This is a genomic window from Hymenobacter lapidiphilus (assembly GCF_003417065.2).
Classification (GTDB): domain Bacteria; phylum Bacteroidota; class Bacteroidia; order Cytophagales; family Hymenobacteraceae; genus Hymenobacter.
Genome location: NZ_QVLT01000002.1, coordinates 54,686 through 112,356 on the forward strand (window position 1 = coordinate 54,686; position 57,671 = coordinate 112,356).

At 60.2% G+C, this 57,671-nt stretch carries 48 protein-coding genes (2 of these 48 running past the window's edge); 21 read left to right on the forward strand and 27 right to left on the reverse strand.

Annotated elements, in window-relative coordinates:
• The 4 genes from D0N36_RS01435 to D0N36_RS01450 all read left to right on the forward strand — a co-directional run.
• Positions 1–783, forward strand: partial view of an AsmA family protein gene (locus D0N36_RS01435; RefSeq protein WP_116939279.1) — the end only. 2,334 nt of this gene lie to the left of the window's left edge; 783 of the gene's 3,117 nt are visible here — the last part of the coding sequence; its start codon lies off the left edge, out of view; its stop codon occupies positions 781–783.
• 112 nt (positions 784–895) lie between these two features.
• On the forward strand, positions 896–1,750 hold the full coding sequence (locus D0N36_RS01440) for a DUF4382 domain-containing protein (protein WP_116939280.1): 855 nt from the start codon (positions 896–898) through the stop codon (positions 1,748–1,750).
• A gap of 116 nt (positions 1,751–1,866) precedes the next feature.
• Positions 1,867–2,523, forward strand: a complete 657-nt coding sequence (locus tag D0N36_RS01445; protein ID WP_116939281.1) for an alpha/beta fold hydrolase — start codon at positions 1,867–1,869, stop codon at positions 2,521–2,523.
• Positions 2,524–2,679: 156 nt separating this feature from the next.
• On the forward strand, positions 2,680–3,450 hold the full coding sequence (locus tag D0N36_RS01450) for a cyclase family protein (RefSeq protein ID WP_116939282.1): 771 nt from the start codon (positions 2,680–2,682) through the stop codon (positions 3,448–3,450).
• 63 nt (positions 3,451–3,513) lie between these two features.
• On the opposite strand, the gene D0N36_RS01455 is transcribed toward D0N36_RS01450, so the two are convergent.
• From D0N36_RS01455 to D0N36_RS01480, 6 genes are all read right to left on the reverse strand, one after another.
• The gene (locus tag D0N36_RS01455; RefSeq protein ID WP_116939283.1) at positions 3,514–6,021 is read right to left on the reverse strand and encodes a DUF5686 and carboxypeptidase-like regulatory domain-containing protein; all 2,508 of its coding nucleotides are present in this window, start codon (positions 6,019–6,021) and stop codon (positions 3,514–3,516) included.
• A 109-nt stretch (positions 6,022–6,130) separates the two neighbouring features.
• The gene (locus tag D0N36_RS01460; RefSeq protein ID WP_190242467.1) at positions 6,131–6,835 is read right to left on the reverse strand and encodes an NAD(P)/FAD-dependent oxidoreductase; all 705 of its coding nucleotides are present in this window, start codon (positions 6,833–6,835) and stop codon (positions 6,131–6,133) included.
• A 35-nt stretch (positions 6,836–6,870) separates the two neighbouring features.
• On the reverse strand, positions 6,871–7,086 hold the full coding sequence (locus tag D0N36_RS01465) for an FAD-binding protein (RefSeq protein WP_190242468.1): 216 nt from the start codon (positions 7,084–7,086) through the stop codon (positions 6,871–6,873).
• Between the two features lie 183 nt (positions 7,087–7,269).
• On the reverse strand, positions 7,270–11,298 hold the full coding sequence (locus D0N36_RS01470) for a T9SS type A sorting domain-containing protein (RefSeq protein ID WP_116939285.1): 4,029 nt from the start codon (positions 11,296–11,298) through the stop codon (positions 7,270–7,272).
• Positions 11,299–11,833: 535 nt separating this feature from the next.
• A complete protein-coding gene (locus D0N36_RS01475; protein WP_190242469.1) occupies positions 11,834–14,152 on the reverse strand; it encodes a 4-alpha-glucanotransferase in 2,319 nt (772 codons plus the stop codon).
• On the reverse strand, positions 14,121–14,564 hold the full coding sequence (locus D0N36_RS01480; RefSeq protein WP_116939287.1) for a CBM20 domain-containing protein: 444 nt from the start codon (positions 14,562–14,564) through the stop codon (positions 14,121–14,123). Before D0N36_RS01480 ends, D0N36_RS01475 begins: the two co-directional genes overlap by 32 nt.
• Positions 14,565–15,046: 482 nt before the next feature.
• Here D0N36_RS01480 and D0N36_RS01485 point away from each other — a divergent pair, with 482 nt between their 5' ends.
• Complete coding sequence (locus D0N36_RS01485) at positions 15,047–20,263, forward strand: translocation/assembly module TamB domain-containing protein (RefSeq protein ID WP_116939288.1); 5,217 nt, start codon at positions 15,047–15,049, stop codon at positions 20,261–20,263.
• 137 nt (positions 20,264–20,400) lie between these two features.
• Entirely contained in the window at positions 20,401–22,845 is a 2,445-nt protein-coding gene (tamL, locus tag D0N36_RS01490; protein ID WP_116939289.1) for a translocation and assembly module lipoprotein TamL, read from the forward strand.
• A gap of 320 nt (positions 22,846–23,165) precedes the next feature.
• On the opposite strand, the gene D0N36_RS01495 is transcribed toward tamL, so the two are convergent.
• From D0N36_RS01495 to D0N36_RS01545, 12 genes are all read right to left on the reverse strand, one after another.
• Positions 23,166–25,724 (reverse strand): FdhF/YdeP family oxidoreductase, encoded by a 2,559-nt coding sequence (locus D0N36_RS01495; protein WP_116939290.1) that lies wholly within the window; start codon positions 25,722–25,724, stop codon positions 23,166–23,168.
• 56 nt (positions 25,725–25,780) lie between these two features.
• On the reverse strand, positions 25,781–26,107 hold the full coding sequence (locus tag D0N36_RS01500; protein ID WP_116939291.1) for a DUF7009 family protein: 327 nt from the start codon (positions 26,105–26,107) through the stop codon (positions 25,781–25,783).
• A 149-nt stretch (positions 26,108–26,256) separates the two neighbouring features.
• A complete protein-coding gene (gene fdhD, locus D0N36_RS01505) occupies positions 26,257–27,114 on the reverse strand; it encodes a formate dehydrogenase accessory sulfurtransferase FdhD (protein WP_116939292.1) in 858 nt (285 codons plus the stop codon).
• A gap of 49 nt (positions 27,115–27,163) precedes the next feature.
• Positions 27,164–27,589: a hypothetical protein gene (locus D0N36_RS01510; RefSeq protein ID WP_147320706.1), complete on the reverse strand. Its 426-nt coding sequence runs from the start codon at positions 27,587–27,589 to the stop codon at positions 27,164–27,166.
• Positions 27,590–27,783: 194 nt separating this feature from the next.
• The gene (locus D0N36_RS01515) at positions 27,784–28,002 is read right to left on the reverse strand and encodes a DUF4926 domain-containing protein (protein WP_116939294.1); all 219 of its coding nucleotides are present in this window, start codon (positions 28,000–28,002) and stop codon (positions 27,784–27,786) included.
• Positions 27,999–28,337, reverse strand: a complete 339-nt coding sequence (locus D0N36_RS20190; RefSeq protein WP_116939295.1) for a DUF6883 domain-containing protein — start codon at positions 28,335–28,337, stop codon at positions 27,999–28,001. Before D0N36_RS20190 ends, D0N36_RS01515 begins: the two co-directional genes overlap by 4 nt.
• Complete coding sequence (locus D0N36_RS01520) at positions 28,334–28,537, reverse strand: DUF433 domain-containing protein (protein WP_116939296.1); 204 nt, start codon at positions 28,535–28,537, stop codon at positions 28,334–28,336. Before D0N36_RS01520 ends, D0N36_RS20190 begins: the two co-directional genes overlap by 4 nt.
• A gap of 140 nt (positions 28,538–28,677) precedes the next feature.
• Positions 28,678–29,367 (reverse strand): hypothetical protein, encoded by a 690-nt coding sequence (locus tag D0N36_RS01525; RefSeq protein ID WP_116939297.1) that lies wholly within the window; start codon positions 29,365–29,367, stop codon positions 28,678–28,680.
• Positions 29,368–29,723: 356 nt separating this feature from the next.
• On the reverse strand, positions 29,724–30,806 hold the full coding sequence (locus D0N36_RS01530) for a hypothetical protein (RefSeq protein WP_147320707.1): 1,083 nt from the start codon (positions 30,804–30,806) through the stop codon (positions 29,724–29,726).
• Between the two features lie 2 nt (positions 30,807–30,808).
• Complete coding sequence (locus D0N36_RS01535) at positions 30,809–31,330, reverse strand: DUF4365 domain-containing protein (protein WP_116939298.1); 522 nt, start codon at positions 31,328–31,330, stop codon at positions 30,809–30,811.
• Between the two features lie 117 nt (positions 31,331–31,447).
• Positions 31,448–33,829 (reverse strand): ribonucleoside-diphosphate reductase subunit alpha, encoded by a 2,382-nt coding sequence (locus D0N36_RS01540; protein WP_116939299.1) that lies wholly within the window; start codon positions 33,827–33,829, stop codon positions 31,448–31,450.
• A gap of 452 nt (positions 33,830–34,281) precedes the next feature.
• A complete protein-coding gene (locus D0N36_RS01545) occupies positions 34,282–36,003 on the reverse strand; it encodes a CotH kinase family protein (protein WP_116939300.1) in 1,722 nt (573 codons plus the stop codon).
• A gap of 325 nt (positions 36,004–36,328) precedes the next feature.
• Here D0N36_RS01545 and D0N36_RS01550 point away from each other — a divergent pair, with 325 nt between their 5' ends.
• The gene (locus D0N36_RS01550; RefSeq protein WP_116939301.1) at positions 36,329–37,480 is read left to right on the forward strand and encodes a metallophosphoesterase; all 1,152 of its coding nucleotides are present in this window, start codon (positions 36,329–36,331) and stop codon (positions 37,478–37,480) included.
• 23 nt (positions 37,481–37,503) lie between these two features.
• On the opposite strand, the gene D0N36_RS01555 is transcribed toward D0N36_RS01550, so the two are convergent.
• The 4 genes from D0N36_RS01555 to D0N36_RS01570 form a co-directional block, all read right to left on the reverse strand.
• Positions 37,504–37,731 carry a hypothetical protein gene (locus D0N36_RS01555; protein ID WP_116939302.1) on the reverse strand — a complete coding sequence of 76 codons (228 nt, stop codon included), beginning with the start codon at positions 37,729–37,731 and terminating at the stop codon, positions 37,504–37,506.
• A 306-nt stretch (positions 37,732–38,037) separates the two neighbouring features.
• Positions 38,038–38,373, reverse strand: coding sequence for a DUF6624 domain-containing protein (locus D0N36_RS01560; protein WP_317191425.1), 336 nt, complete (start codon positions 38,371–38,373; stop codon positions 38,038–38,040).
• 15 nt (positions 38,374–38,388) lie between these two features.
• Complete coding sequence (locus D0N36_RS01565) at positions 38,389–38,967, reverse strand: TPR end-of-group domain-containing protein (protein WP_116939304.1); 579 nt, start codon at positions 38,965–38,967, stop codon at positions 38,389–38,391.
• 97 nt (positions 38,968–39,064) lie between these two features.
• The gene (locus D0N36_RS01570) at positions 39,065–40,027 is read right to left on the reverse strand and encodes a ribonucleoside-diphosphate reductase small subunit (protein ID WP_116939305.1); all 963 of its coding nucleotides are present in this window, start codon (positions 40,025–40,027) and stop codon (positions 39,065–39,067) included.
• A gap of 467 nt (positions 40,028–40,494) precedes the next feature.
• On the opposite strand from D0N36_RS01570, the gene rplU reads away from it, so the two are divergent.
• Both rplU and rpmA read left to right on the forward strand, forming a co-directional pair.
• Positions 40,495–40,800, forward strand: a complete 306-nt coding sequence (gene rplU, locus D0N36_RS01575; RefSeq protein ID WP_116939306.1) for a 50S ribosomal protein L21 — start codon at positions 40,495–40,497, stop codon at positions 40,798–40,800.
• Positions 40,801–40,902: 102 nt separating this feature from the next.
• On the forward strand, positions 40,903–41,220 hold the full coding sequence (rpmA, locus tag D0N36_RS01580; protein ID WP_019946837.1) for a 50S ribosomal protein L27: 318 nt from the start codon (positions 40,903–40,905) through the stop codon (positions 41,218–41,220).
• Positions 41,221–41,463: 243 nt separating this feature from the next.
• Here the strand turns inward: rpmA and ribD are convergent, their stop codons facing one another.
• Positions 41,464–42,516: a bifunctional diaminohydroxyphosphoribosylaminopyrimidine deaminase/5-amino-6-(5-phosphoribosylamino)uracil reductase RibD gene (gene ribD / locus D0N36_RS01585; protein WP_116939307.1), complete on the reverse strand. Its 1,053-nt coding sequence runs from the start codon at positions 42,514–42,516 to the stop codon at positions 41,464–41,466.
• Positions 42,517–42,620: 104 nt separating this feature from the next.
• On the opposite strand from ribD, the gene prmC reads away from it, so the two are divergent.
• The 9 genes from prmC (at position 42,621) to D0N36_RS01630 (ending at position 51,430) form a co-directional block, all read left to right on the forward strand.
• Positions 42,621–43,490, forward strand: coding sequence for a peptide chain release factor N(5)-glutamine methyltransferase (prmC, locus tag D0N36_RS01590; protein WP_116939308.1), 870 nt, complete (start codon positions 42,621–42,623; stop codon positions 43,488–43,490).
• A 161-nt stretch (positions 43,491–43,651) separates the two neighbouring features.
• Positions 43,652–44,245 carry an acyltransferase gene (locus D0N36_RS01595; protein ID WP_116939309.1) on the forward strand — a complete coding sequence of 198 codons (594 nt, stop codon included), beginning with the start codon at positions 43,652–43,654 and terminating at the stop codon, positions 44,243–44,245.
• 77 nt (positions 44,246–44,322) lie between these two features.
• Positions 44,323–45,621, forward strand: coding sequence for a nucleotide sugar dehydrogenase (locus D0N36_RS01600; RefSeq protein WP_116939310.1), 1,299 nt, complete (start codon positions 44,323–44,325; stop codon positions 45,619–45,621).
• A 23-nt stretch (positions 45,622–45,644) separates the two neighbouring features.
• Entirely contained in the window at positions 45,645–46,670 is a 1,026-nt protein-coding gene (gene galE / locus D0N36_RS01605) for a UDP-glucose 4-epimerase GalE (protein ID WP_116939311.1), read from the forward strand.
• Between the two features lie 80 nt (positions 46,671–46,750).
• Positions 46,751–47,803 carry a dTDP-glucose 4,6-dehydratase gene (rfbB, locus tag D0N36_RS01610; RefSeq protein WP_116939312.1) on the forward strand — a complete coding sequence of 351 codons (1,053 nt, stop codon included), beginning with the start codon at positions 46,751–46,753 and terminating at the stop codon, positions 47,801–47,803.
• Positions 47,804–47,917: 114 nt separating this feature from the next.
• A complete protein-coding gene (locus tag D0N36_RS01615) occupies positions 47,918–48,925 on the forward strand; it encodes an SDR family oxidoreductase (RefSeq protein WP_116939313.1) in 1,008 nt (335 codons plus the stop codon).
• An 83-nt stretch (positions 48,926–49,008) separates the two neighbouring features.
• Positions 49,009–49,881, forward strand: coding sequence for a glucose-1-phosphate thymidylyltransferase RfbA (gene rfbA, locus D0N36_RS01620; RefSeq protein ID WP_116939314.1), 873 nt, complete (start codon positions 49,009–49,011; stop codon positions 49,879–49,881).
• Between the two features lie 156 nt (positions 49,882–50,037).
• Positions 50,038–50,574 carry a hypothetical protein gene (locus tag D0N36_RS01625; RefSeq protein ID WP_116939315.1) on the forward strand — a complete coding sequence of 179 codons (537 nt, stop codon included), beginning with the start codon at positions 50,038–50,040 and terminating at the stop codon, positions 50,572–50,574.
• Between the two features lie 331 nt (positions 50,575–50,905).
• Positions 50,906–51,430, forward strand: coding sequence for a hypothetical protein (locus D0N36_RS01630; RefSeq protein WP_116939316.1), 525 nt, complete (start codon positions 50,906–50,908; stop codon positions 51,428–51,430).
• 114 nt (positions 51,431–51,544) lie between these two features.
• On the opposite strand, the gene D0N36_RS01635 is transcribed toward D0N36_RS01630, so the two are convergent.
• From D0N36_RS01635 to D0N36_RS01645, 3 genes are all read right to left on the reverse strand, one after another.
• Positions 51,545–53,101 carry a hydroxymethylglutaryl-CoA reductase gene (locus D0N36_RS01635; RefSeq protein ID WP_116939317.1) on the reverse strand — a complete coding sequence of 519 codons (1,557 nt, stop codon included), beginning with the start codon at positions 53,099–53,101 and terminating at the stop codon, positions 51,545–51,547.
• A gap of 91 nt (positions 53,102–53,192) precedes the next feature.
• Entirely contained in the window at positions 53,193–53,708 is a 516-nt protein-coding gene (locus tag D0N36_RS01640; protein ID WP_116939318.1) for an energy transducer TonB, read from the reverse strand.
• Between the two features lie 164 nt (positions 53,709–53,872).
• Positions 53,873–54,682, reverse strand: coding sequence for a WG repeat-containing protein (locus D0N36_RS01645; protein WP_116939319.1), 810 nt, complete (start codon positions 54,680–54,682; stop codon positions 53,873–53,875).
• Between the two features lie 223 nt (positions 54,683–54,905).
• Here D0N36_RS01645 and D0N36_RS01650 point away from each other — a divergent pair, with 223 nt between their 5' ends.
• A complete protein-coding gene (locus D0N36_RS01650; protein WP_116939320.1) occupies positions 54,906–55,724 on the forward strand; it encodes a phytanoyl-CoA dioxygenase family protein in 819 nt (272 codons plus the stop codon).
• Between the two features lie 160 nt (positions 55,725–55,884).
• Complete coding sequence (locus D0N36_RS01655; RefSeq protein WP_116939321.1) at positions 55,885–56,664, forward strand: SDR family NAD(P)-dependent oxidoreductase; 780 nt, start codon at positions 55,885–55,887, stop codon at positions 56,662–56,664.
• Positions 56,665–56,791: 127 nt separating this feature from the next.
• Here the strand turns inward: D0N36_RS01655 and D0N36_RS01660 are convergent, their stop codons facing one another.
• Positions 56,792–57,481, reverse strand: a complete 690-nt coding sequence (locus D0N36_RS01660) for a phosphatase PAP2-related protein (RefSeq protein WP_116939322.1) — start codon at positions 57,479–57,481, stop codon at positions 56,792–56,794.
• 126 nt (positions 57,482–57,607) lie between these two features.
• Here D0N36_RS01660 and D0N36_RS01665 point away from each other — a divergent pair, with 126 nt between their 5' ends.
• Positions 57,608–57,671 carry the start of an amidohydrolase gene (locus D0N36_RS01665; RefSeq protein ID WP_242478763.1) on the forward strand. The gene runs 1,262 nt beyond the window's last position, so only the first 64 of its 1,326 coding nucleotides appear in the window; it begins with the start codon at positions 57,608–57,610; its stop codon lies beyond the right edge, outside the window.

The following is a 57,671-nucleotide window of genomic DNA, read 5'->3' on the forward strand; positions in this document are numbered from 1 at the left end:
CCCGACATGATGCCCCGCTACAGCACCCTCACCGGCAAGGGCGTGTTCGATATTGTGCGGGCGGCCGTGACCAGCTCGCCGGTGCTGGCCAAAATCAGCAACCTCACGCAGCTGCAGGAGTTGAAGAACTTTGTGGTAACCAACAAGGATGTGGCGGCCGAAATCATCAATGGCAACTTCGTGGTGAAGCCGTTTGATTTGAACGTAGGCCAGATTAAGATGACGGTGGGCGGCTCAAACAACATCGACGGCGGCGGGCTGGAGTACGTGGCGGCCCTCAATGTGCCCACGGGCCAAGTCGGCACCGCGCTCAGCAGCCAGCTCACCCGCCTGACAGGCGTATCGAACCTCAAGGGTACCGAGCGCGTGACGCTAGGCCTCACCATTGGCGGCACCATAACCAACCCCCAAGTGAAGCTGAGCAGTGGCAGCGTGAAGGGCCAGGCCAAGGACATTGCCAAGGAGCTGGTTAGCGGCATTGTGCAAAGCAAGCTCGACGACTCCAAGGCCGGGCTGGCCGCCAAACTGCTGCTTTCCCAGGACAGCCTCAAAAAAGAGGCCCTGGTAAAGCGCCAGGAACTGGAGGCCCGCGCCCAGCTGGAACTGGAGAAACGTCGCCTCGAAGCCGAAGCCAGGCTGCGCGAACAGGCTAAGAAAGGGCTTAACAGCCTTTTCGGGAAGCCGAAGCCGGCTCCGGCCCCCGCGCCTACTCCCGCGCCGGCTCCTACGCCCAAGCCGGCCGAACCCAAAGCCCCGGCCGATACGGCCAAGGCCGGCAGTTAATTCGGGCTATCTGATAGAAGTGCAAACTTTGGTTACATTGTTGCAAGGCCGCAATAACTAGCCTGTGTAGGCATAGACCAACGCCATCTGTTTCATCTTTTTCTTTCCTGCCATGCTGTTTAAACGCACTTTGTTATATGCCCTCGTGGCTGCGCCGCTGGCGCTGGCCTCTTGTAGCGACAACGATAAAGCGGACAATGCGCTATCTACCGGTACCCTCGAAGTGCGCCTGACGGATGCGCCCGGCGACTTTCGGGCGGTAATACTCGATGTGCGCCAGATTGAGATTCATCTGAAGGAGGAAGGCAACCCCGATGGCTGGCAGCTGCTGCCTTTCCAGGCCCAGCCCATCAACGTGCTGGAGTACGTAAACGGCCGCTCGGCGCTACTGGTAAGCTCCGATTTCGATCCGGGTAATCTGCGTGAAATCCGCCTGATTCTCGGCCCCGACAGCTACGTAACCGGCCGCGACGGCCAGCGCTACGAGCTGAAAACGCCCAGCGGCCAGTCGTCGGGCGTGAAGCTCAAGCTCAGCAAGAAGGACCTGTATCAGCAAAGCAGTAACTACCAGCTCCTGCTCGATTTCGACGTGGCCAAATCCATTGTGGAGCGCGGCAACTGGAAGCCCGGCAACGACAAAAAGGAGCGCTACCTGCTCAAGCCCGTGATTCGGGTAGTGGCCCAGGATATTCGCGGCGGCCTGCGCGGCACCGTAACCCCGGCCGCGGCGCTGCCCCAGGTGCTGGCCATCCGCTCGTCCATCACGCCCGCCGACACGTTCAGCACCTCCGCCGACGCGGCCGGAGCCTTCCAGCTGGGCGCCCTGCCCTCGGGCACCTACCGGGTCGAGTTCTTCCCCACTACTACCGCGCCGGCCAACCAGGGCAGCTACAAGCAGGTTACCCGTACCGGCATCACCGTAACCAACGACCAGCTGACGGACATCGGCAGCACCCCGCTGCAGTAAGCCTGCCTCGGACTAACCTGATTGCCCAGAATAAGCGCGCCCCCTGCCGGTTTGGTAGGGGGCGCGCTTATTTTAGTGGCGTCAGTCGGCGGCCCTCATCCGACCCCATATACAATATGAACAAGCCTGTATTTTATCTGATACCGGGGCTGGGAGCCGACGAGCGGGTGTTTCAGCGGCTGCAGCCGCTGCTGCGCGCAGCCAGCCAGGTGCTGCCCTGGCTGCCGCCCGAGTCGGCCCACGAGCCGCTGCCGCACTACGCGGCCCGGATGGCGGAGGCTATTCCAGTCGGGGCGACGGGCTGGCTGGTATGCGTATCGTTTGGCGGAGTGGTGGCACTGGAAATGCAGCGGCTGCGGCCAGGGTTGCGGCCGGTGCTCATCAGCAGCCTGCCCGATGCCCAGAGTCTGCCGTTGCTGCTGCGGTTGGTGCGGGCCTCGGGGCTATACGGGCTGGTGCCGCCGCAGTGGCTGAAGCTATTTCCAAGGGCCGGGCAGCTGTATTTCGGGGTGCGCAACGGGGCCGAGTACCAGCTGTTCCGGCGCATCCTCCTCGATATGGAGCCGCGCTACACTCGCTGGGCCATCAACAGCCTGCTGCACTGGAATAGCACCGGCGTGGCGCCCGCCGTGCAGCTGCTGGGCACCCGCGACCGGGTGTTTCCGCCCGGCAACCGCCCCATCGACCACCTCATTCAAGGCGGCGGCCACTTCATGGTGCTCAGCCACGCCCCCGAGATTGCTGGAATTCTGAACGGGCTGGATTTGGGGTGACTGGGTGAGGAGTTGAAGGGGAAACCGCCTGTCATCCTGAGCGAGCGAAGGACCTAAACAGAAGCTGACTTAACGTGTGGGTTGTCTTCTGTAGAGATCCTTCGCTCCGCTCAGGATGACAGTATCTTTACCCCACCACTTCATCACCCCAAACTCATGCTTGCCACCTACCCGCACCACGGCCGCACGTTCAGCTTCGACCCCAATGCCCCGCTGGATATTTCGCTGCCGCTGGCGCCGGGCGAGGGGCAGGTGAGCTGCTTCTGGGCCGAGCCGGTGCAGTTTGAGGTGATTCGGGTGGGGGATTACGTGGGCAGCGTGGCGGCGGGTGGCAGCACCAACTACCAGCGCGTGCACGTTACGCCCCACGGCAACGGTACGCATACCGAGTGCTACGGCCACATTTCGGCCGCGCCCGAGGCCACGCTCAACCGCTGCCTGCGCCGGTTTATGTTCGTGGCCCGGCTGGTATCGGTGCAGCCGCGGCCCCAGCCCAACGGCGACGAGGTGGTGATGCTGGCCGACGTGCGCCGCGAGCTGGAAAGTGGCCCCGATGCTGCCGTGCGCCCTGAAGCCCTGGTGCTACGCACGTTGCCCAACCACCGCGCCAAGCGCACCCGGCAGTACTCGGGCACCAACCCCACTTACCTCGAACCCGCGCTGGCCGAGTACCTGGCCCAGCACCACATCGAGCACCTGCTGCTGGATTTGCCCAGCGTCGACCGCGAAGAGGATGGGGGCGAGCTGCTGTCCCATCACGCGTTCTGGCAATACCCGCATGCTACCCGCCAGCAGGCTACTATTACCGAACTGATTTTCGTGCCCGATGCCGTTGAAGATGGCCTTTACCTGCTCAACCTGCAGATAACCAGCCTGGAGCTGGATGCCAGCCCCAGCAAGCCGGTGTTGTATGCATTGGGAGCGTAATAGAACGACGTAGGGGCGGGGCTTGCCCCCGCCCGCCATTGAACGGTGGCGTGCGGGTCGTTCTTACAGGCTGAATTTCAGACTGAGCTTTACCCCGAACGTGCGGGCGTCGGGGCGGTTGCGGTAGGTGAGGCGGTGCAGGAAGTCGACCCGCACGATTTTAAAAATGTTCTCGATGCCGTAGCCCACCTCGGCATAGGGCAGGCGGCCCAGCGACTGGAAGGTCGGTAGCGGCTCGCCGGTAACCGGGTCGTTGGTGGGGATGATGTTGCGGTTAGCCTCACTGACGCTGCCCCAAAGCAGGTTAGTAGTAGCTACCAGCCGCCAGTTGAGCTGCTTAATGGCGGGCACCGAGTTGGTGAGGAAGCCGCCAAATTCGTGCTCGACCTGCACGGCGGCATATCGGTCGCTCACGAACTCGAAAAACCGCATCAGGTTAAACGCGCCGGGGTTGTAGAACGGCGACTGGTTGCCCAGGTGGCTCTTGAGCACCGGATACGGCACGGTGCTCGGGACGTAGCCGGCATCAATGCGGTAGGTGGTGCGGCCCAGTTGGCCCAGGCGCAGGCTGTGGTCGATGAGCAGGTTGAACTTCTGGTAGCGGAAATCGGAGCCCAGCAGGTTGTTGAGGCCCAGCGTGTAGCGCACCGTGAACACCGGCCAGCGCTTGAGGCCCACGGCCGTGCGGCGGTTCTGGTTGTTGGCCACCAGCACCTCGTCGCGGGCGTAGCGCGACTCCAGTATCACCTCCGAGAGCGTAAAATCGGAGGTGGTGGGACTGCCCGGGCGGGCCTCTTGGGTGTAGTAGAGGAAGGGGTAGAGCGGCTGGAACTGCTGGCGGCGCAGCATCACGCGCTGGGTAAAGCCGCGAAACAAATCGGACTGCACCGACACGCTGGTTAAGTCGCGCAGCAGCGGCCGGCTGTTGCTGATGTCGCCCAGTCGGGCTGCGGCCTCGAACAGCGGGTTTTCGAGGGCGTAGTCGTTATCGAGCAGCGCCACCTGGTCGATGTCGTGGCGGTGCTCGAAGTTGGCCACCGTCCAGTGTCGGCGGTCGATGATGCGCTGGGCCCGCAGGCCGTACTTGAAGCGGCCGTCCTGGGTCCCGTAGGCCAAGTACGGCCGCAGCTGCCAGTCGCGGCTCCACTCGGTGGAGGTGCGGAAGCCCAGGCGCAGGCGCAGGCCCTCGATGTTGTTGTAGCCGACCGTGGCCAGAATCGGTCCCAGATCAACCTTACCCAGCGGATAGTAGCCGTTCACCACAATATCGGCCAGCTCCATCACCGAGCGCACGGCCGGCAGCTGGCGCACGGTATCGAGCACAACCAGCGTGAGCTGCTCCTGGCGGCTGAGCGAGTCGGGCCGGTTGGCGGCGAAGTAGCCCGGCGGCACGTCGTAGGCGTCGGCGGCTACCTCCAGGGGCTTGTCGTAGAAAGCCAGCGGCCGGGCCTGGTTCACCTGAAAATTGGAGTACACCGTGCTGATGCGGGCCAGTACGCCGGTGCTGCCCTTGGTGGGCCGGATGCCGATAACGAAGCGGGTGACGGTGGGCAGCCAGGGCCCGGCCTCGGTGGGGGCCAGCTCCTGGCGCACGGCAATCTGCTCGATGAAGTTGAGGTTGGCCTGGGTGCTGACTTCCACATCGAGCTTGCGCAGCGCGTAGGTGTCGGTGGTTATCCAGATAGTGCCCTTAAAGGCCAGATCCTGGGGGCGGCGGGGCGTTACCTTCAGTTGGTAGCAGTAGTCGTCGCCGACCATAAGCGAATCCTGCAGCTCGTACTCGTAGGAAAACTTCCAGCCCTCGGCAATGGGCGAGATGAAGTCCTTGCCCACAATCCGAATCCAGTTGCGGTAAAAGTCCCAGTCCTGAAACGAGGAGCCCATAATCTGCGACACCACCGAGCCCTCGCGGGGAGCCGCGCCGTGCATCTGGGTTTTGCTCACTTCCTCGCGCTGGCGCAGCGGGTTGTTGTTCTGGTAGTAGTGCGAGAGGACTTCGGAGGCGAAGATGGGCACGACAGGCCGGCCATTCGCGTCGCGCTCCAGGCCCAGCGTATCGGCCACGGCCGTAATCTGGCGCAGCAGCTTGCGGCGGCTCAGCTGGTCGGGCAGGTTGTTGATGAGCAGCTCGTTGCGGGCGTAGCTGTCGTAGTCGTAGGCCGTAAGCTCGGTTTTCTGGTTGCGGCGGCGGTTGGCATCTACCCGGCGCATGATGCGGTAGGCCGGGTTCTCGTAGGGCCGCACCACCACCTCGCCCAACGACACGCTGCCGCTGCCGAGCACAAAGTTGAGCGTCTGGCGGGCGGCGCTGGTAATGGCTTTCCCAACCGGTGCAAAGCCAATGGCCGAGGCCGTCAGCGTGTCTGCTGCGCCCGTTAGGGTAAACTGGTAGCGCCCGTTTTCATCGGCGGTGGCGCCCTGGCTGGTACCGCGCACAAACACCGAAGCAAAGGGCACGGGCTGGCCGCTGGTTTCGGTAATGCGCCCACTGAAGCTGATGCGCTGGGCCCAGCACGCCGGCCCCATCAGAAGCAGGAGCAGCAGCAAAACGGGCGGAATGACAAAGCGCATAAACAGGCAGGCAACGAAACAGCTGGCCCCGGATAAGGCTAGCCGCAGTAAGATAGGTTCCCTGGCCGGGAAAACCCAACCCGCCCCGGCGAGTACTGGGAGCCGTGGCCTATCTGGGGCACTCCTCCCGCGTAAGGGTTTCGTTGATGCTGATGGCGGCGGCGCTACCCTCGGCGGCGGCCAGCAGGGCCTGCTGGGTGCCGGGCGTGTTGTCGCCGGCCGCGTACAGGCCGGGCACCGTGGTTTGCTGCTGCTTGCTCACCCAAACGGCCCCTTTGGCATTGAGCCGGCAGCCCATTTCTTCGGCCAGCCCACTACGCTGATGCTGGTGGGCATGAATGAATAGCGCCTTGCGCGCTAGCGGCTCGCCCGACTCGAACACGAGGTGGCGCAGCTCGCCGTTGGCCGTGCCCTCGAGGCGGGCCAGCGGCTCTTCGCGCACGGCAATGCCCTGGCGGCGCAGGCGGCGGCGGGCGTTTTGGGTCAGGTTGGCCGCGTCCTCTACGCACGCCACCACATCGGTGCTCCAGCGGCTCACCAGCAGCGCCAGCCCGGTTACCAGCTTAGCCCGCCCATACACGGCCAGCGGCTGGTCGCGGTGTTCCCAGCCGTGGCAGTAGGGGCAGTGCAGCACCCCGCTTCCCCACAGCTCGCGCATACCCGGCAGCGGCGGTAGCTCGTCTTCAACGCCGGTAGCCAGCAGCACCTTGCGGGCCGTGCGGGTGCTGCGGTGGCCGGTCGGCGCCTCCAGCGTCAGCTCGAAATGCTTGCCGCACCGCACTAGGCCCACCACTTTCGCTTCCTTTATTTCCACCGACTTATAGGTTTCCAGCTCGGCCCGGCCCAGGCTCAGGAGCTTAGCGGGCGGGGTGCCGTCGCGGGTGAAGAAGCCTGCACGGCCGGTGAGGGCGTGTTGCGGGGCGGCCCGCCATCGAGCACCAGCACCCGGCGCAGGCAGCGGCCCAGCACCAGCGCGGCGCTCAGCCCGGCACTGCCGGCCCCCACAACGGCCACATCGACATCGGTAGGCACCCGGCCGGGTACGGAGCGGCAAGCAGAAGGCATAAGACAGGCTGGTGATGATGCGAACAGGAGAAACGCGCGAGCAGCCAGTATGGCTGGGAAACCTATACCCCTAAAGCGGCCGGCTGGTTGTGGGGGGGGGGGCAGCACGCGGTAGTCCAAAAAGCAAGCGTCCCCCCGCCGGGTGGCGGGAGGACGCTTGCTTACTAAATAATCAGCGAGTGACTATTGCTTGACAACGCGCCGGCTAAACGACTGGCCGTTGCCCTTCACCTGCACCAGATAGGTGCCGTTGGGCAGGTTGGTCAGCTGCAGCTCCTGCACGGTGCCGCCGTTCTGACGGAAGGTGCGCAGTACGCGGCCCGTCATATCTACCAGCGTTACCTGGTAGCTGCCGGCCGGGGCTCCGCTCAGGTCGAGCTTGGCATCCTGGGCAGCAGTAGCAGGGCTTGGGTACACGTCAATCAGCGTGCGGGCCGTGAGGGGGAAGCGCACGACCTGCACTTCGCTCAGGGCTGCGGTACCGTCGGTGTCCACCTGGCGCAGGCGATAGTATACCAGGCCGGCAGGGGCCTGGGTAGCTACCTGCGCATCGGTGAAGTCGTAGGAAGTGGTTGCCTGGGTCGAGCCCTGGCCTTTCACCTCACCCACGGCCACGAAGCCGCGGCCATCGAAGCTGCGCTCCACTACAAAGTAGTCGTTGTTGAGCTCCTGGGCCGTCTTCCAGTTCAGGCGGGCATTCAGGCCGGCGGCCTGGGCCCCGAAGCTTACCAGCGTTACGGGCAGCGGCCTCGTGTTCGGCAGGATGGCCGTATTGCCCGAGAACTCCGAGGTCCCTTGAGCAGAAAGTGTAGCGGTGGCCGTCAAGCGGACGGTACCGGCAGTTATTGCCGCCTGTTGAGCGGCGGGCAAGCTGCTGATAGGGACGCTGAAAACGAAGATGGGCGCGTTAGTTTCACTGCCTTGGTTGATCCCATTTACGTTTCCGCTATAGCTACCGGTTCTGGCAGTAAGGTCGTCTGCAGAACCTTCGATACGCGTGAACAGGAAAGTCTCACCTTCGCCAAAGGTTGCGGGATTCTGCTCGGAAATAAAGAACTCAATGGTGCTGCCGGCGGGTGCGTAGCCCGTTACCTCCAGGTTACCGTTGAAAACAGAGGCCCGGTAGATAACCGGGAAGTTAAGCATACCATTGGCACCGGAAGCGGCGGTTTTACCATTGGCATTCAGCGTTACGCCATCACCGTCGAAGCCTTGTCCAGCTGTCAAGTCAATACCAAGATCTTTCTCAGGGTCTGTGCTGTCACTATGGCCGCTGAAGGAGTTTTGCGAGAAGCGGTTACCGGAGGTTCCACCGTTAGCAATAATACCGTCGGAATCATTGCCGGTAATCGTGTTGGTCAAAAACAAGTTGTCCTGCCCGAAGCGAATCCGGATGCCAGCGTTGTTTAGCGTGGCTGCTCCAGCACCGTTACCGCTAATTATATTGGTCTCAAATCGGTTGCCCGTATTAGTGACGGCTGTACCATTGCCACCACCGGTACCCAGCGCAATACCGGAGCCGGCATTATTGCTGATCGTGTTGCCGGTTATCGTATTGTTAGTAGCGCCTTCCAGCACAATGCCGAAGCCGTCAGTAGCTGTAACGCTGCCCGTCACGCCAGTTGTGCTTGTACCGTTACGCAGGATGCTGTTCTTGACTTCAACTCCCGTCACGCCATTCTCCAACCGCACCCCGGCGGTGGCGTTTTCATAGGCCGTCACGTCGTCCACAACAGAACCAGTAGTGGCCGCGCCGTTCAGCGTGATGGCTGCTCCTTGTGATACGTCACCCGTTGTGGAAACGCCCGTGCCTCTGGCACCAGTCAGTCCCAAACTCACAAAGCGGGTATTGGCCGCCGTTGTCTCAAGGCCGCCAAACGTGGCGAAGTTGATAGTTACTTCCGGGCCCTTGGTAACACCAGCCACCGCAGCTACTTTCTCCCCCGTGGCAATCCGGCTACCATTTATTCTGGTATTAGCATCCGTAATGATCGGCAGAGCCGACGCCAGGGTGATGATAAAGCCGTTGGCGGCAATGTAACCGCTGGGAGCAGCGACCCCAGCACGCAGACCGTTGGTAGTGGTAGTACCGTCAGGGATTACAAAGTTGGCAAACTCGACACCTGCTGCTGCAGCCTGGAAGGTGTCATCTTGGTCCAGCCCAGCGTTGGTCAGGGCATTGCTATTGAGGATGAACTGCCGTAAGGAGCCTTGCCCGGCGTCTCTGGTATTGACAACGGTGCTGAAGTTGAAGCCGAAGTTTATGCCTACACGGGAACCACCATCAGGGGTTAGTACCTTAGAAATACTTTGAATCTCTTGGGTGGCACTGGCTACCGAGAGAGGCAAGGTACCTGATGTGAAGTTGCCATAGTCGGCTTCGTTGGGCTGTTCGCCGCCTACACGGTTAGTTAGCTCTACCAATGTAGTCGTGGTACCGTCAGTACGGAAGGTCTGTACTGGTAGCAAAACAGCAGTGGTACCCGGCCGGGTACTCCGCACCGAATTGTTGACCACGCGGATAGCATAAGTAGTGTTGGCCGCTATGAGACTGGTGCCAGTAGTATTTGTGAAGATGTAGTCACCATTATCGCCGGTAGTCGTTGAGTTCACGAACGTGTACGTGTCTACGCCACCAGTAGTACTCACGCTGTACAACTCTACCCGAGCCGAGGCACCTGGGCCATTGCTGGTTGACTGATTGCGCCCTGCGCCCCCACCGTAGTTCACATCTTCGAACACCGTGCCCTGAATGACTGGCGCGAGGCGAAATGGGGTAGGCGAAGGCGTATCGCCGTTGGGCGTAGTTGGGAAAGCCCCCGAGTTGGTCGACTCATCCTGGGCCAGCAGGTTACCGGGCGGTAGGATAGTGCCATTGCTCAGCTTGATACTTCCTTGGTTACCCGAGCCGCTGGTAGAGGAAGCATAGGCTGAATTGTTGTAAACAGTACTAGGGATTGTGGGGTTGTTACCGCTAAACGTCAGGCGTACTGTGAATGTAATCAGGGCACTCTGACCGGCCGTCAACGACCGATTACCGGTGAGCAGGTTTGCGTTAGGAGCAACACCGGCGAAAGTGGCATTAGCAACCAATGTGGGTGCGGGACCACCGTTGATACCGATGTTCGTTACGGCTGGACCCGTCAGGATGGTGTAAGGCTGAGCGCCAAAGGTTTTATCCAGGAAGTCGGTTACCTGTACGTTGGTCGCCGTGGAGGTACCCGTGTTTTTTACCCGTATGGCGAAGGAGATGTCGTAATACGTCTCGCGGTTGCCGCCGGTTCGGCCATTTTGGCTAACCGCCAAGCCGGTCAACTCCTTCACAACATCCACCCGTTCGCTGGGGTTAATGCAGCTGGCACCGTCACTGTTTGAGGCAGGGTCTACGGTACCGATCAGGGTGAAGGCACCAGTAGCGATGTTGACGGAATAAATGCCGCCATCGTTATCGTAGGAATACAGATTGCCAGCCACGTCGAAGAAATTCGACCCGACAATCTTAGTGGAGCTATTGGGTTGGGCAATGGTAGTTTGTACGGCATCTGTCGCCCGAATTTCGATGCTGAACAGGTCGTTCAACTCACTGGAGCCGTAAAGCTTGTTATCGTTAGGGTTGAGGGCAAAATCGGCAAACTCTTCAGTCGCCGGACTGCCATTCGGCAGTACTAACGGAAGCTCGTCGTGGCTGGTAAGCACAGTGCTGAAATCAGACAGCCGCAAGCGGAATAAGGTATTGTTGGCCCGACCCACCGCATCGCGCGTGTTCAGGTACATATTGCCCTGCTTGTCGATAGTGCCCGAGTTATAGCGAGCCAGTGGCAGGTCGGTTTTACCCAAATCCTGAATACCTCCCCGACCAATGCGGTACAAGCGAATACCAGTGTTCGGATCGGGCGTCCCGTTATCAGCTGGATAAGTTACAGCATATAGGTAGCTGTCCTGGGGGTTGTAGCCCAGTGCGTTTACCACCACACCCAAACTGCCGTTGGCACGGGTGCCGCCAAAAGTGAACACACTGGTGGTGTAAGTGGAAGTGGATCGGTCAACTACATACAAGGCCGAAAAGGCTGTGGCACCGGTGCCAATCTGCCGGACTTGGTAGAACGTGCCGTCGCAGGAGAAAGCGGTGCCGGCATTCTGGGCCAGAGCGTCGGGCCGAGCTACAGTCAGCCACAGCAGTAGCAGCAATGTTAATCGTAAGAGTGTTTTCATGAAACGAAAAGAAGTGAAAGTTTCGGAGGACACAGGAGAACAGTTGGCTAAGGCGAGTATTTGAGCCGGACAAAAGTACCCTACAGGCGACAAATGTAACCTTCTTATTCGGTCAACGTAGTGTCTGGCTCGATGAATCGGCTCGTTTGCGGATGAATTTTTTATATCAAAAAATTTCTATTTCAACGCATTGCGCTTAAAGGGCTTCGCCGAGCAGTGTAGAAACCCATAAAACCAGCAAGTCTGTCAGGTTGCGAGGAGTTTGGCGAAATTTTGATAGGACTACCATTTAATTAGATACATCTTATTTAATATAGTTATAATCATAAAATTATATAATCCTATTCGGATTGCGAAGTATGGCTTCCTTGTCCCGCACCTCTTCTCTGCCCTCTACCAGCCTCTGAAATAATCGCACGTGCAAGTCTGACCGCTATTTTATTTACACTCGCCCCCAAAAAACCGGAGGAGGTTTGTTGGGGGCGAGTGAATTGCGCGGCGCTAATGTTCCGTCGAGCAGATTGCTTAGGCAGCGTTAATACCCCTGCTGCCGGCCGCTCCGTTCTACCAGCCCACGCACCTCGGCGTTGAACCCTGCCTGCGCGGCCAGCTCCTCCAGCGGCAGATGAAAGCGGTACTTCCAGAAGTGGGTGGGGTTGCTGGGCACGTTGATCTGCTCGGCTAGCGGGTCCTCGCGGCGTAGCCCGGCGCTGAGGGCCACCACATCCTGGAGCGGGAAAACGGCCCACATGGATGGCGAGTACAGGTGTTGCTCCAGTATTTCGCGGGCCACCCAGGGCTCGCAGAACGCCGGGGCCGGCTGGCCATGGTGGCCCAGCGTGGTTTCGAAGAAGTGCTGGGTGCGGGCCGGGTCTTCCTCCCACCAGCCGCGTAGCGTGCTCATGTCGTGCGAGCCGGGGCTCACTACGCTCAGGTAAGGCGCGGTGTCGGGGTGGCCGAACTCGGTGGTGGGGTCGGCGGGCATGCGCTGGATGTGCAGGCCCAGGATGCCCAGGTCGCGCATTACGCCGGGCACCGAGGCGGGCACCATGCCTAGGTCTTCGCCGCAGATGAGCATGTTGGTGGCCCAGCGCACCGGCGGCAGCTTAGTGAGGCCCTGCTCGCGCCAGAAACCCTCGTGGCGCTGGTAAAAAAAGTCGTGGTACAGGGCCTCCAGGCGCGGGCGGGTGGCCTCGTCCAGCTCCCGGAACGAGCGGCTCAGTGGCAGCGTGATGCGCGGGTGGTAGTGGTCGGGCTGCTGGTCGTCGGGCACGAACAGCACCTCGTTGGCCAGCCCGAACAGGCCGGCGCGCAGCCAGCGGTAGTACTCCGTCTGGGCCGGGTCGGCAGCCAGCTTGTCGTTGATAACGGCCTCCATCTGGCGCTGGGTGCGTACAAACTCCTGCAGGCGGATAGCGCCGTGGCCGGCTTCCTCCATGAATTCGTCGAATACGGCCTGCGCCTGACCGCCAAATACCTCCTGCACCACGTGCCAGCGGATGTAGGGCTCGCACAGCCGGCCGTAATCGAACCAGCCTAGGCGCTGCTCAATTTCCTGCTGCGAAAAGGGCAGCGCGGGCGAGAAGTGGCCTAGCAGTCCTTCCACCGAGTGGGCCGGGATTTCCCAGATGCGGAAGAAGCCCAGAATATGGTCGATGCGCAGCGCGTCGAAGTAGCGGGCCAGGTGGCCCATGCGCTGCTGCCACCACTGGTAGCCGTCGAGGGCCATCTGCTCCCAATTGTAAGTCGGGAAGCGCCAGTTCTGGCCGGTGGTCGAGAAATCGTCGGGTGGGGCACCGGCCTGCTGGTGCAGGTGGTACAGCTCGGGCTGGGTCCAGGCGTCCACTGAGTGGCGGTAGATGCCGATGGGCAGGTCGCCCTTCACCACCACGCCCCGCTCGCGGGCGTAAGCCACGGCTTCGCGCAGCTGCTTATCAAGGTGAAACTGAAGGAAGAAGAACAGCCCGAACTCGTCGAAATCGGCGCTGGTCTCATCCGTAAGGGCTTCCACCTGGGCTGGGGTGCGGTACTCGGCGGGCCACTGGCTGAAATCGGCCGTGCCGAACCGGTCGCGCAGGCCGCTGAAGGCCGCGTAGGGCACCAGCCAAGCCGCCTGCTCGGCGCGGAAGGCGTGGAAGTCAGCATCGGCCAGAAAAGCCTTTTTCTCCTGCTGGTACAGCTGGCGGATGAAGCGCCACTTGGCGGCCATCATCGGCTCGTAGTCCACGAAGTCGCGGGCGTTCAGTTCATCGCGCAGCTGCGCCAGCTCCTGGCGGGCCGCCGGGTCGAGCAGCTCGGCCACGGCCTCCAGGTTGAGGTACTGCGGATGCAGGGCAAACACCGAAATGGCGGCGTAGGGGTAGCTGTCCACCCAGGTGTGGGTGGCCACGGTGTCGTTGATGGGCAGCACCTGCACCATCTGCAGGCCGGTGGCCACGGCCCAGTCCACCAGCAGCTTCAGGTCGGGAAACTCGCCCACGCCCAGGCCCTGGCGGCTGCGGAGCGAAAACACGGGTAGCGCCACGCCGGCCCCGCGCCAGGGCGCGGTTGGGTGGCGGTACTGGTTGTCGGCGAGTACGCGCAGCGTCTGCGGGTTGGTTTCGGGGGCCAGCAGCCGGTCGTCGCCGGCTTCCAGGTCCACGACCTGGCCGGTGCCGGCGTCCCAGATGCCGTACTTGTAGCGGGTTTCGGCCGCGGGCGTGGTCAGCTTTACGTCGGCCGTCCAGGTAGGGTAGTCGGCATCCGACAGCACCACGGCGCGGGCAGCGTCCCAGGCGCCCAGGGCCGCATCGGAGCCCAGCACGCACAGCTGCTGCCCGGGCTCAACGCGCGGGGCTGCCAGCCGGAAGCGCACGGCCGGGCCGGCCGCAGCCGGGGGCAGCCGGGGCAGCCGGGGCCGGCCGGCGGAACAGCGCTTCGGTGAAGGCGGCCGTGAACAGCTCGTTTTCGGGCTGGGCCGGGGCGCGCCACCAGTCGGCCAGCACCAGCCGGCCGAAGGGGGCGACGGCAGTGGGCAGTTCGCGGTTAGGGCCCCACTCCCAGTGCCGACCGCCGTCGCGCTCATCGAGCAGCAGGTACTTATAGGTAGCCCCGGCCAACTGGTCGGCAGATACCTCCAGCTCCCGGTTCCAGTGGCCGGAGGCAGCATCGTAGTGCAAAGCCAGGGCGGCCTCGGGAGCCCACTGGCCCAGGGCAGGCAGCGAGCCGCAGACCACCAGCCGCTGGCCCGGTTCGGTGCGGTAAGGGAGGGTAAAGCGAAGAATCATCGGATAGCGTAGTCAGGTAAAAAACCGGCCCGCAAGATACAGGTTAATAGGCTGGAGCGGCGGGTTTTCGGTCCGGAAATCCGCGTATTGTGCCCCGAAAAAGTGCGGCGACCCATCCCGCCAATGCCGCATTATCGGCCGGGCGGTGCCCGGTTGACAGGGGCCGGAAAACCGCGACTTCCGGCCGGCCCGAGGTCCGCGCAGGCAGACTGCCGGATTACGGGCCGATACCGGGTTGCCGGGTCGCGCTCAATAGTGGGCTGGGGCGAAGTGGCCAACCAAAGTTCCGCTACCTTGCTCTCCTGGCCAGGCCAAAACCGATGCCAGACTGAACTTTCCACCGGGCAAATCCGGCCAACCCGACGCCCGCTTTTCCCGTTTGGCTGACTTAACGGCTGGCCAACTGCGGAAAATCCCCGGCTGGTTCCAATCTGCTGCCCTCTCCGGGCCTCGCATCTTCTCCGACCTCTACTTTTCGTCCTTTGCCGGTTTACCTGCGTCGTATCCTCTATGCCCTGCTCGGGCTTGTCGGGCTGATTCTGCTGTTGCTGGTCGGCCTGTTTTTATATGTTCAGACGCCTTCAGGGCAGGATTTCGTGGCCAACCAGGCCCAGAAGTATCTGCGCGACAAGTTGCAGACCGACGTGCGCATCGGCAAGTTTCGCTCCGATTTGCGCAATACCATCAGCTTCGACGATGTGTATCTGGCCGACCAAAAAGGCGACACGCTCGTGTCGGTGGGCCATCTGGGGGTCAACATTGACCTCTTTGCGCTGCTCAAGTCGAAAATCAAAATCAGCAGCCTGGAGCTGAACGATGGCCGGATTGCCATCAGCCGCACCGAGCCCGACAGCATCTCCAACTACGACTTCATCCTCAACGCCTTCGCCACCGGCGACACGGCCAACGTGACCCCCACGGCCGCCGACACTACCGGCGCGGGCTTCACCTACGATATCGGCGACGCCAAGCTGACCAACATCCTGCTTACCTATAAGGATGCAGTGGACGGCCTCGACCTGCGTACTAAAGTGGGCGCGCTGGCCCTGAGCATGGACGAGGTAGACGTGGATAACTCTATCTACAAGGTGAACGAGGTGGCCCTGAAGAACACGACCATCCGCTTCGTGCAAACCAAGGTGCCACCCGATTCGCCCACCGACACGGCGGCCCTGGCGCTACAGTTCGGCCTGCGTAAGGCCCGGCTCGATAACGTGGCCCTCACCTACCGCAACCAGCCCTCGGCCCAGTACATCAACACCCGTATCGGCGAGGCCGAGATAACGGCCGACAATATCGACCTGATTAACAGCCGCGTGGCCCTCAACAAGCTCACGCTGCGCAACACCACCTTTGCCTACGCCCAGAACGAGGATGTGCCTACCGAGCAGCGCGTTATCAACCCTGCCGAAGCCGTGCGCGACCTCAATAAGTCGGTGGAAAACGCCACCAACCAGGAGGCCAGCTGGATTGTCACGCTCAAGGAGTCCGACATCAGCGGGGTGGAGGTGGCGTTTGACAACTTCGACGAGCCGCGCCAGAAAACCAGGGTGCGGGGCATGGACTACAACCACCTCAAGTTCAGCAACCTCACGCTGAACACCGAGAACCTGCGCTACTCGGAAAACAGCACCACCGGCCGCATTACGCAGCTTTCGGGCGAGGAACAGAGCGGCTTTGCCGTTACCCGCGCCCAGGCCGATGTGGTGTTCGATTCGACCCAGACCCGCCTCGACAACCTCGACCTCGTGACGCCCCACACCCGCATCCGGCGCACGCTGGCCATGCAGTACAAGAGCCTCGATGCCCTAACCGACGACTTGGCCAACCTGCAGCTGGAAGCCGATTTGCGCGACACTCGCCTCGGCTTCCGCGACATTCTGTATTTGGCGCCCGAACTGATTGACACGCCGCCCTTCACGACTGGTCCCAACCAGTCGGTGCTGCTGAGCGGCAAAGTAGGCGGCCGGGTGGGCAACCTGCGCATTCAGGGCCTGGAGGTCGTGGGCCTGCGCAATACCCAGCTGGTGGCCAGCGGCCGCATTCAGGGCCTGCCCGAAACCGACCGCCGCCTCTACGCTAACCTCGACATTAAAAAGTTCGTCACCACCAACGCCGACATCCGGAGCCTGGTACCGCGCGGCACGATTCCGGCTGGCTACTCGCTGCCGCCCCTGATAAAGGTGAGCGGCACGTTTAAGGGCCGGCCCACGGCGCTGGTGTTCGATACCAATCTGAAGGCCACCACCACCTACGGCAACTTAGCCGCCCAGGTGAACGTGGGCGCGGGCCCCGTGGGCCAGGAGCCGATTAGGGCCGTGTTCAGTACCCAGCAGCTGAACGTGGGCAAGCTGATTGGCGACCCCAGCATCGGTACCGTAACGGCCAGCGGCACGCTCAACGGCCGCGGCGGCCTCGACCCCAACCAGCTGCGCGGCCAGCTGAACGCCAAAGTGCAGCGCGCTACCTACAACGGTTACACCTACCGCGGCATCGTGGCCAAGGTTGACATCGACCGTAACCGCTACGTGGTGGACGCCAGCAGCAAGGATGACCCCAACCTCAACCTCGATTTGCTGGCTACCATCGACCTGCGCAACGCCTCCAACCCCACCTATACCGTGGATCGGCTGAACCTGCGCGGGGCCAACCTCACGGCCCTCGGCTTCTATACCGGCGGTAACCTGAGCGTGCAGGGCGACCTAAAGGCCAGCCTAAGCGGCTCGGACCTAAACACCATCAACGGCACGTTCTCGGGTAACCGCATTGCCATTGTCAGCGACGGTAAGCCCTTCGTGCTCGACTCGGTGAGCGGGCGCATTGTGCAGCGCACCGGCCGCACCGAGGTGGACTTCGCCAGCTCGGTGGCCGACCTGACGTTGCGCGGCAACACCCGCCTCGGCGATATTGTAACGGCCCTGGAGCAGCACATCGACCGCTACTTCGCCCTGCCCGGCGTGCAGTACCGCCCCGGCGGGCCCTACCGGCAGTTCACGTTCAAGGCCCAGGTGAAGGAGCCCAAGGTGTTCAGTGCCTTTGTGCCCGATCTGCAGCAGCTCACGCCCTTCACCCTTACCGGCGGCTTCGACAGCCGCGAGGCCGACCTGCGCCTGAATACCCGCATTGGCCGCATCAAATACGCCGGCTACCAGCTCGATTCGCTGCGCTTCGCGGTATCGTCGGATCCCCAGAAGCTCGACTATGCGCTACGGCTCGACCAGATTACCCAGGACACCACCCTCAACCTGCCCAACCCCAGCCTGAAGGGCAGCATTGCCGACAACAAGGTGGGCACCGAACTGCGCATTGCCCGCAACGACAGCACCGTGAACCTCGATTTGGGCGGCGTGCTGCAGGTGTATGAGCGGGGCACGACCTACGGGTTCAGCTTCGACCCTAAACTGGTGCTCAATAACCAGCGCTGGGCCGTGCAACCCGGCAACGAGGTGCGCTACAACGTGAACACCGGCGCCATTCGGGCCGAAAACGTGCGCCTGAGCCAGGGCGACCAGTTGGTTGCCCTTCAGACCCTGGAAGGGGCCGGCTACCCGCTGCAGGCTCAGTTCAGCAACCTCGACCTGAACGCGCTGGCTACTGCCGGCGGCCTCCAGGACTCGCTGGTGGGCGGCATGCTCAATGGCCAGGCCGTGATAAAGTCGTTGGGCCAGCCAAACATGGGCTTTACGGCTGATGCCAGCCTGCGCGGGCTGGCCTACAGTAAAACCCTTCTCGGCGACCTCGCCCTGAAAGCCAGCAACCCCGCCGCCGACCGCTACAACGTGGACCTGCGCCTGACGGGCGGCCCCAACAACAACGACGTGCGCGTGAGCGGCGACTACCTGGCCAGCGGCGCCCTGGATATGCAGGCCGACGTAGCGCGCTTTGCGCTGGGCACTGTCGAGCCGTTTTCGCTGGGCGAGATTCGGGAAACGACCGGCTACCTCAGCGGCCAGCTGGCCATTGCCGGCACGGCCGCAGCCCCCGAGGTGCGCGGTAAGCTGACTACTAACGAGGCCGGCTTCACGCTCAGCCAGCTCGGCGCGCCCTTCACGCTGCCCCGCCAGGATCTGACGTTTGATGAGCAGGGCATCCGCCTCAACGACTTCGTGATTCTGGACTCGTTGCAGAACCGGGCCGTGGTGGATGGCTACGTGCTCACCCAGAACTTCGTGGACTACGGCTTCCGGCTCGATGCCACTACCGAGGACTTCATTGCCGTGCAGAGCACCCAGCGCAACAACCCGCTGTTCTGGGGCAAGCTCATCGTCGATTCGAAGTCGCGCATTACCGGCGACCTGAACCTGATGAAAATCCGGACTACGGCCAGCGTCGAGGAAGGCTCGAACTTCTTCGTGGCCGTGCCCAATGACGAGGCCGATAAGGTAAGCACCGACGGCATCGTGGAGTTCGTGGACAAGAGCGCCCCAATTGACACCATGCTGCTGCGGCAGCTGGCCCTGAAGGATTCGGCTAAAACGGCCGCCGGCTACGACATTGCCGCCACCATCACCGTTACCGACGAGACGCCCTTTACCATTATTATTGATGAAGCCTCGGGCGACAACCTGAAAGTGCGGGCCAACGGTACGCTCAACACGGCCATCGACCCGGCGGGTAACATTACGCTCAGCGGCCGGCTGGCGGTGAAAAGCGGCAGCTACCACCTCTCACTCTACGACGTAACCGAACGCGACTTCCAGATTGCCGAGGGCAGCACCATCACCTGGTCGGGCGACCCGTATAATGGCATTGCCGATGTGTCGGCCATTTATGTGGCCAAGGCGGCGCCGGCCGAGCTGCTGGCCGGCCAGGGCATGAGCGACGAAACGCTGAAATCAACGGCCCGCAACACGCTGCCTTTCAACGTGTATCTGAACGTCGACGGCTCGCTGCTCAAGCCGGCCATCAGCTTCGATATCCGGTTGCCCGAAGATTCCCGCTCGGAGCTGCGTACGCAGATTGAAAACCGTCTGGCCCAGCTGCGCCAGCCCAGCCAGACCGACGAGCTGAACAAGCAGGTGTTCTCGTTGCTGGTGCTCAACCGCTTCCTGGCCGAAAACCCGTTTGCCAGCAGCGGCGGCAGCATTGTGGCCGAGCAGCTACGGGGCAGCGCCAGCCAGGTACTCACCGAGCAGCTCAACAAGCTCACCGGCTCCTACCTCTCCAACCTGGGCATCGAGCTGGGCGTGAACTCGCAGGCCGACTTCTCGTCGGGCTCCGAAAAAACCCGCACCGACCTGAACGTGGCCGTGCGCCGCCAGCTGTTCAACGACCGCGTAACCGTGCGCCTGGGTACCGATGTGCCGCTGGCTAACGGCAACCGTACGGCGGGCGGAGCCGGGCAGAAGACCAGCGAGTTTTCCGGTGACGTGAGCGTCGAGTACGACATCTTGGCCAATGGCCGCCTGCGCCTGCGCGCCTACCGCAACAACGCCTACGGCGACATTGACGGGCAATACGTGCGCAACGGTGCTTCCCTGATTTATCAGCGCGACTACCAGAACTTTGCCGACCTGTTCAAAGGCATCGACAAAGACGTGAAGCAGCGCAATAAGGTAATTCGTAAAGAGCAGAAAGAAGAAGAGAAAGCCGCTGCCGACTCGGTTAAAACCACCACCGCCCTACCGCGCCGTGACTCGGCGCGGGTGGCCGGCCGGCAACAAGCACTAAATAGCGAACCAAAAAGAACGTCATGCTGAGCGAAGCGGAGCGGAGTCGAAGCAGCTCTACCGCAACAAGTAAATCCATAAGACAGGATTAGCATCGCGACAGAGATGCCTGACTCCGCTTCGCTCCGCTCAGCATGACGTTTCTTGTGATAACGAATTTCCCACCCGTGCCTCAACTTCAACCTCACCGCCCCTCATTCTCCCGCCTTATCCGCACCGGTCGCCGGCTGGCGGCGGGGCTGCTGCTGGCCGGGCTGGCCGGGTGCAGCGGCCTTAAGTTTATTCCCGACGATGCCCGCCTGTACACCGGCAGCACAGTTACACTCAAATCCAATACCGGAACCCCGATTCCGAATGAGGCGGTGGTGCAGGCCGAGCTGGAGGCCGTAATTGCACCCAAGCCCAATGCCTCCATTCTGGGGATGCGGCCTAAGCTGTATTTCTGGAACATGGGCGTGGGCAAAACCAAGGGCCTGGGCCACTGGCTGGCCAACAAGTACGGCGAGGAGCCGGTCCTGTTCAGCGCGGTAGATACGGCCAAGGTGGCCGGCCTGATGCTCAACCGGCTCAATAACGACGGCTTCTTCAAGCCCGAGGTGCGCGCCAACATCAAGCTGGAAACGCGCACGGCCTCGGTCGATTACGAGGCCCGCGTGAACCAGGTGTACCGCATCAAGGAAATCTTCTTTCCCGAGCGCGACACGCTGCTCGACCGCGACATTCGGGCCACGCAGGCTGGCTCGCTGCTGAAAGTGGGCGACCCTTACAACCTGCAGACGTTCGTGAACGAGCGGGTGCGGATTGACAACGAGCTCAAGAACCGGGGCTACTACTATTTCGCGCCCGATTACCTGCTGTTTCAGGTAGACAGCACCTTGGATAACCAGCTGAATGTGTACCTGAAGGTGAAGGGCAGCATCCCGGCCAATGCGGCCCAGCCCTACGTGCTCAACCGCATCGTGCTCAACACCGACTACACCCTGCAGGACACGACCACCAACCAGACGCCCATCAACTACCGGGGCTACCGCTACTACCCCGACGAGTCGATGTTCAAGGCCAAGGCCATTGCCAATGCCGTGTTCCTGTACCCCGACAGCCTCTACCGCCGCCGCCGCGCCGACCAGACGCTGAGCCGCCTGATGAGCCTGGGCACGTTCCGCTTCGTCGACCAGCAGTTCCGGCCCGCCCGCAACAAGCCCGATTCACTGCAGTACGGCTTTCTGAACGCCATTGTGCGCATGACGCAGGTGCCCAAGAAGTCGATTCGGGCCGAGGTGCAGATGAACACCTCCAACCTGTTTACCGGGCCGGCCGTGGTGGTGCAGTACCGCAACCGCTCGGCGCTGCGCGGGGCCGAGCAGCTACTTATCAACGTCCAGGCCTCGGCCGAAACGGGCAAAGGTGCCCTGTCGGGCGTTACCTCCACCCAGTACGGCATCGACGCCCAGCTGCTGGTGCCCCGCCTGATTACGCCGCCCTTTGATATCCGGCTGCGCAACTCCGATTTCCAGCCCCGCACCTTTTTCGAGGCGGGCGCGAAATACGTGCTGCGCACTCAGTATTTCCAGCAGAACGTCTTCAACCTGGGCTACGGTTACACCTGGAAAATCAAGCTCACCAACGAGCAGCGCCTGCAGCCCATCGACCTGCAGTACGTGCGCCTGAGCAACACCGAAAGCGTGTTCGAGCAGCTGCTTAACGATAAGCCCTTCCTGCGCCAGAGCTTCCGCCAGCAGTTTATTCTGGGCAGCAATTACACCTACACCTACAACCAGCAGGTGCTGGAGCAGCGCCGCAACCAGATCTACTTCAGTGGCGGCCTAGAGCTGTCGGGTAACCTGGCCTACCTGTTCAAAAACCTGAGCGGGGCGCCCAAGGAAGACACCGATACGGGCGAGCAGGCCTACAAATTGTTTGGGCGGGAGTTTTCGCAGTACTCCAAGGTAAACCTGGAGCTGCGCAATTACTACCGCACGTCCGTCAACCCGGCCAGCGGCAACAAAATAGCGGCCCGCCTGCTCATTGGCTCGGGTATTCCCTACCTCAACTCCAGCGTGCTGCCCTACCTGAAGCAGTACGGCATCGGCGGCCCCAACAGCGTGCGGGCCTTTGCCGCCCGCGGCATCGGCCCCGGTACCTACCGCACGCCCGCAAACGACTCCAACGGTGGCTTCTACGACCAGGTAGGCGACATCCGGATTGAAGGCAATGTGGAGTACCGTCAGGATCTGTTTCCGTACGTGAAAGGGGCCGTGTTCGTGGATGCGGGCAACATCTGGCTGGTGAACCCCGACCCAGCCCGCGCCACTTACGATGCCAACGGCAACCCCGACGGCAAAAACGGGCAGTTTAAGATCAACTCCTTCTTAAAGGAGCTGGCGGTGGGCGCGGGCGTGGGCCTGCGCATCGACGTGCAGTTCTTCGTCATCCGCCTCGACGCCGCCGTGCCCATCCGCTACCCCTACGCCAACACCGATTTCGACGTCCGGAAGAATCCGGAAATTCCGGTGCCCCCGGGCTACAACTTCGAGTTCAGGAAGAGTCCGACGTTTTCCGAGGATAAGTTGAAATCCGTCCGCCTGAACATCGGCATCGGTTACCCATTCTAATCTGAGCTCTTGGCTGAGAGTTGTTGGCTTGCTAACCCAAGTTGCGGAGTAGTCTGCTAGCCCGGTGTAGGGGCGGGGCTTGTCCCCGCCCGCCGTTGCCCGGAACCGTTGAATGAATCCGACCACAGCAGTTGAAGACCAGACCCGAATGTTCAGGCGCACCGTTCAATGGCGGGCGGAGGCAAGCCCCGCACCCTACACTGTCCTTCGCAACTTGACTTTCTAAACAACTCTCGTTCAGGCAGACTCATCATCCCCTAAACGAAGAAGGTCCCGCACTCAACCAAGTGCGGGACCTTCTTCGTTTTTCAGCTAACAGCTCAGGCTTTCGCTTCCGCTTCCGCTTCCAGACGCATCTCTACCGGGGCGCCGGTGATTTTGCGGGTGGGCACTACGGTTACGCGCACGTATTTTGAGGTGGGCGTATTGCTCTTTTTGGCCACGCTGCCGATGGGGATGAGCGGGTTGGCCTCGGGGAAGTAGGCCGACACGTTGCCGCGCGGAATGTCGTAGGGTACGGCCACGAACTTCTCCACCGTGCGGTCTTGGCCTTCGAAGTGGCTGGTAATATCGATGAGGTCCTTGGCCTTGAGGCCGCGGTCGGCCATATCCTGCTCGTGCATAAACAGCACGCGCCGCTCGTTATGCACGCCCCGGTACCGGTCGTTGTAGTCGTAGATGGTGGTGTTGAACTGGTCGTGGCTGCGTACGGTCATCATAATCAGCTCGTCGGCCCCTACTTCGTAGCGCTCCAACTCGGTAGTCGTGAAGTGCGCCATGCCGTCCTTGGTGGTGAAGTTCCGGTCGCGGGGGCCGTTGGGCAGGTAGAAACCACCGGGCCGCCGCAGCTTCTCGTTGAAGCCTTCGAAGCCCGGAATCACCCGCGCAATATGTTCGCGGATGACGTCGTAGTTCTCCGTCATGGCCACCCAGTCGGCAATGTTAATCTTCTCGCCCAGCGTGGCAATGGCCACGCCGGCCAGAATGGCCACTTCGCTCAGCATCTGGCCGCGCAACGGCTCCAGCACGCCCTTGTTTTGGCTCACCACGCCCATCGAGTTTTCGCACGAGGTCATCTGGTGGCCACCTTTCTGCATGTCGATGTCGGAGTGCGTGAAGCAGGGCAGCAGCAGGCTGGTTTTGCCGGTCGTCAGGTGGCCGCGGTTGAGCTTGGTACCCACGAATACGGTCAGGTTCTGCTTGCGCATGGCCTCGGCAATGTACTCGGTATCGGGGCCGGCACCCAGCAGGTTGCCGCCCAGCCCGAAGTACACCTTTATTTCCTCGCGGTGCATGGCCTTAATGGTATCCACCACGTCGAGGCCGTGCTCGGTGGGCGCGGTGAAGTTGAACTCCGCGCCCAGCTTGTCGAGGAAGCTCTGCGGCATCTGCTCCCAGATACCCATCGTGCGGTCGCCCTGCACGTTGGAGTGGCCCCGCACCGGACAGGTGCCGGCCCCCGGCTTACCGATGGCCCCCTTCAGCAGCAGCAAATTCACCAGCTCCTGAATCGTCTGGACGCCCTGGCGCTGCTGCGTCAGGCCCATGGCCCAGCAGATGATAATCTTCTTCTTGTTGGCCAGCAGGTTGGCCGCCTCCAGCAGCTCGGCGCGCGATACGCCGCTCACCGTCTCAATATCCTCCCAGCTCGTAGCCTTAATGTTGGCAATGGCCGACTCGTAGCCCTTGGTGTACTGGTTGATGAAGTCGAAGTCGAACACCTGGCCGGGGTTCAGCTCCTCAGCCACCAGCAGATGCTTCATGATGCCCCGTAGCAGGGCCATGTCGCCATCTACCCGCACCTGCAGGTACACATCGGTAATTACGGTGCCGTTGCCCAGCAGCGCACCCAGGGCCTTCAGCGGATTCATGAAATCCTGGGGATTCTTGAAGTGATTCAGGCCGGCCTCAATCAGCGGGTTTACGCTGATGATTTTGGCCCCGTTCTGCTTGGCCAGCTGTAGCGCGCTCAGCATCCGCGGGTGGTTGGTGCCCGGGTTCTGGCCGATAATCATAATGACCTCGGCCTCGTGAATGTCGTTGAGCGTAACCGAGCCTTTGCCCAGCCCGAGGGTGGTACTCAGGGCCGCGCCGCTGCTTTCGTGGCACATGTTGGAACAGTCGGGCAGGTTGTTGGTGCCGAACTGCCGCACGAAGAGCTGGAACAAGAAGGCCGGCTCGTTGGGCACCTTGCCCGAGGTGTAGAACGCCGCCTCGTTGGGCGAAGCCAGCGCGTTCAGCTCGGTCGCAATCAGCTGGAAGGCATCGGCCCACTCGATGGGCTTGTAGTGGTTGTCGCCGGGGCGCAGCACCATCGGGTGGGTGAGGCGGCCGGCGTTGTTCTGGTCGCGGTCGGTCATCTGCGAGAGCTGGGCCAGGCTGTGGCGGGCGAAGAACTCGGGTCCGCAGGCCTTGTCGTCGGCATCAGAGGCGGTGGCCTTGGCGCCGTTCTCGCAGAACTCGGCAAACGAGCGGTGCCCATCGGGGTCGGGCCAGGCGCAGCTCGAGCAGTCGAAGCCTTCCTTCTGGTTCATGTTCAGCAGGCCCCGGGTGCCGCGGTCGAGGCCACCCTCACCCCAGCTAAACGACATGCTTTTGATAACTGCCGTTACGCCGGCGGCCACCGTCTGGCGCGGCTCCAGGCGCAGGCCGGTCAGGGCTTCGGGCGGCTGGGCCAGAATGGGGTGCTGGTATTTGGCGTTGACTACGTCGGGCGCTTTTATAGGGTCAGGCACGGTATTGCGGTTGGTGGGGTTGTAGTTATCGGCCACCGGGGCCGCGCCCTGGTCGGGCCGCTCGCCGCTTTTAGGCGCGTGGTCGGCCTGTTGTTCGTTGGAATGGCCGGTTTTGGTTGGGTCGGTGGCGGGAGAATTTTCCATGGGAAGGCAGATAGCAAAGGTGGGATGGGTAGGCAAGCCGGGCAGTAGCGTCGCAATCAGTGCGCGCAGCCCAGGTCCTTCTCTACCAAGATAAGCAGGAATTGGTTTTCAGCCACTTCCAGTTGAGTGCGTAAACTGACTTCATCCGACCCCGCCCAAGCCGTGGCCTGCGCCGCCGGTACCAGCACCCGGATGCGGCCCGGCTCGTGGCGCACCGTCAGCACCGGCACTTCACCGTCGCGCTCCAGCGAGTAGCGCAGCTGCCCGGCCGCGCCCGGCCCCAGCGGCACGGCCGTTTCCAAGAGCCCGGTCCGGCCAAATTCCGCAGCTTCCTCCGGATCGAGGCGCAGGCGCAGGGAGGTTTCATCGAGGCGGAGCTTCATGGGCGGGAGGTTTGTGGGGGCTGGGGTGATACATTTCTGCCGCTGATCCCACCCCCCGGCCCCCTCCCCGGTGGGGAGGGGGTGCGTTCAACGAATCCTTGAACTCGCGTTTGGCACCCCTCCCCACCGGGGAGGGGCCGGGGGTGGGGTCACCCAATCCGCTCGGGGTGGGTGTAGATGTTGAACCGCTGCTGGCGCACGAAGCCGCAGAGCGTGAGGCCGAAGTCGCGGGCGGCGGAAACGGCTAGTGAGGAGGGCGCGCCCACGGCGGCCATGACGGGGATGCCGGCCACGGCGGCCTTTTGCACCAGCTCGAACGAGGCCCGGCCGCTAACGAGCAGCACGGACCCGTGCAGCGGCAGCTGGCCGGCGAGCAGCGCGGCACCAATCACTTTGTCGAGGGCGTTGTGGCGGCCCACGTCTTCGCGCAGCAGCAGCAGCTCGCCGGCGGGCGAAAACAGGGCCGCCGCGTGCAGGCCGCCGGTTTGCTCGAACAGCTCCTGGGCCTGGCGCTGACGCTCGGGCAGCTGGTGAATCACGGCGACCGGCACCTGCACCGTGCCCATGGGCAGGCGCGGACAGCCGGCGGCGTGCACGGCGGCAATGCTGGTTTTGCCGCACACGCCGCAGCTGCTGCTGGTGTAGAAGTGGCGCTCCAGCCGCGGCAAATCGGGCTGCACGCTGGGGGTCAGCTCGGCCCGCACCACGTTTTCGCGCTCCTCGTCTTTGGTTACGTCGGGGCAGTAGAGGATGCCCTGCAAATCCTGGGGGCCGGTGAGCAGGCCTTCGGTGAGCAGGAAGCCGGCGGCCAGCTCGAAATCGTGGCCGGGCGTGCGCATGGTGATGGCCAGCGTGCGGTGCTCGCGCTGCCCCACCGGACCGTAGCCCACCCGAATTTCGAGCGGCTCCTCGGCGGCCAGCACATCGGTGGCGTCCTGCACCTGCTCGCCGCGCACCTGCCGCACGGTGGCGTATTCGTAGCTGGTGGGCGGGAGCAGGGCTTTCATGGCGCAGGAAGTAAGTGGGAGCGTACCGAAACCAACATACGGCTTTCCCTTATGTTCCGCCGCTTGTCGGGCGCGCCGCCTGCCGATACACCATTGGGGCCGTCACGAACACGAACAACCCGAACAGGGCCTGCTCCAATAAGCTCAGCGGCACCAGCCCCGCTACCGGCGGCCCAAAGTAGCCCGCCACATATACGTAGCTGTTCACGCTGATATCAACCGCCATAATGGCAACTGCCAGCGGTACGCCTATTCGGGGCCGCCACCACACCAGCACCGCCGCCAAGGGGTCGAGCAGCGTCAGCGCATCCCAAAACACCCCGATACCCACCGGCACCGGCGAGGCCAGTAGCCCCCGCCGCAAAATGCCCGCCGCGTGGGTGTAAGTGCCAATCAGGAAGCACGCGGAGTAGATGGCCAGCACTACCCGCACGGGCCAGGGGTAAGACGGAGCGGAAGCAGTTCGGTAGCGCACGGCGGCAAGGTAGCGGCAACCGCCCCAAACGCCAACCAGCCGCTACCGGGGGCGGCAGCGGCTGGTGGGAGCTGAAACGAATGGTTTAGTGCTCCAGCAGCTTATTTGGTTACTGCTGGCGCGTATAATTCCATCTTCACCCGAACAAAATACCCCGCCCGGATTCCTCCAGGCGGCGCGGGTGTGGGTTGCTTTTAAGCAGCGTGCCGGGTTTGTTGCCGGGGAGCAGCTACTTCGGCTGCGGGCAGGGTCAGTATGGCCTGGGTGGTACCGTCAGGCGACAAAAACTCGACCTCATAGGCTTCGCCCAGCGCGTGTACCAGCACAACGATTCCCTGGGCACCCGCCGCCAACCCGCATTCCGGATGGGCTTTCTGCAACTGGACAACATCTAACTCAGCATAGGTTTTCATGGGCGGTCGAGTAAGTGAGCAGTGATTAATAAGACCAGGACGCCAGGGCTTTGTTCCATCCATACGGTCCGGATGGGGTACTGCCGGCCGTTGGGAGCCAGCAAGGGCCCATCTACCACAAATTTAGTCCCGTAAGGCGACTGTTTCTTCTCAGTTACGGTGGCGTCGTGGCCGTGCGCTATCAAATCCGCAATCAACAGTTCGTAATGCTCCCGCAAGTACCCAATGCTGAGAAAGAACCGGGCTTTGGCCCCACCAATAGGATGGTGGGGGTTCAGCAAGTAGTCCTGTACCTTGTTCGGAGCCACGGATAGCGCCTTATCGTGCAGCGTCATATTAGCTCCGCCGCGTAGGCCTGGCAGGCGCGGAGGTCGGCGGCTTCCAGGTCCTCATAATCCGCCAGAATCTCCGCGTCCGTCATCCCGGAAGCCAGTAGTTCCAGCACGATTTGCACCGGGTAGCGCAGCCCCCGCACGGTCGGCTGGCCGTGGCAAATAGCAGGATTGATGGTGATGCGGGCGAGAAGGTCAGGCATAGAACTGAAGTACTGATTCTAGCTGGATATGCGCCTGACGTTATCCGGTGCAACGGCCCCAAACGCCCACCAGCCGCTACCGGGGGCGGCAGCGGCTGTGGGAGCATCGTCTTTGTTAGCAACCGTGAGAATACCCCGCGCTAGTAGCCTTCTTTCTGGAAGCCGAACTCGCGCCGCCGGGCCTCGGTGGTGTCGGGGTAGTTGGCCTTGAGGTGATGGACGAGGGCGCGCAAGGCCCGGCGCACCTGCTTCTCGGTCTGGTCTTTCTGGCCGACTTTGCTGCTGCGCTGGCCGGCGGTATCGGCGCTTTGCTGCACCAGTATGGCGTACTCGTTGGCCAGGGGCTGCCAGTAGGCGGCGCCGTACTTCTTCTTATCAAGCGCGTGCGCCTTGAGGGCGACGGGCAGCTTCTGCAGCGCCTTTACGCGCTCGGAGCGGGCGGCGGGCAAGCGGTAGGTTTTGTTCTCGCGCACAATGCCAAACTCGGGGTAGAAGGCGCGGCCCTGGTCCTCCTCGTGCTCCTCGGCCAGGTAGGCTTTCACGTATTTGAGGTTCCGGTCAAGCTGCTCATCCAGCTCCTGGAGCCGGCGCGACTGGGGGGTGCGCTGGTCGCCGGCCGCCTCGGCCGCATCCCGACCTTGGGCAAAGGTGGCGGCCAGCGCCGTCAGGTCGGCCTTGGAAAGCCAGAGCAGCGCCGGCAGCTCCGAATCGGCCCAGGCGCGGGCGACGTTGGTGGCCAGCGCGGCCAACGGCACGGCGCTAGTCGGCAACTGCCCGGTACGGGATTTAGGAATAGGAGCCAGCGGCGCCTCAGGCGTGGGGGTAAGCATATAAATAGGATTAAGGGTGGATGAGGAGCCTAATATATTGATTATTTGATAGTACAACCGTCCTTACCTGCTCCTAAGCAGTTAGTTGGAAGCCGGTAAGCCACCTACCTCGTCAAAACCAATTGTTGGTAGGCCGGTAGGCGCCCTACCTCGCCAAAACCAAACGTTGGAAAGCAACCAGGCCGCCTACCTAGCCAAAACCAAATGGTTTCGGGCAGGTAGGCGGCCTATGGCGAGGGAAATGAACGGTTTTAGTATAGCAGGAGGAAAACTGATTACAAAAGGCATTGCCTCCAAGACCCCAAAAGCCAACCAGCCGCTACCGGGGGCGGCAGCGGCTGGGGAAGCTGACTTTTCTAAACAACGTGAAAGTCCATAAGCCTCACAATTCTCAGATACTGCTTTGTCTCTAGCGCAGTACCCTTTATGAAAACGTTGCTTTTAGCCTTGTGAGCTGTTATTGCAAGGTCGTATTGATTGTTTTCTAGTTCAACATGTATCGGCTTTAGGTTGCTTTGTGAACGACTTATAATAACAAGATTCTTGCTTCCTTTTGCGTGCGAAGACCTTAGCTGAATCACTCGCCCGCGAGAATCAATTTCAACATGATTGGCAAAAACTGTGGAGGCAAGGTCTATATAATTTTCCAATTGTTTAAATTCATCTACTCCAACTACTCCTGATTCTATTTTTAGATCAAAATCTGCTCCCAGTAAGGCAAAATTTATTTCTCCTACTCCTGTTCTTTTGAAAATATTATTAATATTTTCAAAAACATCTATATTTATTAATTGTGCATTTTGCTTTACATGTTCTACGCTATATATATCATTGGCCGGCGACTTGTATATATCGTCAACAACAAATTTTAAAACACTACCAAGTTTATTGTTTATTGAATCAGACTGAACGGAATACTCTTCAAATAGATTGACAGATAAATCTATAGAGCTTGGAAGCTGAATCTTTGAAATAAAGCTTCCTCTTTCTGTCTGCAAAAAACTACATAAGTTTAGATAAGTATTCGCCTCTTCTGGAATATCCTTAACATAATGCTTTCCTGAAACACCGAATGAAGCATTATTTAACAAGAGGTTTTTCAGTTCTTGAAGGTGGTGCTCATACCTGAGAAATGGAACATTGCCATGAGTTGTGCTTTCATCTATCAGCTGGGTGGAGAAAATTGCTGAATTTTTTATAAATGATGATATTAATTCTCCTGATGGAAATTCATAGAATTCAGAAATAAAATCAACTACTTTATGCAATAATGAATTGTCAAATTCATTATTATCTGTGAGAGGCAGTGTGATTTTTACCGAACTACTTATAGATTCGGGGGCCGACATTTTGTGAAATCGGTTTGTGATTTTATAGTCATGCCATCCCTTTTTGTAAAGGAATTGAATAATTGCACGAAGTGAAAGAGGTGCTAACATAACTAATCGTAAAGTGCGATGAATTTTCTTCTAATAGAGTCCATATCTAATTTATTTGTTTTTGGTATATAAATTCTTTTTGTCGATCTATTTCCTGTGTAAATTTCTGAAGAATCAGGTTCATACCAATATGCGCATTTTGCTAACGCAATTTCGTTGTCGCGAACTTCAACCCACGTGCTAATCTCATCAGGTAATATCATTAGAACCAAAAGCAGGGGCACGGTAGCATTATATCTTACTCTGTCTACTAAGTCATTATATGTTTTTACCTCCAAATCATATTTTATATAATCTTCGTCTTCATCAATTGATGCAACGCAAGTGCATTTCAACTGTACGCCTATAAAATCCGTTGAATCAACGTACCTAATACCATCAGCTCTTTCTATACGTTGCACACGCATTATGTATAAATCCACTCCATGGTCGTCTTCAGGCTTCATATGTTTGTGGCCACCATTGTGAATTAGAAGCTCGAGGTAATTTTTGGAAAGCTTCTCCTTAATCTGCTGTTCGGTCATAAAATATTATACTTTCGCTATGCTTTACATAAGGGTGTGGAAGGTAGTATATTTTTTTACAAAAAAAGGGGAGCCTATCAGGCTCCCCTTTTCAAATCTTGTTAATTACTCTTTTCCTTACGAACCGCAGGCCTCACAGCCTTCCGGGTCGTCCAGCGAGCAGGACATGTCCGAGGCATTCTGGGCCGATACGTTGAGCGGCTCCAGGGTTTCGGCGGCTTGCTTCTGCACCGTGAACTTGATGGCGTCGGCGGCGGCTTTGGTGCGCAGGTAGTACATGCCCGTCTTCAGGCCGCGCTTCCAGCTGTGGAAGTGCATGCTGGTGAGCTTGCCGAAGTTCACGTTCAGCACGTGCAGGTTCAGGCTCTGGCTCTGGCAGATGTACGCGCCCCGATCGGCCGACATGTCGATGATGCGGCGCTGGGAAATCTCCCACACCGTTTTATACAGGTCCTTGATGTTCTGCGGGATGCTGGCAATGTCCTGCACCGAGCCGTTGGCGGCAATGATGGCCGTTTTCATTTGCTCGTTCCAGAGGCCGAGCTTGATGAGGTCCTTGAGCAGGTGCTTGTTCACTACCATGAACTCGCCGCTGAGTACCCGGCGCACGTAAATGTTGCTCGTGTAGGGCTCAAACGACTCGTTGTTGCCCAGAATCTGGGCGGTGCTGGCCGTGGGCATGGGGGCCACCAGCAGCGAGTTGCGCGCGCCGTGCTCCATTACCTGCGCCCGCAGCGTGTCCCAGTCCCAGCGGCCCGAGTCGGGCGTTACGCCCCAGAGGTCGAACTGGAACTTGCCCTCGCTCAGGGGCGAGCCGGGGAAGGTTTCGTAGTGGCCGTCGCGCTGGGCCAGGTCCTTGGAGGCCGTCATGGCCGCGAAGTACAGCGTCTCGAAGATGTCCTTGTTCAGGCCGCTGGCTTCGTCGCTCTCGAAGGGCATGCGCAGGGCAATGAACGTATCGGCCAGCCCCTGCACGCCCAGCCCGATGGGGCGGTGGCGGCGGTTGCTGCGCTCGGCCTCGATAACGGGGTAGTAGTTGATATCGATAACCTTGTTCAGGTTCACCGTGGCGTGGTAGGTAACGTCGTAGAGCTTCTGGTGGTCGAAGAACAGGTTACCGGCCTCGTCGGGGCGCACGTAGCGGGGGAGGGCCAGCGAGGCGAGGTTGCAGACCGCAATTTCGTTCTCGTCGGTGTACTCCATAATCTCGGTGCAGAGGTTGGAGCTCTTGATGGTACCGAGGTTCTGCTGGTTGCTCTTGCCGTTGGCGGCATCCTTGAACAGCATGTAGGGCGTGCCGGTCTCGGTCTGGCTTTCCAGAATGGCGAACCATAGCTCCTGGGCCTTAATGGTCTTGCGGCCCTTGCCTTCGCGCTCGTATTTCTGGTAGAGCTTCTCGAACTCGGCACCGTGGCTGGTGTCGAGGCCCGGGCACTCGTGGGGGCACATCAGCGTCCAGTCGCCGTTGGCTTCCACGCGCTTCATGAACAAATCGGGCGTCCAGAGGGCGAAAAACAGGTCGCGGGCGCGCATCTCCTCCTTGCCGTGGTTCTTTTTCAGATCGAGGAAGTCGAAGATGTCGGCGTGCCAGGGCTCCAGGTAAATGGCGAAAGCGCCCTTGCGCTTCCCGCCGCCCTGGTCCACGTAGCGGGCCGTGTCGTTGAACACCTTCAGCATGGGCACCAAGCCGTTGGAGGTGCCGTTGGTGCCTTTGATGTAGGTGCCGGTGGCGCGCACGTTGTGCACCGCCAGCCCGATGCCGCCGGCGCTCTGCGAAATCAGGGCGCAGTTCTTTAGCGTGTCGTAGATGCCTTCGATGGAGTCGTCCTTCATCGTGAGCAGGAAGCAGGAGCTGAGCTGGGGTTTGGGCGTACCGGCGTTGAAGAGTGTGGGCGTGGCGTGGGTAAACCACCGCTCGCTCATCAGCTCGTAGGTTTCAATGGCGGCGGCAATATCCTGCTTATGAATGCCCACGGCCACGCGCATGAGCATGTGCTGGGGCCGCTCCACCACCTTGCCATCGAGGCGCAGCAGGTAGCTGCGCTCCAGCGTCTTGAAGCCGAAGTAGTCGTAGTTGTAGTCGCGGTCATAAATAATGGCCGAATCGAGCGTCGCCGCGTTGGCGTGCACGATGTCCCACACGTCCTGAGCCACGAGCGAGGCGTTTTCGCCCGTTTTGGGGTCCTCGTAGGTGTGCAGCCGCTTCATAGTGCTGCTGAACGACTTGCTCGTGACCTTGTGCAGGTTGCTCACGGCAATGCGGGCGGCCAGAATAGCATAGTCGGGGTGCTTGGTGGTGAGCGAGGCGGCCGTTTCGGCGGCCAGGTTGTCGAGCTCAATGGTGGTTACGCCATCGTAGATGCCGTCAATCACCTTCTTGGCCACCTCAATCGGCGACACGAAGTTCATGTTCAGGCCGTAGCAGAGCTTTTCGATGCGGGCCGTAACCTTGTCGAACTTCACGGATTCGCGGCGGCCGTCGCGTTTGAGTACCAACATATGCGGTGCAGGTTGAGGTGGTGTAGGTAGTAGAAATAGGCCCCGGCTAATTGCTACTGGCAGTTAGCCGAGGCATGGAGTCAGGTTGAACAAGCTTGGCGAAGGGTTGGGACGCAGGCATTGATACCGGAAGATATTCCTATCTGGCGGCTAGGGCAAACCTTCTTTTCAGAAGTTTTCCACATACGCCTAAAACGGTACTGTTCAGCCGGTTTTTGGCGTTTGGCTTTTGCTATATAGAATAGCATCGGCCGGAATTTTGAGTTGGCGGATTGGTTTCGATGTGGTATCGGAGCAGCGGCCCGCGCCGGCCAGCAGGCATAGCGCAACAAGCCAACGCCCGGATTCTGACCGAACACTAGGTTCAGGCAGAATCCGGGCGTTGGCTTGTTGGTTTTGGTGCCGGCTGCGGAGACGCCGCGAGGTGCATCTCTACACCGGTCTAATCGGCGTTAGTTGATAACTACCCGGGCCGTGCGGGGCGCTGGCTGGCCGCCGGCGTGCAGCGTGGCCACGTACAGGCCCTTGGGCAGCTGGCGCACATCGAGGCGGGGCTGGGGGCCGTGCAGCGTGGTTTGCAGCACCACCCGGCCGGTCAGGTCGCGCAGCATCAGCTCGGTAGCGCCGGCAGCGCCGGTTTCAACCGTAATAAAGTCGTTGCTGGGGTTGGGGTAGAGCGTGAGGCGGCCGGCAGCGGCCACCGGGGCCGTCGTCACGATTCCGAAGGGTGCCCCAAAGGTGGCATCGAGGAAGCGCAGCCGGTTGGCCAGCCAGGTAGCGGTGTAGTCGAGCTGCGTGCTCATGGCGGCCGGCTCGAAGCCTGCCCAGGCCAGCTGCTCGCGCTCATACACGGCGTTGCGCTGCAGCTGGTCCAGGTTTGCCCGGAACTTGCCCATAATGTGCTCCTCCGTTATGATGGTCTGGCGCAGCTCGGTCCAGCGCGCCCGTAGCGTGGCCCGGAAGCCGGTGGCCGAGCGGTCCTGCCACAGCCGGTCGTAGAAGCCGTTGGAGAGCAGGTCGTTGGTTATATTGATGTTGTCGGCCTTCCAGTCGGTGCCAAACACGCCGTCGAGGTCCCAGGGCACGTAGAAGTAGGGTTCGCCCTGCTTGTACTTGGCGATGTAGAGGTTCTTGCCCGTATTGTCGGTGGCCCGCGTCAGGTTCAGAAACAGGTAATAATCTACCGCGTTTTTCAGGTCGAATTTCTGCCGGTAGGTGGCCAGAAACTCCTGCTCGGAGCTGTTGCGCACGAAGCCCACGAAATCGTGCAGCCTGGTCCAGTCGATTTTCTCTTCGGGGTGCTTGTACTCGAAGCCGCCCCAGGTTTCGGAGCCGTTGTCGAAGTCGGGCAGGCCGCTGAACACCGTAGCCGGGCCCCAGCTGTCGCCCTTGTACAGCTCGCCCGTAATGTCTTTGCTGTATTTTTTCAGCTTGAGCTGCTTCCGGTCGATGCGCTCGGTGAGGGCGTACACGCCCCGGTAGGTCCCGTTCACGAACACCTCCACGTACTGCAGGGCAATGCCGCTTTTGGCGTCCGGCTCCTGCGCCAGGTAGGTAGGCTGATGGATTTCCTGCCACAGCGCGTGGCTGCTCATGTTGCGCACCCGCAGCGGCTCGTTATACATGGCCTGCAGGTTGTACTTGTTGTCGGAGCGCATGTTCAGCAGCCGCACATCGCGCGACTTGGCCCCGGTGCTGTCCTGCCAGAAGCTCAGCTCGTATGATTTCTTGGGGTAGGTTTGCGAGAAGCCGCCGCGGTACTCAATGCCCAGGTTGGCGGTCAGCATCTGGCCCTGCCCGTCTACCAGCGTCAACTGGGCGGCCACGCTGGGCGCGTCCCGGATGGAGTCGCGGGTCGTGATGCTCAGAATGGGCAGGTCGGTGAAGTACACCGCGTACCGGGTGCCGTCGTACTCGGCCTCGTAGCCCGTTGTGGTCGTCAGGTTTCCCAGCGGCTTCGTGAACGTGTAAGTCTGGTCCAGGTTCAGGTGGCTGTTCTGCTCCCCGGCAGCAATCTGCAGTTCCGCCGGTTTCTTGTTGAGCAGAATCAGATGCTTCTGCACATCGACGTTATAGAAGGCCGCGGCCAGCGTCAGCGTATCGGCTTGGCCCGGCCGGGCGGCCAGCAGCCCACTCAACACTAAGAATATAAGGGAAGTAAGCGTTTTAATCATCCGAGTAATTTTAAAATGGACTGCAAAAGTAAGATTAAATAAAGATTAGCCAAGTTGCATCAAATAATTATTTTTTTGAAGTAAGCTCTTGTTGTTGATAATTTAGACCCATTCTCAAGACGATTAAGGCACTATTAAGCCAATAGTTGCGTAGTTGGAGTGATTTCCCAAATGGGGACTGAAGGAGATTCGAAAATTGAATAATAAAAAGCTTCTTCGGTATTTGATTCGGAAACGGAACGAATCCCGGAAAAAGGCGGATTAGAAGGATATTTGTATTACTCAATCAGCCCTATGGCTGCCCATCGTCAATTCAACTGCTGCTTTGCTAAGTATCACTACTGCCCATTTCTTCCGCTTAGGCTGCCGCTGGTCGGGCCGATTCCTGCTGTTGAGCGGCCTGCTACTGGCGGCTGGCCCGCTGGCCGCCCAGCGCTTCGCTGCCATCGGCGACTACGGTTTCACCGGCCCGGCCGAGCGAGACGTCGCGGATCTGGTGAAAAGCTGGGACCCGGAATTCATCATCACGCTGGGCGACAACAACTACGATTTTGGCGACTCGACCACCATCGACCAGAATATCGGCCAGTACTACCACGCCTACATCCACAACTACAAGGGCCGCTACGGCCCGCGCACGTCCACCGACCGGTTTTTCCCGGCCCTGGGTAACCACGACTATTACACCCGCAACGGCCAGGCCTACCGCGACTACTTCACGCTGCCCGGCAACGGCCGCTACTACGAGCTGGTGCGCGGCGACGTGCATCTGTTCGCCCTCAACAGCGACCCGGCCGAGCCCGACGGCATCAAGGCCACCTCGGATCAGGCCCGGTGGCTGAAGGAGCGGCTGGCCGCTTCGCGGGCCCGCTGGAAAGTGGTGTACTTCCACCATTCCCCCTACACCTCGGGCCGGCACGGTCCCGATGCCGACCTGCAGTGGCCCTTCCGCGAGTGGGGCGCCTCGGTGGTGCTCAGCGGCCACGACCACATCTATGAGCGGCTGCTGGTGGACGGACTGCCCTATTTCGTGAACGGGCTGGGCGGCCGGAATATCCACGGCGTGCAGCCCGTGCGGCGGCCCGAAAGCCAGGCGCTGTTCAACGCCAACTACGGGGCCATGCTGCTCAACGCCACTCCCGATAGCCTGACGCTACAGTTCATCACCCGCACCCGGCAGCTGGTTGACACCTACGTGCTACGCCGCGAGGGTGGCCCTGCGCCGGCGCTGTACCCCATCAGTCCGAACCCGGTGCGGCCCGAAAGTCTGGTAGAGTTCTACCTGCCCGCCGCCGCCCCGGTGCAGCTACGGGTGCTCGACGCCCTCGGCCGCGAAGTGGCCCGCCTGCACGACGGCCCGGCCCGCACGGGCTGGCACCGCCTCCCGCTGCAGGCCGCCGGTTTGGCCCCGGGCCTGTACTTCGTGCAGCTCCGCAGCAACCGCTTCGCCCAAACCAACCGCTTCGTGGTGCAGTAGGGTGCCGGCCGGCATCGATAGTGCTACCGGCCCCGCCGCCCCAGCCAAACTGCGCCGGCCAGCACCAGCAGCGCCCCAACTGCCAGCGCCCCTATCGTTACGTCCGGCCCGAAAGCCTTGCAGGAACAACTCTGGAAAACGGGCCGGCCGTTGATGCGCAGCCGGCGGCGGCAGAAGGCGCAGGGCGTCAGGCTGGGGTCTAGCTGGCCCGGCAGGGGCCACTGGTCGCGGGGTTCAAGGGAGTAGCTCATGCCGCTTGATACTGCCGCTGACCTAATTGTAACCTATCAAAAATCCCCGCTTCCGAATTTGGAAGCGGGGATTTTTGATAGGTCAATTTTACGCTAATTCTACTTGGCCGGTACCTTGTAAATAGAGACCGGGCCGCTTAACGTAGCTGGGCAGTGGCTCCATTACTATGGCCGCCAGCCGAAAGCTGGAATTGGCGAATTGGGGTCGATATGGTGTTGTCTGTGGGTGGAGGGTAGAGATACGCACAAACTAGCCTAACTGGAAGTGCAGACGTGGCTGCACCAAATAGAAGGGACGATTCTTGGTTATTTCACAGAGGGCTTATAATTGACATCAAGCCGCTTAAGATAGTCTGCCAAGGGGCCTAAGCCGAACTCGGCGCGGCGTTCATCCACGTGGGCCTCGTCGTCGATAGGTGCTACCTCCTTTTTCTTGGTTGTTGTGTTTAAGCGTATCTGCGTCCCGAACATCTGGGGTTTATTTATCAACACAAGCAAATTATCCTGCATGTACACATACCCCATCGGCGACAGGTCGCCCTGCAGTGTGGCTTGCCTTATCATAGGCAGATATTTTTCCTGTATGGGTAGGGGAGCCTGCTGAATAGTTAAGAATGCGGCCAAACTTCCAAAATGACCCACCTTCTGCTTTGAGGGCTAGCCTTGTTCATCCAGGATGCCACTAACCACTTGAAGATGGCGCGCATTGGCCTCCTCAATTTGCTGGATTATCTTTTTAAACTGTGGTGACTTTGCACCGGCAGATAGCTCAATCGAATCCTTTTGCGCGCGCAGGCGCTGGTGTGTTGCAAAAACTTCCTCCAGTTGTTGTTGCATCGGGTTTTTAAGTCCAGCTTGGGCGGGTGCAGACTCCTGGCGGGCGGCGGCCACAAGTGCCGGCCAGCGCTGATCAGAACGTAGGGTCTGCAGGTCCTTATCATATTGCAGTTTCTCGGAGTTACGCCAACCAGCGGATATTGCTTTGTCGAGATTCTGAAATGCTTTATTGTTGTCGCCTGCCAGCGCCCAAGAGCAAGCAGCATTGTAGAAATCCCACCTAGTGATACGGGCAGGATATTGCTGAAATGCCTGCTCAAATAATTGGCCGGATGATAAATAATTTTTGACTTCGTAGGCTGCTTGAGCCTGCTTACTGAGACTGGAGAATGCATCTTGGGCAAGCAGCGAGTTACTGAATAACAAAAGGGTAACAAGCAGGCTGGTGATTTTTTTCATGTGTGTCAGATAGGAATAAATGAAGCAACTGCCCTCAAACACTAGTGATTGAGGGCAGTTGCGAAATAGAAACTGGTAAGAAGAAAAAACCGACTATTTAAAAGTCCTCGTCGAGCGAGAAGGCGTTTTCGGTCCGCTCGCTCATCACGCCGGCCTTCTGGTACTCGGCCACGCGCTTCTCGAAGAAGTTGGTTTTGCCCTGCAGCGAAATCATTTCCATGAAATCGAACGGGTTGGTAGCGTTGTAAATCCGGCTGTAGCCCAACGATTCGAGCAGGCGGTCGGCCACAAACTCGATGTACTGGTTCATGCTCTTGGCGTTCATGCCAATCAGGTTCACCGGCAGCGCGTCGGTCACGAACTCCTGCTCAATCTGCACCGCGTCGCGGATGATTTCCTGCACGCGGGCCTCGGGCAGCTTGTTCTGCAGGTGGTCTTTGTAGAGCAGGCAGGCGAAGTCGCAGTGCAGGCCCTCGTCGCGCGAAATCAGCTCGTTGCTGAACGTGAGGCCGGGCATCAGGCCCCGCTTCTTCAACCAGAAGATGGAGCAGAACGAGCCCGAGAAGAAGATGCCCTCCACGGCGGCAAAGGCAATCAGGCGCTCGGTGAAATTCTCCGAGTTGATCCACTTAATGGCCCAGTCGCCCTTTTTCTTCACGCAAGGCACCGTTTCGAGGGCGTTGAAGAGGTAATCCTTCTGCTTGGGGTCTTTGATGTAGGTGTCAATCAGCAGCGAGTAGGTTTCGGAGTGGATGTTTTCCATCATCACCTGGAACCCGTAGAAGCAGCGGGCCTCAGCCATCTGCACTTCCTGCATGAAGTTGATGGCTAGGTTCTCGTTCACGATGCCGTCGGAGGCCGCGAAGAAGGCCAGCACGTGCGAGATAAAGTGCCGCTCGCCGTCGTTGAGGTTTTCCCAGTCCTTCTGGTCCTGGCTCAGATCAATCTCCTCAGCGGTCCAGAAAGAGGCCTCGGCCTTCTTGTAGAACTGCCACACATCATCGTGCTGAATGGGAAAAAGAACGAAACGGTTGGGGTTTTCGGTGAGTAGAGGTTCCATGCAGACGGGGTGAAAGGCGGAAAATGGCGGTGCCGGGAGGGTTACGTTTGGCTAACCCGGCATCGAAGGCAATGTTTGACTGCTTCTCCGCGCGGCTCGAAACCAAAGATAGCCCGACACTTTGGGAAAGGCGACCCCGCACCACTATTTTTCGCCACCCCGCCGCTGGTCGGCCGCGAACCCGCTCCGAACTGGGGCCACCGGGGCAGTTACGGGGTAAAGAGGCCCGAATCAGGCTTTACGGTAGGGTGGGAGTGAGAAAAGCGGAAATAGTTATCCACATTTGCCCTGTGGACAATGATAGTTATCCACAAAAAGTTATTCGCGTACCCGTCGGCGCGTTCGTTGGAGAAGTGCGTTTGGCGGCTGCCAGGATAGGGGGGATGAGGTTTAGTTAGTTAGAGTTTGGATATGTGAAACGTTACGGGTACTTTTGCCTTCCAATTTTCAGAAACACCAAGACGCCGATGTACGCAATTGTCAACATAGCCGGGAAGCAGACCAAGGTCGAAGCCAATAAATTTGTATACGCCCACCGTTTGGCTGGCAACATTGGCGACGAGGTGCAGCTGGGCAAAGCCCTCCTGACCGATGATAACGGAACCCTCACCATCGGCTCGCCGCTGCTGGACGTGACCGTAACCGGCACCATCCTCGCCCACGTAAAGGGTGATAAGGTGCTCGTATTCAAGAAGAAGCGCCGTAAGGGCTACAAGAAGCTGAACGGTCACCGTCAGCAGTTCACCAAAGTAATGATCAACAGCATCGCCTAGTTTAGAGCTTAGTTGTTAGCGCATAGTGCTTAGGCCGTAAGGTTGAGCAACGCATGCCGACAAAAACTAAGCTCCATTATCTAAGCACTAAGCTCCAAAAAAATGGCACATAAGAAAGGCGTAGGTAGCTCCAATAACGGCCGCGAATCGGAATCCAAGCGCTTGGGCGTTAAGATCTTCGGCGGTCAGTCAATCATTTCCGGCAACATCATCGTGCGTCAGCGCGGCACCAAGCACCACCCCGGTCAGAACGTGGGCATGGGCAAGGACCACACCCTGTTCGCTATGATCGACGGCACCGTGCAGTTCCGCAAGGGCCGCAAAGACCGTTCGTTCGTGTCGGTAGTAGCCGGCGACGTAGTTGCTTCGGAGGTTCACACCTCGGCTCCTGCTTCGGCCGAAGCGCACGACAACGCATAGTTTCTGAACTGTAAGCTGATGGCTTATAGCTGTTAGCTTCCGTTCAAAAAGCAAAGCCCCTGCCGGCTCTTCTCTTTCCAAGGAGGAGGGCCGGCAGAGGCTTTCAGAGTTAGGTGTTGAACTGACTGGTCAGGAACGGTGCAGGGGCGGGGCTTGTCCCCGCCCGCCATGCGCGCAATTCCACCGATAACCGTTCAACGGCGGGCGGGGAAAGCCCGCCCCTACATGAGTAGCAAATTCCAATCAGTCAACAGCTCGCAAAAACACAAATACCTCATCCTCGCCCAGCCGGAACTGCTCGTGCAGGCCGCACAGGCCCAGCTTGGGCGCGGGCACACCACCGCCGAGCCGCTTGCGGGCCCGGATGACGCGGGCTTCGTCCCAGAGTCCATCTTTGAGCAGCGAGTTGAGTACCGTAGTTCCGCCCTCCACCAGCACCGATTGTACCTGCCGCTTGTGCAGCTGCTGCAGCATCTGCGGAAACAGATCTTCAGCCTCCGAGAGCACCACATATTCCACGTTGGGGCGGCTGGTCCGCTCGCGGTAGGTGAACACCAGCGTGGGCTGGGTCCCATCGAACAAATAATGCGTGGGCGGTAGGCTCAGGTTTTTGTCGATGACCAGGCGGAGCGGATTCTGGCCGGGCCACTCGCGCACATTCAGGCGGGGGTTGTCGTGCAGAGCCGTGCGGGTGCCCACCAGAATGGCCTGCTCCTCAGCCCGCCACTGGTGCACCGCCACCCGGCTCTGCTCGCCACTAATGGCCACCGACTGGTAGTAGGGCCCTGCCAGGTAGCCATCGGCGGTTTCGGCCCACTTGAGCACCACGTAGGGCCGCTGCTGCTCCTGGGCCATGAAGAAGCGCCGGTTCAGCCAGCGGCCCTCGGCCTCCAGCACGCCGGTTTCTACTTTGATGCCGGCCTCGCGCAGCTTCGCGATGCCCCGGCCGGATACCAGCGGGTTGGGGTCAGGGCTGCAGATGATTACTTCGGCCACCCGCTTCTCGATGAGCAGGTCGGCGCAGGGCGGCGTTTTGCCGTGGTGGGCGCAGGGTTCGAGCGTGACGTACACCCGGCTCTGGGGCAGCAACTCGGGCTCCGTAACGCTGTTGATAGCGTTTACCTCGGCGTGGGGGCCGCCGTACTGCCGGTGCCAGCCCTCCCCAATAATGCGGCCTTCGTGGGTGATAACGCAGCCTACCAGCGGGTTGGGGCGGGCGTAGCCGGTGCCCAGCCGGGCTAGGTCGAGGGCGCGGCGCATCATCAGCAGGTCGAATTCGGAAGCAGTAAACGGCATGAGCAAGCGGGTAAGGTAGAGGCAGGGTCGGGGCGGTGAAGATACGTGCCCCACCCGAACCTGACTGGTGGCCAGGCCCCGGCTTTCGGCCGTACTTTTGGGGCATGCCCACGCTCCACCAACTCGCTACCGACCTCAGCACCGCCCTGCAAGCTCTCTACGAAGTGCCCGAAGCCGAGGCCATGGCCGCGCAGGTGCTGGAACATCTGTTGGACCTGACGCCCCTGCACCGGCGGATGCGTGCCGCGGAGGAAGTGGGAGCAGATGAACGCCTGGCCGCGCTGCCCGGAATTCAGGTCCGGCTATTGTGCCATGAGCCGTTACAGTACGTGCTGGGCACGGCTCATTTCGCCGGGCTGGAACTGGAAGTAACGCCCGCCACGCTCATTCCGCGCCCCGAAACCGAGGAGCTGGTAGAGCTGATTGCCCGCGAGCAGCGCGGCCGCTCAGGGCTACGTGTGTTGGATGTGGGCACCGGCTCGGGCTGCATCCCGCTGGCGCTGGCCGAGCGGCTACCAGGTGCTCAGTTCACGGCCGTTGATGTGTCGGCCGAAGCCTTGGCGGTGGCCCGGCGCAATGCGGTTCGTTGCGGGGTAGCAGTGGATTTTCAACAGGTGGATATCCTGCAGGCAAGCCCCCGGCTGGCCGGGCCGCTGGATGTGCTGGTGAGCAACCCGCCTTACGTAATGGAGAACGAGCGGCCCCTGATGCGGCCCAATGTGCTGGCCTACGAGCCCGCCACCGCCCTGTTCGTGCTCAACCACGACCCGCTGCTGTTCTACCGCCGCATCGCCCAACTGGGCCAGGAGCTGCTGGCGGTCGGCGGCGTGCTATACTTCGAAATCAATGAGCAGTTTGCCGCTGAAACGGAGGAGCTGTTGCGCGAGCTGGGGTACGCGGCCGTAGCGAGCCACCAAGATATTTTCGATCGGCCCCGCCTAGTGCGGGCTACCTGGGAAGGCAAGGTATTCTGAGAGTGAAAAGCCGTGCATCTGGAAAGCGGGCGGGCTTTTTCAACTGCTGCCTGCCACCTTTCAAAAGGTGACTTCCCAGCAACTCAACTCGCTGCGCTAAAACTTCCCCGCCCAAAGCCTTACCTTTGCCGGCTCAATTATTGCCGGCCCCGCCTGCCCGTATGACCGAAACGCTACCTGCCTATTACGCCCACCCGACTGCCGTCATCGACGAGGGGTGCCGGATTGGGGCGGGGTGCCGCATCTGGCACTTCTGCCACGTAAGCGCCGGCGCGGTGCTGGGCGAAGGCTGTAACCTGGGCCAGAACGTTTTCGTAGCCGATGGCGTGAGTTTAGGCCGCAACGTGAAAGTGCAGAACAATGTGAGCCTCTACGCCGGCGTAGAGTGCGCCGACGACGTGTTCGTGGGCCCTTCCGTAGTGTTCACCAACGTGCGCAACCCCCGCGCCGCCGTGCCCCGCCGGGGCGACGACCACTACCTACCCACCCGTCTCGGACGGGGCGTGAGCGTTGGGGCCAACAGCACCGTGGTGTGCGGCGTTGCCTTGGGCGAGTACGCCTTCGTGGGGGCCGGCTCGGTGGTAACGCGCGACGTGCTGCCCTACGCTCTGGTGTACGGCAACCCCGCCCGCCCCCGCGGCTGGATGAGCACTCACGGCCACCGGCTGGCCTTCGACGCCGCCGGCCGCGCCACTTGCCCCGAAAGCGGCCAGCAATACCAGCTTACCAACGGCCACGTTTCATTGCTCAGTTGATAGTAGCGCAGTTGTCAGAAAAGCAGACAGCCCGTCATTCCAGCCTCCCAGACCTCAAGTCCCCAAGACCCTATACCGTGTACGACCAACTAGTTAACAAGCAGGCCAAGCTGGCCGTTATCGGCCTCGGCTACGTGGGCCTGCCCATTGCCCTCGAATTCGCCCGCAGAATCGAGGTCATCGGTTTCGATATCAATGCCAAGCGGGTTGAGATGATGCGCAACCACGTGGACCCGAGCGGCGAGCTGGTGGCCGCCGACTTCGACGGTTGCGACATCAAGTTCACTGACTCGCTCGACGTGCTGCGCGAGGCCACGTTCTTCATCGTGGCCGTGCCCACGCCCATCGACGAGCACGCCCAGCCCGATTTGCGGCCGTTACTCGGCGCGTCGTCGTCGGTAGGCAAAGTGCTCAAGAAGGGCGACTACGTGGTGTTTGAAAGCACCGTGTACCCCGGCTGCACCGAAGACGACTGCATTCCGGTGATGGAAAAGCACTCGGGCCTGAGCTTCGCCAATGGCGACTTCAAGGTGGGCTACTCGCCCGAGCGCATCAACCCCGGCGACAAGGAGCACACGCTCAGCAGCATTATAAAAGTGGTGGCTGGCTGCGACGCGGAGTCGCTGGAAGACATTGCCAAAACTTACGAGCTGGTAGTGAAGGCCGGCGTGCATCGGGCCAGCTCTATTAAGGTGGCCGAGGCCGCCAAAATCATCGAAAACACTCAGCGCGACGTGAATATTGCGCTGATGAACGAGCTGTCGATGATTTTCGACCGCATGAACATCAACACCTATGAGGTGCTGGAAGCGGCCGGTACGAAGTGGAACTTCCTCAAGTTCTCGCCCGGTCTGGTGGGCGGCCATTGCATCGGCGTCGACCCCTACTACCTCACCTACAAGGCCAAGGAGCTGGGCTACGATGCCAAGGTGATTCTGTCGGGGCGGACCACCAACGACAACATGGGGGCCTACATCGCCCGCAAAACGGTGCAGATGATCATCAAGAAGGGCAAGGACGTCGCCAAAAGCCGCGTGCTGGTGATGGGCGCGACCTTCAAGGAAAACGTGGAGGACATCCGCAACTCCAAAGTCGCCGACGTGATTCAGGAGCTGAAAAACTACTCGGTGAACGTGGACATCGTGGACCCGCACGCCGATTCCGACGAACTGTTCCACGAGTACGGGTTCCGCCTGACGCCCGCCGCCGAGGTGCGCACCGACTACGACGCCGTGGTGGTAGCCGTTGGTCACCAGCCTTATACCGAGCACGACGAAGCCTACTTCCAGTCCATCACCAACGACGACGCGGTGTTGGTCGATATCAAGGGCCTGTTCCGCGGCAAGGTGCAGGAGATGCAGTACTGGAGCCTGTAAATATTCAGCTAACAGCTAAAAAGATGCAGAAGATACTGGTAACGGGCGGAGCGGGCTACATTGGCTCGCACGCGGTGGTGGAGTTGTATCAGGCCGGTTTTCAGCCGGTTATCGTGGATAACTTTGTGAACTCACAGGAATCGGCGCTGGCCGGGGTGGAAAGTATCCTGGGGGTGAAGGTGCCGCTGCACCGCATCGATTGCAACGACGCCGAGGCGCTGCGGGCCGTGTTTGCCGAGGAAGGTAGCCTGCGCGGTGTGATTCACTTCGCGGCCTACAAAGCCGTGGGCGAGTCGATGGAAAAGCCGCTGGAGTACTACCAGAACAACGTCGGCTCGCTCTTAACGCTGCTAACGGTGATGCGCGAATTTGGGGTGGAGGCGTTGGTATTCTCGTCGTCGTGCACCGTGTACGGTATTCCCGACGCGCTGCCGGTAACGGAACAAACACCTACCAAAATAGCCAGCTCGCCCTACGGCGCCACCAAGCAGATGTGCGAGGATATCGTGCGCGACGTAGCCGCTGCGCCGGGCAACTCGCTGCGTACCATTCTGCTACGCTACTTCAATCCGATTGGGGCGCACGCTTCGGCTAAAATTGGAGAGCTGCCGTTGGGCGTACCCCAGAACCTGATTCCATACGTAACCCAGACGGCCGCCGGCATCCGTGAGCAGCTGACCATCAACGGCGACACCTACGACACGCCCGACGGCACCAACATCCGCGACTACGTGCACGTAGTGGACCTGGCCAAGGCCCACGTAGTGGCCGTGCAGCGCCTGCTAGCCGGCACCGGCGACATGGTGGAGACCTTCAACGTAGGCACCGGTAGCGGCAATTCAGTACTTGAAGTGGTGCAGGCTTTCGAGCGCGCCACCGGCGTCAAGCTCAACTACCGCATCGGCCCGCCCCGCTCCGGCGACGTGCCTGCCATCTACGCCGACGTAACCAAGTCGGTGCAGGAATTGGGCTTCCAGACGTCTTCCTCGCTGGAAGAAGCGTTGGCCAGCGCCTGGCAGTGGCAGCTTTCTTTAGTTAATAGCCAATAGCTGTTGGCTGATAGCTTGGCGTTCCAGTGTATCATTCAAAAAGCTGATAGCTAACCGCTATCAGCTAAAAGGTTAAAACTATGAAAATCATCATCACCGGCGGGGCCGGCTTCATTGGGTCGCATGTGGTGCGCCTGTTCGTGACCAAGTACCCGGAGTACCAGATTCTGAACCTGGATGCGCTGACGTACGCTGGTAATCTGGAGAACCTGCGCGACGTGGAAACGGCGCCCAACTACCGCTTGGTAAAGGGCGATATTACGGACCAGGCCTTCGTAGATGAGCTGTTTGCCCGCGAGGAGCCCGACGCCGTGATTCACCTGGCTGCCGAAAGCCACGTCGACCGTAGCATTACTGACCCGTTGGCCTTCGTGAAGACCAACGTGCTGGGCACGGTGCACCTGCTGAACGCGGCCAAAAACCTGTGGAAGCCGCTGGGCTACGAGGGCAAGGTGTTCTACCACGTGAGCACCGACGAAGTGTACGGCTCGCTGGATTTCGGCCCCGAGATGTTCACCGAGGACACTAGCTACGACCCCCGTTCGCCTTACTCGGCCTCCAAAGCAGCCTCCGACCATTTCGTGCGGGCCTGGTACCACACCTACCACATGCCGATTAAGCTGAGCAACTGCTCGAACAACTACGGCCCCAATCACTTCCCCGAGAAGCTCATCCCGCTGGCCCTGCACCGCATCCAGAACGGCGAGGCAATTCCGGTGTACGGCAAGGGCGAGAACGTGCGCGACTGGCTGTTTGTAAAGGACCACGCCACCGCCATCGACGCCGTGTTCCACAAGGGCACTGTGGGCGAAACCTACAATATTGGCGGCGTGAATGAGTGGGCCAATCTGGAGCTGATTCACTTGCTTTGCGATACGCTCGACGAGAAAACCGGAAAGCCACAGGGCACCTCACGCCAGCTTATCAAGTTCGTAACCGACCGCGCCGGCCACGACCTGCGCTACGCTATCGACTCCAGCAAAATCATGAACGAGCTGGGCTGGAAACCGTCCGTTACGTTCGAGCAGGGCCTGGGCCTTACTGTGGACTGGTACCTCGAAAACCAGCAGTGGCTCGACAACGTGACCAGCGGCTCTTACCAGGATTACTACCAAAAGCAGTACAACCGCTAGGTCAAAAAAAACGTCATGCTGACGAAGGAAGCATCTCTACCGCTTCGTTGCAATGGTTGAATTACTTGCTCGGTAGAGATGCTTCCTTCGTCAGCATGACGTTTTAAATCAACCATGTACGAAACTCCTTTTCACGACCGGCCGCTCGATAACCTGAGCTTCCTCGTAACCGGCGGGGCCGGCTTCATCGGCTCGAATCTGGTGGAATATCTGCTCAAGTATGGCGCGAAAGAGGTGCGCGTGCTCGACAACTTCTCCAACGGGTTCCGTAAGAACGTGGCGTTGTTCGAAAGCAACCCCGCGCTACGCGTTATTGAGGGCGACATTCGGGACCGGCAGACTTGCATTGACGCCTGCCAGGGCGTGGATGTGGTGCTGCACCAAGCCGCGCTGGGCTCCGTGCCGCGCTCCATCAACGACCCGATTACGAGCAACGACGTGAACGTGGGCGGCTTCGTGAACATGCTGGTGGGCGCCAAAGAAGCCGGCGTGAAGCGGTTCGTGTACGCGGCCTCGTCGTCGACCTACGGCGACCATCAGGCCCTGCCTAAGGTGGAGGACCGCATCGGCAAGCCGCTGTCGCCCTACGCCGTAACCAAGTACGCCAATGAGCTGTACGCCGACGTGTTTGGCAAGACCTACGGCATGGAAATCATCGGCCTGCGCTACTTCAATATCTTTGGCCCCCGCCAGGACCCGAATGGGGCGTATGCGGCCGTTATTCCGCTCTTTATTGATGCGGTGCTCGAAGGCCGTCCGCCCCGCATGAACGGTGACGGCGGCCAGACCCGCGACTTCACATTCGTGGAAAACTGCGTTCAAGCCAACATAAAAGCGGCGCTGGTTGAGAATAAGGAAGCGGTGAACCAAGTCTACAACGTGGCCGTGGCCGACCGCACCTCGCTCAACGACCTGTTCAATATCCTCAAAGCCGAAGCTGGCTCCGACATCGTGCCCGAGTATGGCCCCGACCGCGCCGGTGATATCCGCGACTCGCTGGCCGACATCTCGAAAGCTAAAAACCTGCTCGGCTACGAGCCCAAAGTGCGGATTCAGGAAGGCCTGCAGAAGACGCTGGACTGGTTTAAGACCCATCCGGAGTTTATTGCGGAGCGCAATTAGTAGAACGTCATGCTTCGGCAAGCGGACGCCAGATGAAGCATGACGTTCTTTCATTCAAAAAACAAGATTCTAACACCTCAGATATGAAAGGTATTATCCTCGCCGGCGGCTCCGGCACCCGACTGCATCCGCTTACGTTGGCCGTATCCAAGCAGATGATGCCCGTGTACGACAAGCCGATGGTGTACTACCCGCTGTCGATTCTGATGATGGCGGGCATCCGCGAAATCCTCATCATCACCACGCCCCACGACCAGGAGCAGTTCAAGAAGCTACTCGGCGACGGCTCGAAGCTGGGCTGCCGCTTCGAGTACGTGGTGCAGGAAGTGCCCAACGGGCTGGCCCAGGCGTTCGTGCTGGGTGCTGATTTCATCGGTACCGATAAGGTGGCGCTGGTGCTCGGCGACAACATCTTCCACGGCGAAGGCATGGAGGAGCTGCTCAAGAGCAACAACGACCCCCAGGGCGGCGTGGTGTACGCCTACCATGTACACGACCCCGAGCGTTACGGTGTGGTGGAGTTTGATGCCAACAACAAGGCCCTCAGCATCGAGGAGAAGCCGGAAAAGCCCAAGAGCAACTACGCCGTACCGGGCCTGTACTTTTACGACAACGACGTGGTGCAGATTGCCCGCGACCTGAAGCCCAGCCCGCGCGGCGAGTACGAAATCACCGACGTCAACCAGGAGTACCTGCGCCGGGGCAAGCTGAAAGTGGGCATTCTGGGCCGCGGCACCGCCTGGCTCGATACGGGCACTTTTGAGAGCCTGATGCAGGCCGGCGAGTTCGTGCGCGTGCTGGAGCAGCGTCAGGGCCTGAAGGTGGGCTCGATTGAAGAGGTGGCGTACCGCCAGGGCTTCATCGACGCCGACCAGCTGCGTACCATTGCCGAGCCGTTGCGCAAAAGCGGCTACGGCGACTACCTCATGCGCCTGCCCGAGCAGCTGCTGATGTAGTTTTTAGAAGTGGGTGAGAAGAAGTAAGAGGCAAGATTTTCGTGCTGACAGCCAACAAAGCAGGGTCTGTAGAACGAAAGTCTCGCCTCTTGCTTCTTTCTAATCACTTCTGACCAAGGCATGATTTTCGTAGAGTTGCCCTAAACTATTGATGCCATGAAAAAGCTCCTGTTTCTCGCGCCGCTGCTCGTGGCCATTGCATTGCTGGGCAGCTGCAAGAAAATCCTTGATCTGTTTGAATTTAACGTGGAGGATTCGCAGACTGTAGTGGTGCCCAAAAGCTCCCCGCTGGGCCCCCTGACGCCGCTAACGCCGGTTTCAGTGTCGTCGAGCAGCAAATCGACCTACGCCAACAACGGCACCAATGCCGACTACGTGCAGGACGTGACGCTCGACAAGCTCACGCTCACTATTACCAGCCCGGCGAGCCAAAATTTCAACTTCCTCAAGCGCATCGAAATTTACATCAGCACCGATGCCAACAGCCCCGACCAGTTTCTGCTGGCCTCGCTTGATCAGGTACCGGCCAACGTCAGCACTATCTCGCTGAAACCCGCCGACCAGAAGCTTGATCTGTTTCTGAGTAAAGACTTCTACACGCTCACCACTAAAGTGCAGCTCAACACCCTACTGGCTCAGGACGTGACTATTCGGGCCGATGAGCGGTTTAGGGTAAAAGCCCGCAAGCCGTAGCGTTGGCTGCGCGAACACGGGAATGCGTGAACTGTTCTGCCGCTATACCCCATACTGTATATCACAAAAAACGCCGGTCGTAATAGCCGGCGTTTTTTATGATGTCGAAGTTCGCAAGCAGGTGCTTTACAGGTAACTTATCACTTCAAATAGCACAGATTTTCTGAACAGCCTTCAACTGTTTGCAATTGGAAGAATGGGATTAATGTACTGATTTTCAATTTATTGATAAAATAGTAGGTGAATTGGTTTCGGCTGTAAAAACGCGGTAGTCTACGCGAAATCCGGGCTAATTCGCAGGCCGTATATTTGCGGGTAAAATTCAACGACCATGAAAAAAATACTGTTTCTGCTGCCCCTGTTGGGCTTCCTGATCTTTTCAGGCTGTAAGAAGATTAATGAGTTGCTGACTTTCGAAATCTCGGATTCGCAGAACATTAAAATTCCGGCCAGTGGCCTGGTTACGCCTCCTTTCATCTTGCCGATAGCCGTGCCGGTGCGCTCAGAGGAAAACTTCAAAAACAACAACACCCGCGCCGACCTGGTGAAGGATGTCAGCCTCACGAAGCTCACGCTCACTATCACCGACCCTGCCGCCGAAAACTTCAACTTCCTGCGCAGCATCAAAATCTCCATAGGCACTGACCAAAACGACAAAGTGCCTTTGGCTTCCTTAGATGATGTCCCGACCGGCGTGTCAAGCATCGAGCTAAAGTCCAGCAACACCAAGCTCGACAAATACCTGAAAGCGGATAGCTACACGCTCTACACCGAGGTAACACTGCGTGGCAACGTGGCCCGCGAAATCACGCTGCGCTCCGACTCCAAGTTCAAGGTAACCGCCGATCCGCTGTAGCACAGCGGTAAGAAATGCCGGTACACCGGCTACATACAACAGCCTCCCCCGCTTTGCAGCTACTGCAAGCAGGGGAGGCTGTTGTATGTAGCCGGTGTTCTGCTGTTGTCTGGCTTACCGGTTGCGGCCGTACTGCTCATGGCTGCTCACCCAGTCGGAGCTGCTGATGGCCGAGCCCAGGCTTAGCTCGCCGGCCAGCACCACGCCGGCTACTATTTCGGCGAACTTATTGACGGTACCGCGGCCCACGCAGCCCAGCATCCGCAGGTACTCGTTTTGGGTGGCCAGGCCGGTGCCACCGCCGTGGGTGGCCACAATCAGGCTCGGAATGGTGATGCTGATATAGAGGTCTTTCTCCGGCGTGATTTCGGAGTAGAATACGCCCGCCGACGACTCCGAGACGTTGGCTACATCCTGGCCGGTGGCGATGAACAGGGCCGTGATGCCGTTGGCCGAATGCGCCCCGTTGTTGTTGGCCCCCGACATAAACGCGCCCACGTTACTCACCTGCCCGTGATAGGCCAGCTGCTCGGGCGTTACGCGCATGCGCTGCTGCAGCAGGTTGCGCGGAATAACAGCTTCGGCCACCACGCGCTTGCCGCGGGTGCGCATCACATTTATTTGGGACGCTTTTTTGTCGGTGGCGAAGTTGGATTCGAGGTAGAAGTGGCGCACTGGAGCGCCCTTGTAGTGCTCCAGAATCCAGGAGCAGGCGGCGAAGGTGGCGCGGCCCACCATATTCTGGCCGGCCGCGTCGCCGGTGCTGTAATTGAAGCGCAGGAAAGCGAACTTGTTGCTCAGGTAGGTGTCGATGTACTGGAGCTTGGCGATGCTGGACGTGCTTTCGGCCTCGGGCCGGATGCGGCCGATTTCCTCCTCCACCCAGCGCCCGAAGTCGCGGGCCCCGCGGGCATCATCGAACACGAATACCGGGGCCCGCTGCATGGCGTCGCCGATGACAGTGCACTTGACGCCGCCGCTGAGGTTGAGCAGCTGAATGCCGCGGTTGTAGCTGGCGACCAGCGTGCCCTCGGTGGTGGCCAGCGGAATCAGAAAGTCGCCCTGGGCGTGCTCGCCGTTTACGTGCAGCGGCCCGGCCAGCCCCACCGGAATCTGGGCCACGCCCGTAAAATGCTCGCAGTTACCCTGCAGCGCGTGGGCATCGAAGGAGTACTGCTTGAGGTGCTCGAACTGCTGGCCCGAGAACTCCTCGGCAAACTCCTGGCGCTTGCGGATGGCCTCATCGGAGTAGTCGTCGTGAGCATCGCGCGGGATGCGGGGGCGGTTGTCGGGCGTGAGGGTGATGCTGTCCTCCACTTCCACGTTCAAATCGCCAAAAGGGTCGGAGGCGAACTGCACCTGAATGGTGTGCAGGCCCTCGGCCAACTGGCTGGTGGCCAGATAGAACGTAGCCGACTGGCCCACTGGCAGCGTAAAGCCAGTGCTGTCGGCATTGAATACCACGGCCGGCCGGATGTCGCCCTCACCCAAATCAATGGCAATTTCGCTGATGCCCAGCCGCACGTCGTCAATCTGCACGTGGTCGATGCGGGTAATGCGCACCGTATCAAGGCGGTTTTTGATGCTGAAGGCTACGCCCTCGGGCGTGTTGCGCAGGCTGCCGCGAGTGTAGAGCAGCTTCAGCAGCATGGGGCTGGGCGTAAAAACCATAGGGGCGGCCGTTAGGGAGTTGGGATTTGCAAAGGGTAAAGTAGGAATGTTTTCGGATAGAAGTTGAGCGGTGGGCAGAAATCGGACTATGTCAATCAGCAAAGCCAAAAACAACTGGCAACACCATCTCGTGGGGCCGGGCTCGGCCTCCGCAGACTGCCGGGGTAAAATGGCCACTCAGGAGTTGTATTACGCGCAATGCTTCCGTATCAAAAAGAGGGTGCAGCCCTTTCAAAACCTTTGCCCGGTATACCCGACCATCATTACCTACGATAAAGGAGACGAATACCCGACCGTCGACACATATCCGCGGGCTGGGGTAGCGCAAGTTCTGCTGGATGAATAGCGCTAAGTTGTCCTTGCGGTTGCGTTTCTGATAAGTGGGTAACTCGTCGCAGATAACTAACCCTGCCCCACCACTAACTATTGCCTGATAGGACTCAGACGTAATAACCTCGTACAGGCCATCCTTTTCATCTGAAAGAGTTGCTGCTGGCCTGTTGCGCAGCACTACCGTATCCACTGGTCCAAATACCCCCATAGCTTTCTGAGCGGCGGCAGATATGCTACTCAGCAGCAACAGGCACAGGAGGAGCTGGACGGTCATCTTAGTCGGCGCTAAAGGTGATAGGGAGGTTAGACTCAACCGCTACGGGCTGGCCGTTTTGGCTGCCGGGAGTCCAACGGCCAAGCAGGGGAAGTGAAAGCATAGCATCAGCTAACCAATATACAACGCTGCCCTCACGGCCAGCGGTACTTTTTCGCGCTGGCCTATTTTGAGCTAGTTGTTTCAGTGTCGCTCCAGAACTCGCGGCCCTCCGTGTCGATGTAGCCGAAAGAGCCCGCGGGTGTTTGTACGCGGGCTACACCGCCGAAAAAGGGCGCGGCCTGCAGGTAGCGCGGCTCTACGAGGCGGCGTCCTTCGGGGCCGAGGTAGCCCCAGCGGCCATTCTGGCGCACGGCCACCAGCAGCGAGCTGCCGCCCCGGCGCACCGAGTCGTACTGCACGGGCTGCACTAGCTTGCCCCGGTTATCAAGCACGCCCCACTTGGGGCCCAGGCGCACCAGCAGCAGGCCGTTGTAGTTGTCCTTTATTTCGTCGTAGATGGCCGGTACGCGGGCCGTGCCAATAGTAAAGCGAAAGCCCACCTTCCCGTCGGGGCCGCGCAACAGGTCGCCCTGTTCAAGGGGGTCCTCATCGGCTGCCTCCGCCACTTCGGCGGGGGGGAGCCGGCGGCCGGCGGGGTTGATGGCAAAGGTTTCGGTATTGAGCGTTACGGTGGCCTGGTTGTTCTGGAAATTGCCGGCCCGCTCGTACTGCACTGGCGTAACAGGGCTGCCGCTGCCATCAATGTAGCCGTACCGGGTGCCTACTCGCACCCAGGCCAGCTCGTCGGCGAAGGGGCCGGCCTCGTCGTAGCGGACGGGCAGCACCAGCCGGCCCCGGCGGTCGGCGTAGCCCCACTGGCTGCCCTGCCGGAAGGGTACCAGCCGGGCTTCGGCCGCCTGAGCCCAGGCCGCCAGCGGCAGCGCCGATGCCAGCAGCGTCGATACCAGCAGCAAAAGCAGCACTTGTCTCATGGGTAGGGGAAGTAGAGCAGGCCGAAGCCTGGCTTGGCGAAGGTAGGCACTTTGGCTAAAACCAAAGCCCGCCCAACCGGTTGATTTACGCGCTCTTCGCCTGTTGCTCGCCAGCCTGCCGGCTTGCGGCGGGCCGGTATTCGTAGCGTGTGTTACAACTAAGCTGCCGGTCGGCGTATCTTTGCACCCGCTTAACCGGGCGGCCGTCAACTATTCTCACCTTATGTCTTTATCTGTTCCTTATCCGCGCTTTACGCTGGCCGATCGGCTGACGTCGGAGCAGTTGGCCTTTTTTCAGGAACACGGCTTTCTGCACTTCCGCGGCTTTGTAGGTTCCGACACCGTAGCCGAACTATTGCGGGCTTCCGAGCAGGTGCAGCAGCGCTGGCTGGCCGACGAGGTAAAGAAAGTGAACGGCGTGCCCATCAAGTACGGTAAAGATGTAGACGGGGCGCCCATCGTGCAGCGGTTCGCCTTTGCCTCGCACCACAGCCCCGTGCTGCATGAGTTTTTGCAGGACCCGCGCTTTACGGCTCTGTTTCCGCTGCTGGAAGCCAGTAGTGGGGGCCGGGTGGGCGAAGATGAGAAGGATGGCCTTGTTATCAACCACTATGTGAACGTAACAGGCTCAGAATTCTCGCAGATGGGCTGGCATACTGACTCGCTGCGCGACGTATTCTACGGCAAGAAAATCGGGCCGATGCTGAACGTGGGCGTGCATCTGGACGGTACACCGGCTACCAACGGCGGCCTGCGGGTGCTGGCTGGTACCCACCGCCAAAGCCTGCGCGACATCCTGTTCCGGAAGAAATACTACAAAGACGTAGGCCCTGACGAGAATGAAGTCGTTATCGAAACTGAGCCTGGCGACCTGACCGTGCACGACGGCCGCATGTGGCACCGCGTGGCCCGCTCGCCGCTGGTAGGCGAGGCCTCGCGCCGCCGCGTAATGTACGTGCCCATTCTGGCCGGCAAGTACGAGCCCAAGCACGATAACAGCCCCACACCCTTCTACCTGCGCTTTCTGCACTTGGTAAAGTAGGGTTGTAAAACGGTGGAGTGGTGAAAGAACAGTCATGCTGAGCTTGTCGAAGCATCTCTTCCGCAAGGGTAAACCCACCGAAAGGATTAGCACTGCGGGAGAGATGCTTCGGCAAGCTCAGCATGACCGTCCCTATAGTTAACTACGCTCAATCCAAAACATGAAAACTGCCCTTGTTACTGGTGGCTCGCGCGGCATTGGCCGGGCGCTGGCCCTGGAGCTGGCCCGCCGCGGCTACGATTTGCTGCTCACGGCCCGCTCAGCGGCCGACCTGGAGCAGGTAGCCGCCGAAGCCCGTCAACTCGGCCGCGAGGCCCGTACCCTGCCGCTCGATTTAGCCGCGCCCAATGCCGACGAGGAGCTGGCCGCCTGGGCGCTGGCCCAGCCCGGCGAGCTGACGGTGCTGGTAAACAACGTTGGCTATGGTATCTGGGGGCGCTTTGAGGAGCTGCCGCTGGCCAGCCAGATGAACATGCTGCAACTCAATATGCAGCTGCCGGTGGCCCTCACGCACCGGTTGCTGCCCGCGCTGCACCGCACCAAAAAGGCCTACATTCTCAACGTGGCCAGCACTGCCGCCTACCAGGCGGTGCCCACGTTCACTCTCTACGCGGCCAGCAAGGCGTTTCTGCTCAGTTTCAGCCGCGGCCTGCGCTACGAGCTGCGCGAAACGGGCGTTTCGGTCTGCTGCCTCAGCCCTGGCTCCACCGATACCAGCTTCACCGACCGCGCCGGCATGAGCGCCGAGCTGCAGGCCACCGCCAACCGGGTTTCCATGCTGCCCGAGCCAGTGGCCAAGGCCGGCATTCAGGCCCTGCTGGCCGGCGAGGCCGAAGTCATTCCCGGTGCCCTGAACAAAGTGTCCGCCACGCTCACCCGCTTCGTGCCCAAAAGCCTGACCGAGCGCATCGCCGCCGGCATCTACGAGAAGCATCTGTAAGGAGACAGGAGCCGGGAGACAGGAGCTGGGAGAAGGTTAGAAGAACGTCATTCTGAGCAGCGCGAAGAATCTCTACTGCTTCGTAGGAATAACTCCTCAACGAAGCAGTAGAGATTCTTCGCGCTGCTCAGAATGACGTTCTTCTCACTTCTAGCCTCTTGCTCTCCTTCCACGCCAACCACACAAACAGCGGGGCGGCCAGCACGTCGTAGGTGTAGTGGGCGTGCTGAATGAGTACCAAGGTGCCCACGGCTACGGTGCCAAATAGCAGCAGTTGGCGGCGCCAGCCGGAGGGCACAGCCAGGGCCAGCAGCAGTAGCGTGGCGGTGTGGCCCGAGAAGAACAGGTCTTTGGTGATGGGCGTGGGGGCGGCGTAGAAGAACAGGTCCACCAGCGGATCCTGCAGCAGCACCAGGCCCGGCGGCGGTTCCAGCGGCAGCAGCCAGAGGGTGGCGCAACGCAGCAGGTGCAGCAACAGGTAAGCCCAGAGTGCCCGCAACAGCCGCGCCGGCCGCGGCAGCAGTGTGGCTACTCCCAGCGCAATGCCCAGATAGATGACCGCAAATGTGGCCCCCGAAACATCGTGGGCCGGCAGCCAGGCCAGCAGCGGGTCGGGGAGGTGGTAGCCGGGCCGCGCCTGCACCCAGGCAAAGTAGCGCGGCAGTTGGCTGGCCAGCCCCAGTAGCAGCGCCAGCACTAGCAGCAGCCGCGCCCGGAACGCCGGTTGCCGCCAGGCGGCGGGCCAGGTAAGCGGCGCGGTAGCCGGGGTAATGGCCTTATTATAGGCTGAAGCGCCGGGGAAATCGGGGGGGAGCATAGCCGGCAAAAGTAGCGCAAAGCAGCCAGCGTTGGGTTGGTACGTCTGGTAGTTGCGGGAGCCGCGCCGGGCGGTGTATATTGGCCGTAACCGCCGGCTATTTGCCACGCTCTTATTTTGCTGCCCATGAAGAACCGCTACTCCCTGGCCGCCGCGCTGGCCCTCACGCTTTCGGCTGCCGGCCCGGCCA

Coding starts and splice junctions, on each gene's coding strand:
- D0N36_RS01440 (WP_116939280.1), top strand. CDS start 896: ATGCTGTTTAAACGCACTTTGTTATATGCCCTCGTGGCTGCGCCGCTG.
- D0N36_RS01445 (WP_116939281.1), top strand. CDS start 1,867: ATGAACAAGCCTGTATTTTATCTGATACCGGGGCTGGGAGCCGACGAG.
- D0N36_RS01450 (WP_116939282.1), top strand. CDS start 2,680: ATGCTTGCCACCTACCCGCACCACGGCCGCACGTTCAGCTTCGACCCC.
- D0N36_RS01455 (WP_116939283.1), bottom strand. CDS start 6,021: ATGCGCTTTGTCATTCCGCCCGTTTTGCTGCTGCTCCTGCTTCTGATG.
- D0N36_RS01465 (WP_190242468.1), bottom strand. CDS start 7,086: ATGCCTTCTGCTTGCCGCTCCGTACCCGGCCGGGTGCCTACCGATGTC.
- D0N36_RS01470 (WP_116939285.1), bottom strand. CDS start 11,298: ATGAAAACACTCTTACGATTAACATTGCTGCTACTGCTGTGGCTGACT.
- D0N36_RS01480 (WP_116939287.1), bottom strand. CDS start 14,564: ATGATTCTTCGCTTTACCCTCCCTTACCGCACCGAACCGGGCCAGCGG.
- D0N36_RS01495 (WP_116939290.1), bottom strand. CDS start 25,724: ATGGAAAATTCTCCCGCCACCGACCCAACCAAAACCGGCCATTCCAAC.
- D0N36_RS01500 (WP_116939291.1), bottom strand. CDS start 26,107: ATGAAGCTCCGCCTCGATGAAACCTCCCTGCGCCTGCGCCTCGATCCG.
- fdhD (WP_116939292.1), bottom strand. CDS start 27,114: ATGAAAGCCCTGCTCCCGCCCACCAGCTACGAATACGCCACCGTGCGG.
- D0N36_RS01515 (WP_116939294.1), bottom strand. CDS start 28,002: ATGAAAACCTATGCTGAGTTAGATGTTGTCCAGTTGCAGAAAGCCCAT.
- D0N36_RS20190 (WP_116939295.1), bottom strand. CDS start 28,337: ATGACGCTGCACGATAAGGCGCTATCCGTGGCTCCGAACAAGGTACAG.
- D0N36_RS01520 (WP_116939296.1), bottom strand. CDS start 28,537: ATGCCTGACCTTCTCGCCCGCATCACCATCAATCCTGCTATTTGCCAC.
- D0N36_RS01525 (WP_116939297.1), bottom strand. CDS start 29,367: ATGCTTACCCCCACGCCTGAGGCGCCGCTGGCTCCTATTCCTAAATCC.
- D0N36_RS01530 (WP_147320707.1), bottom strand. CDS start 30,806: ATGTTAGCACCTCTTTCACTTCGTGCAATTATTCAATTCCTTTACAAA.
- D0N36_RS01535 (WP_116939298.1), bottom strand. CDS start 31,330: ATGACCGAACAGCAGATTAAGGAGAAGCTTTCCAAAAATTACCTCGAG.
- D0N36_RS01540 (WP_116939299.1), bottom strand. CDS start 33,829: ATGTTGGTACTCAAACGCGACGGCCGCCGCGAATCCGTGAAGTTCGAC.
- D0N36_RS01545 (WP_116939300.1), bottom strand. CDS start 36,003: ATGATTAAAACGCTTACTTCCCTTATATTCTTAGTGTTGAGTGGGCTG.
- D0N36_RS01555 (WP_116939302.1), bottom strand. CDS start 37,731: ATGAGCTACTCCCTTGAACCCCGCGACCAGTGGCCCCTGCCGGGCCAG.
- D0N36_RS01565 (WP_116939304.1), bottom strand. CDS start 38,967: ATGAAAAAAATCACCAGCCTGCTTGTTACCCTTTTGTTATTCAGTAAC.
- D0N36_RS01570 (WP_116939305.1), bottom strand. CDS start 40,027: ATGGAACCTCTACTCACCGAAAACCCCAACCGTTTCGTTCTTTTTCCC.
- rplU (WP_116939306.1), top strand. CDS start 40,495: ATGTACGCAATTGTCAACATAGCCGGGAAGCAGACCAAGGTCGAAGCC.
- rpmA (WP_019946837.1), top strand. CDS start 40,903: ATGGCACATAAGAAAGGCGTAGGTAGCTCCAATAACGGCCGCGAATCG.
- ribD (WP_116939307.1), bottom strand. CDS start 42,516: ATGCCGTTTACTGCTTCCGAATTCGACCTGCTGATGATGCGCCGCGCC.
- prmC (WP_116939308.1), top strand. CDS start 42,621: ATGCCCACGCTCCACCAACTCGCTACCGACCTCAGCACCGCCCTGCAA.
- D0N36_RS01595 (WP_116939309.1), top strand. CDS start 43,652: ATGACCGAAACGCTACCTGCCTATTACGCCCACCCGACTGCCGTCATC.
- galE (WP_116939311.1), top strand. CDS start 45,645: ATGCAGAAGATACTGGTAACGGGCGGAGCGGGCTACATTGGCTCGCAC.
- rfbB (WP_116939312.1), top strand. CDS start 46,751: ATGAAAATCATCATCACCGGCGGGGCCGGCTTCATTGGGTCGCATGTG.
- D0N36_RS01615 (WP_116939313.1), top strand. CDS start 47,918: ATGTACGAAACTCCTTTTCACGACCGGCCGCTCGATAACCTGAGCTTC.
- rfbA (WP_116939314.1), top strand. CDS start 49,009: ATGAAAGGTATTATCCTCGCCGGCGGCTCCGGCACCCGACTGCATCCG.
- D0N36_RS01625 (WP_116939315.1), top strand. CDS start 50,038: ATGAAAAAGCTCCTGTTTCTCGCGCCGCTGCTCGTGGCCATTGCATTG.
- D0N36_RS01630 (WP_116939316.1), top strand. CDS start 50,906: ATGAAAAAAATACTGTTTCTGCTGCCCCTGTTGGGCTTCCTGATCTTT.
- D0N36_RS01635 (WP_116939317.1), bottom strand. CDS start 53,101: ATGGTTTTTACGCCCAGCCCCATGCTGCTGAAGCTGCTCTACACTCGC.
- D0N36_RS01640 (WP_116939318.1), bottom strand. CDS start 53,708: ATGACCGTCCAGCTCCTCCTGTGCCTGTTGCTGCTGAGTAGCATATCT.
- D0N36_RS01645 (WP_116939319.1), bottom strand. CDS start 54,682: ATGAGACAAGTGCTGCTTTTGCTGCTGGTATCGACGCTGCTGGCATCG.
- D0N36_RS01650 (WP_116939320.1), top strand. CDS start 54,906: ATGTCTTTATCTGTTCCTTATCCGCGCTTTACGCTGGCCGATCGGCTG.
- D0N36_RS01655 (WP_116939321.1), top strand. CDS start 55,885: ATGAAAACTGCCCTTGTTACTGGTGGCTCGCGCGGCATTGGCCGGGCG.
- D0N36_RS01660 (WP_116939322.1), bottom strand. CDS start 57,481: ATGCTCCCCCCCGATTTCCCCGGCGCTTCAGCCTATAATAAGGCCATT.